The organism is Haloarcula sp. DT43, from assembly GCF_037078405.1.
GTDB lineage: Archaea > Halobacteriota > Halobacteria > Halobacteriales > Haloarculaceae > Haloarcula > Haloarcula brevis.
In genome coordinates, this window is the sequence record NZ_JAYMGZ010000001.1 from 56,372 (window position 1) to 110,061 (window position 53,690).

At 68.0% G+C, this 53,690-nt stretch carries 59 protein-coding genes (1 of these 59 cut by a window edge); 27 read left to right on the forward strand and 32 right to left on the reverse strand.

Features of this window, described 5'->3' with window-relative positions; genetic code table 11:
• The 4 genes from VI123_RS00285 to htpX form a co-directional block, all read right to left on the reverse strand.
• A protein-coding gene (locus VI123_RS00285) for a PAS domain-containing sensor histidine kinase (RefSeq protein WP_336336089.1) crosses the window boundary here: on the reverse strand, nucleotides 1-778 show its 5' portion. The gene continues 281 nt to the left of window position 1, outside the view; the window shows 778 of its 1,059 coding nt (coding positions 1-778); it begins with the start codon at nucleotides 776-778; its stop codon lies beyond the left edge, outside the window.
• 48 nt (nucleotides 779-826) lie between these two features.
• The gene (gene radA, locus VI123_RS00290) at nucleotides 827-1,876 is read right to left on the reverse strand and encodes a DNA repair and recombination protein RadA (RefSeq protein WP_336336090.1); all 1,050 of its coding nucleotides are present in this window, start codon (nucleotides 1,874-1,876) and stop codon (nucleotides 827-829) included.
• A gap of 187 nt (nucleotides 1,877-2,063) precedes the next feature.
• Nucleotides 2,064-2,681 (reverse strand): PspA-associated protein PspAB, encoded by a 618-nt coding sequence (gene pspAB, locus VI123_RS00295; protein WP_336336091.1) that lies wholly within the window; start codon nucleotides 2,679-2,681, stop codon nucleotides 2,064-2,066.
• 291 nt (nucleotides 2,682-2,972) lie between these two features.
• A complete protein-coding gene (gene htpX, locus VI123_RS00300; RefSeq protein ID WP_336336092.1) occupies nucleotides 2,973-3,851 on the reverse strand; it encodes a zinc metalloprotease HtpX in 879 nt (292 codons plus the stop codon).
• A gap of 112 nt (nucleotides 3,852-3,963) precedes the next feature.
• On the opposite strand from htpX, the gene VI123_RS00305 reads away from it, so the two are divergent.
• Entirely contained in the window at nucleotides 3,964-5,106 is a 1,143-nt protein-coding gene (locus VI123_RS00305) for a 60S ribosomal export protein NMD3 (protein WP_336336093.1), read from the forward strand.
• On the forward strand, nucleotides 5,099-6,184 hold the full coding sequence (locus VI123_RS00310; protein ID WP_336336094.1) for a class I SAM-dependent methyltransferase: 1,086 nt from the start codon (nucleotides 5,099-5,101) through the stop codon (nucleotides 6,182-6,184). The genes VI123_RS00305 and VI123_RS00310 overlap by 8 nt, the downstream gene beginning before the upstream one ends.
• Before the next feature lie 155 nt (nucleotides 6,185-6,339).
• Here VI123_RS00310 and VI123_RS00315 read toward each other — a convergent pair whose 3' ends face one another.
• Nucleotides 6,340-8,067 carry an ATP-dependent DNA helicase gene (locus VI123_RS00315; RefSeq protein WP_336336095.1) on the reverse strand — a complete coding sequence of 576 codons (1,728 nt, stop codon included), beginning with the start codon at nucleotides 8,065-8,067 and terminating at the stop codon, nucleotides 6,340-6,342.
• Nucleotides 8,068-8,228: 161 nt separating this feature from the next.
• Here VI123_RS00315 and VI123_RS00320 point away from each other — a divergent pair, with 161 nt between their 5' ends.
• Nucleotides 8,229-8,423, forward strand: a complete 195-nt coding sequence (locus tag VI123_RS00320; RefSeq protein WP_162413371.1) for a cold-shock protein — start codon at nucleotides 8,229-8,231, stop codon at nucleotides 8,421-8,423.
• Nucleotides 8,424-8,477: 54 nt separating this feature from the next.
• Here the strand turns inward: VI123_RS00320 and VI123_RS00325 are convergent, their stop codons facing one another.
• The 3 genes from VI123_RS00325 to VI123_RS00335 are packed head-to-tail and all read right to left on the reverse strand — an operon-like array spanning nucleotide 8,478 to nucleotide 9,443.
• On the reverse strand, nucleotides 8,478-8,771 hold the full coding sequence (locus tag VI123_RS00325; RefSeq protein WP_336336096.1) for a DUF7521 family protein: 294 nt from the start codon (nucleotides 8,769-8,771) through the stop codon (nucleotides 8,478-8,480).
• Nucleotides 8,768-9,088, reverse strand: coding sequence for a hypothetical protein (locus VI123_RS00330; protein WP_336336097.1), 321 nt, complete (start codon nucleotides 9,086-9,088; stop codon nucleotides 8,768-8,770). Before VI123_RS00330 ends, VI123_RS00325 begins: the two co-directional genes overlap by 4 nt.
• A 10-nt stretch (nucleotides 9,089-9,098) precedes the next feature.
• Entirely contained in the window at nucleotides 9,099-9,443 is a 345-nt protein-coding gene (locus tag VI123_RS00335; RefSeq protein ID WP_336336098.1) for an ArsR/SmtB family transcription factor, read from the reverse strand.
• A 101-nt stretch (nucleotides 9,444-9,544) separates the two neighbouring features.
• Between VI123_RS00335 and VI123_RS00340 the strand changes: the two genes are divergently transcribed.
• Nucleotides 9,545-10,519, forward strand: a complete 975-nt coding sequence (locus VI123_RS00340; protein WP_336336099.1) for a CPBP family intramembrane glutamic endopeptidase — start codon at nucleotides 9,545-9,547, stop codon at nucleotides 10,517-10,519.
• Here VI123_RS00340 and VI123_RS00345 read toward each other — a convergent pair.
• Nucleotides 10,516-10,719 (reverse strand): DUF7561 family protein, encoded by a 204-nt coding sequence (locus VI123_RS00345; RefSeq protein WP_336336100.1) that lies wholly within the window; start codon nucleotides 10,717-10,719, stop codon nucleotides 10,516-10,518. The genes VI123_RS00340 and VI123_RS00345 overlap by 4 nt on opposite strands.
• A gap of 109 nt (nucleotides 10,720-10,828) precedes the next feature.
• Here VI123_RS00345 and VI123_RS00350 point away from each other — a divergent pair, with 109 nt between their 5' ends.
• The 3 genes from VI123_RS00350 to VI123_RS00360 all read left to right on the forward strand — a co-directional run bounded on the left by VI123_RS00350 (nucleotide 10,829) and on the right by VI123_RS00360 (nucleotide 13,556).
• Nucleotides 10,829-11,815, forward strand: coding sequence for an NAD-dependent epimerase/dehydratase family protein (locus VI123_RS00350; protein ID WP_336336101.1), 987 nt, complete (start codon nucleotides 10,829-10,831; stop codon nucleotides 11,813-11,815).
• A gap of 71 nt (nucleotides 11,816-11,886) precedes the next feature.
• Nucleotides 11,887-12,825, forward strand: a complete 939-nt coding sequence (locus VI123_RS00355; RefSeq protein ID WP_336336102.1) for an NAD(P)H-binding protein — start codon at nucleotides 11,887-11,889, stop codon at nucleotides 12,823-12,825.
• Nucleotides 12,822-13,556, forward strand: a complete 735-nt coding sequence (locus VI123_RS00360) for a DUF7530 family protein (RefSeq protein WP_336336103.1) — start codon at nucleotides 12,822-12,824, stop codon at nucleotides 13,554-13,556. Before VI123_RS00355 ends, VI123_RS00360 begins: the two co-directional genes overlap by 4 nt.
• Here VI123_RS00360 and VI123_RS00365 read toward each other — a convergent pair.
• Nucleotides 13,543-13,716, reverse strand: coding sequence for a DUF5786 family protein (locus tag VI123_RS00365; RefSeq protein WP_336336104.1), 174 nt, complete (start codon nucleotides 13,714-13,716; stop codon nucleotides 13,543-13,545). The genes VI123_RS00360 and VI123_RS00365 overlap by 14 nt on opposite strands.
• A 154-nt stretch (nucleotides 13,717-13,870) precedes the next feature.
• On the opposite strand from VI123_RS00365, the gene VI123_RS00370 reads away from it, so the two are divergent.
• From VI123_RS00370 to VI123_RS00385, 4 genes are all read left to right on the forward strand, one after another.
• Nucleotides 13,871-14,845 (forward strand): DUF5784 family protein, encoded by a 975-nt coding sequence (locus VI123_RS00370; RefSeq protein WP_336336105.1) that lies wholly within the window; start codon nucleotides 13,871-13,873, stop codon nucleotides 14,843-14,845.
• 132 nt (nucleotides 14,846-14,977) lie between these two features.
• Nucleotides 14,978-15,973, forward strand: coding sequence for an ATP-binding protein (locus VI123_RS00375; protein WP_336337353.1), 996 nt, complete (start codon nucleotides 14,978-14,980; stop codon nucleotides 15,971-15,973).
• 146 nt (nucleotides 15,974-16,119) lie between these two features.
• On the forward strand, nucleotides 16,120-17,802 hold the full coding sequence (gene thsA, locus VI123_RS00380) for a thermosome subunit alpha (RefSeq protein WP_336337354.1): 1,683 nt from the start codon (nucleotides 16,120-16,122) through the stop codon (nucleotides 17,800-17,802).
• Nucleotides 17,803-18,100: 298 nt separating this feature from the next.
• Nucleotides 18,101-18,325, forward strand: coding sequence for a hypothetical protein (locus tag VI123_RS00385; protein ID WP_336336106.1), 225 nt, complete (start codon nucleotides 18,101-18,103; stop codon nucleotides 18,323-18,325).
• 3 nt (nucleotides 18,326-18,328) lie between these two features.
• On the opposite strand, the gene VI123_RS00390 is transcribed toward VI123_RS00385, so the two are convergent.
• Genes VI123_RS00390 through VI123_RS00410 form a run of 5 tightly spaced genes read right to left on the reverse strand, consistent with a single transcriptional unit; the run spans nucleotide 18,329 to nucleotide 21,682 of the window.
• Entirely contained in the window at nucleotides 18,329-18,787 is a 459-nt protein-coding gene (locus tag VI123_RS00390) for a TIGR00725 family protein (RefSeq protein WP_336336107.1), read from the reverse strand.
• 38 nt (nucleotides 18,788-18,825) lie between these two features.
• Nucleotides 18,826-20,226 (reverse strand): poly(3-hydroxyalkanoate) polymerase subunit PhaC, encoded by a 1,401-nt coding sequence (gene phaC, locus VI123_RS00395; RefSeq protein ID WP_336336108.1) that lies wholly within the window; start codon nucleotides 20,224-20,226, stop codon nucleotides 18,826-18,828.
• A gap of 3 nt (nucleotides 20,227-20,229) precedes the next feature.
• Nucleotides 20,230-20,775: a poly(R)-hydroxyalkanoic acid synthase subunit PhaE gene (locus VI123_RS00400; protein WP_336336109.1), complete on the reverse strand. Its 546-nt coding sequence runs from the start codon at nucleotides 20,773-20,775 to the stop codon at nucleotides 20,230-20,232.
• A gap of 45 nt (nucleotides 20,776-20,820) precedes the next feature.
• Entirely contained in the window at nucleotides 20,821-21,378 is a 558-nt protein-coding gene (locus VI123_RS00405) for a hypothetical protein (protein ID WP_336336110.1), read from the reverse strand.
• Nucleotides 21,379-21,385: 7 nt separating this feature from the next.
• Entirely contained in the window at nucleotides 21,386-21,682 is a 297-nt protein-coding gene (locus VI123_RS00410) for an AbrB/MazE/SpoVT family DNA-binding domain-containing protein (RefSeq protein WP_336336111.1), read from the reverse strand.
• Nucleotides 21,683-21,981: 299 nt separating this feature from the next.
• On the opposite strand from VI123_RS00410, the gene VI123_RS00415 reads away from it, so the two are divergent.
• On the forward strand, nucleotides 21,982-22,527 hold the full coding sequence (locus VI123_RS00415; RefSeq protein ID WP_336337355.1) for a MaoC family dehydratase: 546 nt from the start codon (nucleotides 21,982-21,984) through the stop codon (nucleotides 22,525-22,527).
• Between the two features lies 1 nt (nucleotide 22,528).
• Here VI123_RS00415 and VI123_RS00420 read toward each other — a convergent pair whose 3' ends face one another.
• Genes VI123_RS00420 through VI123_RS00440 form a run of 5 tightly spaced genes read right to left on the reverse strand, consistent with a single transcriptional unit; the run spans nucleotide 22,529 to nucleotide 27,946 of the window.
• Nucleotides 22,529-23,371 carry an alpha/beta fold hydrolase gene (locus tag VI123_RS00420; protein WP_336336112.1) on the reverse strand — a complete coding sequence of 281 codons (843 nt, stop codon included), beginning with the start codon at nucleotides 23,369-23,371 and terminating at the stop codon, nucleotides 22,529-22,531.
• A gap of 48 nt (nucleotides 23,372-23,419) precedes the next feature.
• Nucleotides 23,420-24,724 (reverse strand): oxidoreductase, encoded by a 1,305-nt coding sequence (locus VI123_RS00425; RefSeq protein ID WP_336336113.1) that lies wholly within the window; start codon nucleotides 24,722-24,724, stop codon nucleotides 23,420-23,422.
• A complete protein-coding gene (locus tag VI123_RS00430; protein ID WP_336336114.1) occupies nucleotides 24,721-25,005 on the reverse strand; it encodes a hypothetical protein in 285 nt (94 codons plus the stop codon). Before VI123_RS00430 ends, VI123_RS00425 begins: the two co-directional genes overlap by 4 nt.
• A gap of 38 nt (nucleotides 25,006-25,043) precedes the next feature.
• On the reverse strand, nucleotides 25,044-25,571 hold the full coding sequence (cgi121, locus tag VI123_RS00435) for a KEOPS complex subunit Cgi121 (protein ID WP_336336115.1): 528 nt from the start codon (nucleotides 25,569-25,571) through the stop codon (nucleotides 25,044-25,046).
• Nucleotides 25,571-27,946 carry an ATP-dependent DNA helicase gene (locus VI123_RS00440; protein ID WP_336336116.1) on the reverse strand — a complete coding sequence of 792 codons (2,376 nt, stop codon included), beginning with the start codon at nucleotides 27,944-27,946 and terminating at the stop codon, nucleotides 25,571-25,573. Before VI123_RS00440 ends, cgi121 begins: the two co-directional genes overlap by 1 nt.
• Before the next feature lie 98 nt (nucleotides 27,947-28,044).
• Between VI123_RS00440 and VI123_RS00445 the strand changes: the two genes are divergently transcribed.
• Nucleotides 28,045-28,290, forward strand: coding sequence for a ferredoxin (locus tag VI123_RS00445; RefSeq protein WP_336336117.1), 246 nt, complete (start codon nucleotides 28,045-28,047; stop codon nucleotides 28,288-28,290).
• Here VI123_RS00445 and VI123_RS00450 read toward each other — a convergent pair.
• Nucleotides 28,280-28,708 (reverse strand): MaoC/PaaZ C-terminal domain-containing protein, encoded by a 429-nt coding sequence (locus VI123_RS00450; protein ID WP_336336118.1) that lies wholly within the window; start codon nucleotides 28,706-28,708, stop codon nucleotides 28,280-28,282. The genes VI123_RS00445 and VI123_RS00450 overlap by 11 nt on opposite strands.
• Nucleotides 28,709-28,789: 81 nt before the next feature.
• On the opposite strand from VI123_RS00450, the gene VI123_RS00455 reads away from it, so the two are divergent.
• From VI123_RS00455 to VI123_RS00460, 3 genes are all read left to right on the forward strand, one after another.
• Entirely contained in the window at nucleotides 28,790-30,259 is a 1,470-nt protein-coding gene (locus VI123_RS00455; RefSeq protein WP_336336119.1) for an MATE family efflux transporter, read from the forward strand.
• A 163-nt stretch (nucleotides 30,260-30,422) separates the two neighbouring features.
• Nucleotides 30,423-30,518: a hypothetical protein gene (locus tag VI123_RS19360; protein ID WP_008306998.1), complete on the forward strand. Its 96-nt coding sequence runs from the start codon at nucleotides 30,423-30,425 to the stop codon at nucleotides 30,516-30,518.
• A complete protein-coding gene (locus VI123_RS00460) occupies nucleotides 30,519-31,304 on the forward strand; it encodes a DUF7089 family protein (RefSeq protein WP_336336120.1) in 786 nt (261 codons plus the stop codon).
• A gap of 27 nt (nucleotides 31,305-31,331) precedes the next feature.
• On the opposite strand, the gene VI123_RS00465 is transcribed toward VI123_RS00460, so the two are convergent.
• Nucleotides 31,332-32,459, reverse strand: coding sequence for an ORC1-type DNA replication protein (locus VI123_RS00465; protein WP_336336121.1), 1,128 nt, complete (start codon nucleotides 32,457-32,459; stop codon nucleotides 31,332-31,334).
• Between the two features lie 65 nt (nucleotides 32,460-32,524).
• Nucleotides 32,525-34,507: a MutS-related protein gene (locus VI123_RS00470; RefSeq protein ID WP_336336122.1), complete on the reverse strand. Its 1,983-nt coding sequence runs from the start codon at nucleotides 34,505-34,507 to the stop codon at nucleotides 32,525-32,527.
• Nucleotides 34,508-34,631: 124 nt separating this feature from the next.
• Here VI123_RS00470 and larE point away from each other — a divergent pair, with 124 nt between their 5' ends.
• Entirely contained in the window at nucleotides 34,632-35,510 is an 879-nt protein-coding gene (gene larE, locus VI123_RS00475) for an ATP-dependent sacrificial sulfur transferase LarE (protein WP_336336123.1), read from the forward strand.
• A gap of 9 nt (nucleotides 35,511-35,519) precedes the next feature.
• On the opposite strand, the gene VI123_RS00480 is transcribed toward larE, so the two are convergent.
• Together VI123_RS00480 and VI123_RS00485 are read right to left on the reverse strand one after the other, a co-directional pair.
• Entirely contained in the window at nucleotides 35,520-36,146 is a 627-nt protein-coding gene (locus VI123_RS00480) for a histidine phosphatase family protein (RefSeq protein WP_336336124.1), read from the reverse strand.
• 1 nt (nucleotide 36,147) lies between these two features.
• Entirely contained in the window at nucleotides 36,148-37,746 is a 1,599-nt protein-coding gene (locus VI123_RS00485; protein ID WP_336336125.1) for a twin-arginine translocase subunit TatC, read from the reverse strand.
• A gap of 104 nt (nucleotides 37,747-37,850) precedes the next feature.
• Between VI123_RS00485 and VI123_RS00490 the strand changes: the two genes are divergently transcribed.
• Genes VI123_RS00490 through VI123_RS00500 form a run of 3 tightly spaced genes read left to right on the forward strand, consistent with a single transcriptional unit; the run spans nucleotide 37,851 to nucleotide 40,957 of the window.
• Nucleotides 37,851-40,034, forward strand: coding sequence for a twin-arginine translocase subunit TatC (locus VI123_RS00490; RefSeq protein ID WP_336336126.1), 2,184 nt, complete (start codon nucleotides 37,851-37,853; stop codon nucleotides 40,032-40,034).
• Nucleotides 40,035-40,092: 58 nt separating this feature from the next.
• Nucleotides 40,093-40,269, forward strand: a complete 177-nt coding sequence (locus VI123_RS00495) for a ribbon-helix-helix domain-containing protein (RefSeq protein ID WP_336336127.1) — start codon at nucleotides 40,093-40,095, stop codon at nucleotides 40,267-40,269.
• Nucleotides 40,259-40,957: a queuosine precursor transporter gene (locus VI123_RS00500; RefSeq protein ID WP_336336128.1), complete on the forward strand. Its 699-nt coding sequence runs from the start codon at nucleotides 40,259-40,261 to the stop codon at nucleotides 40,955-40,957. Before VI123_RS00495 ends, VI123_RS00500 begins: the two co-directional genes overlap by 11 nt.
• Before the next feature lies 1 nt (nucleotide 40,958).
• On the opposite strand, the gene VI123_RS00505 is transcribed toward VI123_RS00500, so the two are convergent.
• Nucleotides 40,959-41,750, reverse strand: a complete 792-nt coding sequence (locus VI123_RS00505; protein ID WP_336336129.1) for a 23S rRNA (uridine(2552)-2'-O)-methyltransferase — start codon at nucleotides 41,748-41,750, stop codon at nucleotides 40,959-40,961.
• A 250-nt stretch (nucleotides 41,751-42,000) separates the two neighbouring features.
• Between VI123_RS00505 and nirK the strand changes: the two genes are divergently transcribed.
• The 4 genes from nirK to VI123_RS00525 all read left to right on the forward strand — a co-directional run bounded on the left by nirK (nucleotide 42,001) and on the right by VI123_RS00525 (nucleotide 45,532).
• The gene (gene nirK / locus VI123_RS00510) at nucleotides 42,001-43,086 is read left to right on the forward strand and encodes a copper-containing nitrite reductase (RefSeq protein WP_336336130.1); all 1,086 of its coding nucleotides are present in this window, start codon (nucleotides 42,001-42,003) and stop codon (nucleotides 43,084-43,086) included.
• 151 nt (nucleotides 43,087-43,237) lie between these two features.
• Nucleotides 43,238-43,981, forward strand: a complete 744-nt coding sequence (locus VI123_RS00515) for a DNA polymerase sliding clamp (RefSeq protein ID WP_336337356.1) — start codon at nucleotides 43,238-43,240, stop codon at nucleotides 43,979-43,981.
• A 6-nt stretch (nucleotides 43,982-43,987) separates the two neighbouring features.
• Complete coding sequence (locus tag VI123_RS00520; RefSeq protein ID WP_336336131.1) at nucleotides 43,988-44,884, forward strand: alpha/beta fold hydrolase; 897 nt, start codon at nucleotides 43,988-43,990, stop codon at nucleotides 44,882-44,884.
• A gap of 36 nt (nucleotides 44,885-44,920) precedes the next feature.
• On the forward strand, nucleotides 44,921-45,532 hold the full coding sequence (locus VI123_RS00525; RefSeq protein ID WP_336336132.1) for a DUF7139 domain-containing protein: 612 nt from the start codon (nucleotides 44,921-44,923) through the stop codon (nucleotides 45,530-45,532).
• 9 nt (nucleotides 45,533-45,541) lie between these two features.
• Here VI123_RS00525 and VI123_RS00530 read toward each other — a convergent pair whose 3' ends face one another.
• Complete coding sequence (locus VI123_RS00530; RefSeq protein ID WP_336336133.1) at nucleotides 45,542-46,390, reverse strand: DUF4382 domain-containing protein; 849 nt, start codon at nucleotides 46,388-46,390, stop codon at nucleotides 45,542-45,544.
• Between the two features lie 191 nt (nucleotides 46,391-46,581).
• Between VI123_RS00530 and hjc the strand changes: the two genes are divergently transcribed.
• The gene (hjc, locus tag VI123_RS00535; protein WP_336336134.1) at nucleotides 46,582-47,100 is read left to right on the forward strand and encodes a Holliday junction resolvase Hjc; all 519 of its coding nucleotides are present in this window, start codon (nucleotides 46,582-46,584) and stop codon (nucleotides 47,098-47,100) included.
• Between the two features lie 5 nt (nucleotides 47,101-47,105).
• Here hjc and VI123_RS00540 read toward each other — a convergent pair whose 3' ends face one another.
• On the reverse strand, nucleotides 47,106-47,744 hold the full coding sequence (locus VI123_RS00540) for an SWIM zinc finger family protein (RefSeq protein ID WP_336336135.1): 639 nt from the start codon (nucleotides 47,742-47,744) through the stop codon (nucleotides 47,106-47,108).
• A 129-nt stretch (nucleotides 47,745-47,873) separates the two neighbouring features.
• On the opposite strand from VI123_RS00540, the gene VI123_RS00545 reads away from it, so the two are divergent.
• The gene (locus tag VI123_RS00545; protein WP_336336136.1) at nucleotides 47,874-48,083 is read left to right on the forward strand and encodes a DUF7472 family protein; all 210 of its coding nucleotides are present in this window, start codon (nucleotides 47,874-47,876) and stop codon (nucleotides 48,081-48,083) included.
• Here VI123_RS00545 and priL read toward each other — a convergent pair.
• Entirely contained in the window at nucleotides 48,080-49,156 is a 1,077-nt protein-coding gene (gene priL / locus VI123_RS00550) for a DNA primase regulatory subunit PriL (RefSeq protein ID WP_336336137.1), read from the reverse strand. The genes VI123_RS00545 and priL overlap by 4 nt on opposite strands.
• Before the next feature lie 263 nt (nucleotides 49,157-49,419).
• Between priL and VI123_RS00555 the strand changes: the two genes are divergently transcribed.
• A complete protein-coding gene (locus tag VI123_RS00555; protein WP_336336138.1) occupies nucleotides 49,420-49,572 on the forward strand; it encodes a hypothetical protein in 153 nt (50 codons plus the stop codon).
• Between the two features lie 139 nt (nucleotides 49,573-49,711).
• Here the strand turns inward: VI123_RS00555 and VI123_RS00560 are convergent, their stop codons facing one another.
• From VI123_RS00560 to VI123_RS00570, 3 genes are all read right to left on the reverse strand, one after another.
• Complete coding sequence (locus VI123_RS00560; RefSeq protein WP_336336139.1) at nucleotides 49,712-50,989, reverse strand: adenosylhomocysteinase; 1,278 nt, start codon at nucleotides 50,987-50,989, stop codon at nucleotides 49,712-49,714.
• 44 nt (nucleotides 50,990-51,033) lie between these two features.
• On the reverse strand, nucleotides 51,034-52,110 hold the full coding sequence (locus tag VI123_RS00565) for a hypothetical protein (protein ID WP_336336140.1): 1,077 nt from the start codon (nucleotides 52,108-52,110) through the stop codon (nucleotides 51,034-51,036).
• Between the two features lie 150 nt (nucleotides 52,111-52,260).
• Nucleotides 52,261-53,559, reverse strand: coding sequence for an amidohydrolase (locus tag VI123_RS00570; RefSeq protein WP_336336141.1), 1,299 nt, complete (start codon nucleotides 53,557-53,559; stop codon nucleotides 52,261-52,263).
• Nucleotides 53,560-53,690 lie beyond the last annotated feature (131 nt).

The following is a 53,690-nucleotide window of genomic DNA, read 5'->3' on the forward strand; positions in this document are numbered from 1 at the left end:
CCCCGGAGCCGTGCTCCACACTGTTGCGAAACAGGTTCTCGAGCAGTTGGGAGAGCAGGCTCGCGTCGGCTGCAATCGACGCCGCGGTGTCGACGGTCAGTGTCGCGTCGCCAGTCGAGACGTGAGCCCACGCATTCTGTGCGGCGCTGTCCAGAGCTACTGTGTCGAGTGGGCCGAGGTCTTTCTCGCGGGCGATGAGGAGCGCGTCCTCGATGATATCGCCCATCCGTTCGAGCGAGCCCCGGACGGTGTCGGCGTGAGCCCCGTCGCTCTCGATGAGTTCGATGTGGGCCAGGGCGACCGACAGCGGACTGCGCAGGTCGTGGCTGAGGACGCCCGCGACGAGTTCGAGCAGTTCGTTTCGTTCGGCGACGGCCTGCTCCGCCTGGTATCGGTCGGTGATGTCGGCGTGGTCGATGAGGACGAACGACTCCTCCGCGACCGTAAACGGTTGAGCGTGCATCGTGAACCAGCGTTGCTCTGTCGGAGAGTGACACGGGTACTCGACCGTGAACGTGGACTTCGTGCCGTCAATGACGGCTTCGATACCATCTGCCGCCCGCGCCCCGATGTCGTCGTCTCCGTCTCGGCAGGCCGCCAGATAGTTATCGCCGACCATGTCTGTCGCTATCGCAGCGCCGTTCTCGGCACCGAACGTCTCCCAGGCCCGGTTCGTGGCCCGGATGACGCCGTCGGTGTCAATGACGGCAATCTGGTCCGGGTGCTCGTCGAAGACCGCCTCCGAGAGAGTGCGCCGGACCGACGACCCATCTGTCACAGCGTCACGTACGACGCCAAGCGACAAAAGTGTCTCTTCAAAATCAAGTCACTCGTTCAACAGTCCGTCCTCTTCGACGCGCATGACGCCCTCGCCGTCCGGGAGGTTGGGCGCGTCGACGAGCTTGACGATGCGCTTGTTCCCTTTGGACTTGCGGAGGTACATCCGGAACGTGGAGGTGTGGCCGAGGATGTTGCCACCGATGGGCTGGGTCGGGTCACCGAAGAAGGAGTCGGGGTTGGAGGCGACCTGGTTCGTGACGACGACCGCGGTGTTGTTGAGGTCGCCGACCCGCATCAGGTCGTGGAGGTGCTTGTTGAGCTTCTGCTGGCGGTCGGCGAGTTCGCCACGGCCGACGTACTCGGCGCGGAAGTGGGCGGTCAGCGAGTCGACGGCGAGCAGGCGGACGGGGAACTCCTCGTCCTGGCTCTCGCTGGCGATTTCCTGGGCCTTCTCCGCCAGGAGAATCTGGTGGTTGGAGTTGAACGCCTTGGCGACGTGGATTTTCTCCAGCACGGAGGAGACGAGGGCGTCGAGCTGGTCCTCGTCGGTCGGGTCGGCGTCGGCTTCCTCCTCGACGACGCCGTGGAGGACCAGCGTGTCGGCCAGTACCTCGTCGGCGAGACCCTTGACCATCTGTTCGATACGTTCGGGCCGGAACGTGTCCTCGGAGTCGACGAAGATGGCGCTGCCCTCCAGACCGCCGTGTTCGGCGGGGAGCTGGACGTTGACGGCGAGCTGGTGGGTCACCTGGGACTTGCCGGCCCCGAACTCGCCGTACACCTCGGTGATGGACTGGGTCTCGACGCCACCACCCAGCAGGTCGTCGACCTCGTCGACACCCCAGGAGAGCTTCCCGATTTGCTCGCGGCGCTCCAGCACCGTCGAGCCGGTCTCGAAGCCGCCGATGTCGGCCGCTTCGCGGGCGGCGTTGATGATGTCGGCCGCCGACGACTCGCCGATGTCGGCCGTGTTCGACAGTTCGCCGGGGGAGGCGACCGCAATCCCCTGGTAGGAGTCGTAGCCGTTCTCTTCGAGTTTCTCTGCTGTCGCCGGACCGACACCCGGCAGCTCCTCGAGGTCCTCGCTTGCGGACATAGATGTGCCTTGTGCGTCCGGGGGTATAAAGCCTCGTTAACACCAGAGTGAAAGTGAAAGTGCTGGACGGAAGCGGGGTGGTTCAGGACGGAATCGGGAGTTTTAGATGTGAAAGGGAAAGAGTCCGGAAGGCGTCAGGCCGGGCGACCGGACGTGGTCGGCGACAGTGACGCCGCAGTCTGCCGTCCTACTCCCAGGGGTGGTAGCCGGGCCGGTCGGGCCACAGCGGGTACCAGTACTCCTTGTCGTCCTCGACGGTAATCTCGTCGCTGAGGTTGCTGTCCAGTTTGAACTCCGCGGCGGTGTCCCGCTCGTGGCTGTCGTGGGGGTCCGGCGCGAACGGGTAGTACGCGCCCCGTCGGAAGGAGTAGACCCAGTAGACGGTGCGGTCGTCGCGCGCGTGCTCGAACGCGAACAGGGCCGCGAGCAGGCGCGACCCGTACCGGCGCTCGACGAGCGTGTCCGCCGCGAAGTGGATGGACGTGAGCAGGTCCTCGAAGTCGTCGTCGTGGAGGACGACCCACTGGTAGCCGTGGTCGTCGGTCTCGAAGGTCGCTCGCGTGCCCGTCTCGACCATCCCGGCGTCGAGGATGGACTCGACCTCGTCGACTGCGTCCTGGAAGTCCGTGCTGTCCACGTCGGCGAAACACAGCGCCGCCTCGCCGGTCGACTCGTACCCCAGGTCGGCCTCCATCGTGATGTAAGCGGTACTCATCCCGAACAGGTCCTCCGGGTCGGCGTCCCGCGTCGCGTCGGCCTCGGCTTTCACCCCGAGGACGCTCTTGAGTCCGTCGAGCAGTCCCATATGCCGACCCCTACGGGCCGGAGACCAAGGTGGTTTGCGTCTCGGCGAGTGGGTGTTTGAGTACGGTACCGAGTAGTCTACCAGCCAGAAAGGCCGGCCCGTAGCCGATTGGTCAATCAAGGCTGGGTGGGACTGAAAGGGGCCGTGCTCTCGGCGAACCCCGGCGTAGCGAGCACTTACCGGAGCGCAGCAAGCCGCGGGAGCCGAGAGCACGGGGGCTTTCTGGCACTGTGCAGTCGGTACCACGAGAAGAGACGCAACTGCAGCGACGAGCGGCAGAAAAACCGACGATTAGCGGCCTTCGAGTTCGCGTTCGAGGTCCTGCAGGCGGTCGATGCGCTTCTCGGTCGAGGGGTGGGTGCTGGCCAGACGGCCTATCCAGCCGACCCTGATGGGGATGATGAAGAAGGCGTTCATCTCCGCCTGGTCGCGCATGTCCTCTTTCGGGACCTTGTCCATCCGGCCGTCGATTTTCATCAGCGCGTTCGCCAGCGCCGAGGGCTTGCCGGTAATCATCGCGCCGCCGCGGTCGGCGGCGTACTCGCGGTAACGGCTGAGCGCACGGATGAGCAGGAACGAGACGACCCAGACGGCCAGCGAGACGAGGATGGCGACGATGACCGGGACCTGCTGGCCGCCCCGTTCGCGGCCGCCGCTGAACAGCCAGCCCCAGCGGACGATGAGGAAGGCGATGGTCGAGAGGAACGACGCGATGGTCATCACCATCACGTCGCGGTTCTTGATGTGGGCCAGTTCGTGGGCCAGCACGCCCTCCAGTTCCTCCTGGTCGAGCGTGTTCATGATGCCGGTCGTCACGCAGACGGCCGAACTGCTCTTCGACCGGCCGGTGGCGAAGGCGTTGGGGACCCGTGAGTCGGCGACGGCGACCTTCGGTTTCGGGAGGTCGGCCTGCTGGGCCAGGCGGTCGACGGTGCGGTGGAGTTCCGGGTACTCCTCCGGTTCGACCGTCCGGGCCCCCATCGAGTAGAGCGCGAGCTTGTCGCTGAAGAAGAACTGCGCGCCGAGAAACAGCGCCATGAAGAAGATACTTATCTGGAAGCCGGGACCGAACTGACTGAGGACAGCCACGAAGATGATGTACAGCGCGAACAGCAGGAACATCGTCAGGGCCATCCGGCCACGGAGCCCCCAGTCCGTTTGCCATTCCATACCCCATGGTAGACGGTCGACACTCTAAAACCTCGCTATCGTGCGAAAACACCACACGGGCGAGGCGGGCGGGAACACACGGCTTAAACAGTTCAGTACAGTAGGTCCGGTAATGAGCCGGTCGGGAGAGTTCTGTCCACGCTGCGGTGACGAGATACCGGAGGGCACCGACGAGCGCCCGGAGCTTTCGGGTGCCGGCGGCCAGCGCAACTCCGAGCACGTCCTCTGTGACGCCTGCTACTTCGAGGAGTTCGACCTGGTGGACGCCCCCGACACCATCCAGGTGCGAGTCTGTTCGCGGTGTGGCGCGGTCCACAAGGGGAACCGCTGGGTCGACATCGGGGCGGAGGACTACACCGACATCGCCGTCGAGCAGGTCAGCGAGGCGCTGGGCATCCACGTCGACGCCCAGTCGGTCGCCTGGCAGGTCGCCCCCGAGCAACTCGACAAGAACAACATCCGGATGCACGCCGAGTTCTCCGGCGTCATCCGCGGGACGCCGGTCACCGAGGAAGTTGCCGTGCCGGTCCGCATCTCCCGACAGACGTGCAAGCGCTGCGGGAAAATCGCCGGCGGCTCCTTCGCCAGCATCGTCCAGGTGCGGGCCGACGGACGCGACCCGACCGACGAGGAGCGAGAGCGTGCTGAGGAAATCGCCCAGGAGTACATCGCCGCCCGCGAGGAGACCGGCGACCGCAACGCCTTCATCACCGAGACCAAGACCGTCGACGACGGACTGGACATGAAGATATCGACGAACCAGATGGGGCTGGGCATCGCCAAGCGCATCACTGCCCAGCTCGGCGGCTCCTACTCCGACTCACGGCGTCTCATCTCGGAGGACGAGGACGGCCAGGAGCTGTACCGGATGACCTACGCCGTCCGCCTGCCCCGCTACCGGCAGGGCGAAATCATCGACCCGGAGGACGGCGACGGGCCGGTCCTGGTCCGTTCGGTCCAGGGGAACCTCAAGGGGGTCCGGCTGGCGACCGGCGCGGACTACGAGGCGAGTTTCGAGGACGGCGAGACGCCCGACGCCCGCCGTCTGGGGGTCCGCGAGGACGCCGTGCCGACGACGCTCGTCGCCGTCGAGGACGACAACGCCGTCCAGGTGCTCGACCCCGAGACCTTCGAGAGCAAGACCGTCCCGCGGCCGGACTACCTCGACACCGACGCCGACGAGGTACCGGTGCTGAAGAGTCATGCGGGGTTGCACGTCCTCCCAGATACCGACGGCGCGGAGACCGATGAGTGACGAGGCGGAGGCGACGACCGACCAGCAGTTGTCCGTCGTCGTCCACAAACCCCGCTCACAGGTCGCTATCGAGTCCCTGCGAGCCGAGGGCGTCTACGACGACGCCAGAAGTGTCACCGAGTGGAGCGAGGACAGCGTCGCCATCCCGGTGACCGCCCCGCCACAGGAGACCCAGTTCCGAGAGGTCGTCCGGCAGGTCGGCGAGCCGCGGCTGCGGACGCTCGACGACCACCTCCGGGAGCGCGGCTGGACCGACGCGGAAATCGCCGCCGCCCCGGGGTCGTGGGCGGTGCTCGGCTCGGTCGTGCTGGTGGACGTGGGCGACAGCCCGCGGCCCGGAGAGGTCGGCGAAGCGCTGCTCGCGCTCCACGGCGAGGCCGAGACGGTGCTGGCCCGCCACGGCATCTCCGGCGAGCACCGCGAACCCAGCGTCGAGGTCATCGCCGGCGACGGTGACACCGAGACGGTCCACACCGAGCACGGCACGCGCTACGCGATGGACCTCGCGAAAGTGATGTTCTCGCCCGGGAACAAGGCCGAGCGGGCGCGAATGGGCGAAATCGTCGCACCCGAGGAGCGCGTCCTCGACATGTTCGCCGGCATCGGCTACTTCACGCTCCCGATGGCCCGTGCCGGGGCCCGCGTCACCGCCGTCGAGCGCAACCCCACGGCGTTTCGCTATCTCGTCGAGAACGTCAGGCTCAACGGTGTCGACGAGCGGGTCCACGCCTACCGCGCCGACTGCCGGGACGTTGTGCCGGGCTTCGCCGAGGAGGGGCGCGCCGACCGCGTGGTGATGGGCTACTACGAGGCTTCCGCGCCGCGCGCAGCGGACAGTCGGGCTCCGCCCGACGCTTCGCACGAGTACCTCGACAGCGCGCTCGACGCGCTCGCGCCGGGCGGCGTCCTCCACATGCACGAGGCCACGCCGGACGCGCTCGTGTTCGACCGCCCAATCGAGCGCCTGGAGACGGCCGCCGCCGAGGCCGACCGGGACATCGAGGTGCTCGACACCCGGCGCGTCAAGGAGTACAGTGAGGGCGTCGCCCACGTCGTCGTCGACGCTCGGGTGGAGTAGGGCGTCCGTAACGTGGAACGTCGGACGGGCGGTCGTAACGCCTAATTACGCCAGTGGTCAAGGGGAACCATGGATAGACAGCAGCTTATCGCCATCATTCTCGTCGGCCTGATGGTCGGGTCGTCGGTGGTCTACGGGTTAGCCTTCGCCTTCTTCTAGTCCCACACGTCCGACAGCGGGTGGGTGCCGTCCCCGGACCGCGAGCGCGAGCGGTCGTGACGGCGTTTCGTCCCGGAACTGAGCGCCGACAGCGCCCGGTCCGGCGAGAACCGCGGCAGGGCAGGCTGAGAGAGGCGGTCGACCTGGGCTCGGAACCAGTCGGGCATGTCGTGGTCGGCCCGCTCGAAGAGGTCAAGGAGCGACGAGTCCGCGAGGTACGTCGCGCCGTAGTCGTCGGGCGCGCGGACGACGCGGCCACAGGCCTGGATGACCGTCCGCAGCGCGGTCCGGTAGTACCAGCCCCACTGGTCGTCTTCGAGCCGTCGGGCGACGCGGGAGTCGCGGGTGTTGGGGTACGGGGCCTTGCACAGCACCTGCCAGCGACAGAGGTCCCCCTCCAGGTCCAGGGCCTCCTCCATCTTCACCGAGAGGAACACGTCGGGGTTGTCGCTACGCTTCCAGGCCGCGAGCGCCCCGTCCCGACCCTCCTTGTCGTGTGTGCGGACGCGGGCACCGACGCCGAAGTCGTCCAGGAGTTCGTTCAGTCGCTCCTGAATGGCGTAGGAGTGGCAGTGGACCAGGCCCTTCTCGTCGGCGTGGCGGGCCATGATGCGCACGATGGTCCTGGCGATGTCGGGCAGCGTGTCGTCGCGGTGCTCGAAGGTCATCTTCCCCTGGGCCACGTCGTACAGCGGCCGGTTCTCGACGGGGAAGGTGTGGCCCACTTCGACGAGCGCGACGTTCTCGGGGTCGAGGCCGACGTTGGCACAGAACGCCTCCTTGTTGAGGATGGTCGCCGACAGCAGGGCGAAGCGGTTGCCCCGGTCCCAGACGGTGTGTTTGAGGTACCGCTCGGGGTTCATCGGCTTGATAGTCACCGGGGCGTTCTCGCCGTCGGACTGGTCGACGACCCAGGTGGTCGCGCTCTCGGTGTCCGTGTAGTCCTCGCGGAACCACCCGAGGTCCTGCCGGAGCGTGTTCAGCGAGTCGCGTTCGGCCACCTCGTCGCCGGTCAGTTCCGCCTGGTTCCGCAGTTCCTTCACGCGGCGCTCGGCGAGGTGTTCGACGCGCTCGGTGAACGCGACGGCCTCGTCTAACCCGTCGATGTCGGGCACGTCGACGTCGTTCCACATCGGGATGGTCTCGGGCGAGAGGTCGATGGTGGCGTACATCTCCGCCCACTCGCCCAGCCCGTGGGCCTCGTCGATGACCACCACGTCGCGCTTGCCGAACACGTCGCTGCCGGCGGTCTGCATGAAGTACGCCAGCGTCATCGCGGCGATGCGGCGGTTCGAGGCGATGGCGCGGTCGGAGAAGTACGGACAGCGGTGCTTGACCTGGCAGTCGAACTGCCGTTCGCGCACGCACGGGGCCTGGTTCACCGGCGTGTCCGTCTCGCCGGGGAGGATGCAGTCGTAGTTGTTCTTCCCGCGGATGACACAGAGGTCTTCGAGCAGGGCGTCCTCGGCCACGTCGTCCAGTTGCGAGACCTGCGGCGTCGTGTAGTAGGCGTCGACGACCTGCTCGGGGGCGGCCTCGCCGGCGGTCCGGGCACACCCGGCGATGGCACGGGCGAGCAGCGATTTGCCGCTGCCGGTCGGCGCGCGGACGAGCACCACGTCCTTGCCGCGCTCGAAGGCCGCACGGATGTCAGCCAGGGCCTGCTTCTGGTTGCCCCGGTAGGACGGGGCCGGGAACTCGTCGGTAATCCGCGCGGGGTACACGCGAGAAGGCAACGGACGAGGCGGCCTAAACCTTTCCTGTCGCCAGGTGTGGGCGGCCACCGAACACGGAGGACCGGGGTGAGTCGTGTTCACACCCACACGGTCGTGGTACTGTAACTCTCGGAAGCCTTATACATATACCCCCTGTACGTATATTCGCAATGGCAAACGGTAAGGTTGATTTCTTCAACGACACAGGCGGTTACGGTTTCATCTCGACTGACGACGCGGACGATGACGTGTTCTTCCACATGGAAGACGTCGGCGGTCCGGACCTCGAAGAAGGCGAGGAGATCGAATTCGACATCGAACAGGCCGACAAGGGCCCCCGCGCGACGAACGTCGTCCGCAACTAAGCAGATTTCCGGTCGTCTCAGCGACCACATCTGACACTTGTTCTTATCCGGAAGTCACTCGACGAGCAGCGCGTACAGCACGGCACAGAGCCCTGCAACGGTCGCAAGTCCCCTGACCAGTAACACGATTCCAACCCCGGCGCCGGCCCAGTCGGCGGCGGCGACGGCGGCGTAGACGCCGGCGGTCAGCGCCCCGATACCGACGGCGAGCCACCGCATCCGCGGCGCGTCGTTGCGCCGGTAGCCACGGTAGGCCAGCGACGCGACGAACAGGCCGACGACGGCCGTCAGGACCCGCGAGAGTTCGGCGACGGCGTCCGGTGCGAGCAGGTCGAGGGGAGCCATCACGACGACTCACCCCCGTAGACGGTCCACAGAATCGTTCCAAGCCCCAGCAGCTCGCAGGCGCTCACGAGGAGCGAGCGCCCGACGACGCCGACGCCGGTGGCCGTGGGGAGCGCGATGCGGAGGAGTTCCGGGACGGTCGTGAGCAGGAGGAGTCCAACGGCGAGTGTCAGCATCCCCGTCCGGCCCGGTCCCCGACGGTAGCCGCGGACGAGGAGGACGGCGATGGCGGCCGAGAGCGCGACGGAGAGGACGGACAGCGCGACGACGGCTAGCGCGATTCCCGGGTCGGTCCCGCCGGTGCGTAGCTGCAGTAGCATCGCGAGCATCTCAGGACAACCCCTCGAACAGGTCGGTGAATCGGTCCGCCGGGTCCTGCGAGGACCGCGTGACCGTTACGTCGTACGTTCCGTCGGCGAACGTCACACTCACGTCTTCGACCGTCGCGACGTAGCGCTTGTAGTGGTGCCCGTCGGGGTCGACGGCCTGCTGTTCGGCGACGAGGTCGGCGGCCTCCAGTCGGTCGAGGCGGCGGTACGCCGTCGGGTCGGACATCTCGCAGGCGCTACAGAGTTCGGAGACGGACATCGGTCCGGTGGTGAGTTCGGCGATGATGGCTCGCGCATACTCGTCTTCGAGCAGCGCGAGCAACTCGTCGTCGCCGACCGCGTCCATGCTCGCTTCCAACGAGCGAGGCCCAATAAAAACGGGCCACCGACTTCCGACGGAGAAGCGGTGACTGCGGGGACTTGTCGGCCCCGGTGGACCATCGACGTATGCCACCGACGCAGCGGGACGGGCGAGCGACCCCGAGTGTCGTCGAGCGGGTCGTCTCTCGCGTCGTCTGGCCGGTCTGGAACAGCGCGGACAAGAGACTCAGAGCACCGCTCCGCGCGGTGCTTCCGGCGGCGCTGTCGTTTCTCGCACTCGCGGCGCTACAGAGCGTCGTTCGGGCCCGGTTCACCCACCCACTCCGAGAGACGGTCGAAGCGGCCGGAATCGGGGCGGTCCTCGTCGCCACCGCTCTCGGCGGGGCGTGGGTCCTCGACCGACGGCCCGTCCGCGAGTACGGCCTGTCGCTGGACCGCCGCTGGTGGCGCTCGTTCGCCGTCGGCGGTGCGATTGCGACCGTCATCAACGCCGGCGCGCTCGCCGTCGCTGTCGGTGCGGGCTGGGCCACGGTCGTCGGGATTGCGGAGGGGGCCGGTGACCTCCCGTTTCTCCCGGCGATGGGTGTCGTCTTCGCCTACGTCGCCCTCGCGTCGGCGTGGGAGGAGGTCGTCTTCCGCGGCGCGATGCTGAAGAACCTCGCCGAGGGGGCGGACGGACTCGTTCCGCAGTGGGCCGCAGTCACCCTGGCGGTCCTCGCGAGTTCGCTCGTCTTCGCCTTCCTGCACGGCGGGAAGGTCGACCACCCGAGCCAGTACGGCTACTACCTGCTCGCCGGACTGGTCCTGAGCGGCGCGTACGTGCTCACCGGCGACCTCGCCCTCCCGATCGGCTTTCACGTCTGGTACAACTTCACCCAGAGCGCGGTGTTCGGTCTCGGACACTCACAACAGACGCCCGAGTTGCTCGCCGTCGATATCGTCGGCCCTGCGCGCTGGGTCGGCGAAGAAGGGGTCGTCTACTCGCTGTTCGTCGTCCTCGGCGGCCTCCTGCTGCTGGCGTTCGTCCGCTGGCGCGACGGCCGCCTCGGAATCCACGAGCGCGTGACCCGGTGGTCCGAACGCGAGACGTGCGGTCGTTAGAGGGCGGCCACGTCCGCAGCCGTCACCTCGTGGTCGTCTGGCAACCGGTCGATGCAGTCGTAACAGAGGAAATGCTCCGTGCCGTCGCCGAGTTCGAGGACGATGCCCTCTGTCGGCCTGGACTCCTGGGACCAGATGTTCGCGATGCCGCCGGCTATCGAGACACTCGTATCGCACCCGTCGCAGGCTCTGGAGGCCACTACCCGGTGTTAGACGCCGGGTACACTTCAAGGTAGCTGGCCCCTTCGAACGGTTCGGTGCGGTTAACTCTCGACATACTTTTGGGGTCCGGAGGGCACCGTCCAGATAATGCAAATACTGGTCACAGGGGGTGCCGGGTTCATCGGCGGTCACCTGGCACAGCGGTTCGCCGCCGACAGCCACGACGTGGTCGTGCTGGACAATCGCGACCCGTTCTACGACCTGGACATCAAGCGCCACAACGTCGAAGCGGGACGAGCGGCCGCCCGGAACAGCGACGGGAGCTACGAGTTCGTGGAGGGCGACGTCCGCGACGCCGACCTGGTGACGGACCTCGTCGCCGACGCCGACTACGTCTACCACCAGGCGGCCCAGGCCGGGGTCCGCCCGAGCGTGCAGAACCCCCGCAAGTACGACGAGGTCAACGTCGACGGCACGCTGAACCTCCTCGACGCCTGCCGCGACGAGGGCATCGAGCGGTTCGTGATGGCCTCCTCCTCGTCGGTGTACGGCAAGCCCCAGTACCTCCCGTACGACGAGCAGCACCCGACGACGCCCGTCTCGCCCTACGGCGCGTCGAAGCTCGCGGCCGAGCGCTACGCCTGCGCGTACAGCGAGGTGTACGACCTCCCGGCCGTCGCACTGCGCTACTTCACCGTCTACGGCCCGCGGATGCGGCCGAACATGGCCATCTCGAACTTCGTCTCGCGGTGTCACAACGGCGAGCCGCCGGTCATCTACGGCGACGGCACGCAGACGCGGGATTTCACCTACATCGAGGACGTCATCGACGCGAACATGACGCTACTGGACGAGGACGCCGCCGACGGCAAGGCCGTGAACATCGGCTCGACGGACAACATCGAAATCAAGACGCTCGCGACCGAGATTCGCGACCAGATAGACCCGGACCTCGATTTGGTCTACGAGGAGCGCCACGACGCCGACGCCGAGCACACCCACGCCGCGACCGACCGGGCCGAGGAACTGCTTGGCTACGACCCCGACCACACCATCCGGGAGGGCGTCGCGAAGTTCATCGACTGGTACCGCGAGAACCGCGACTGGTACGAACCGCTCGTCCGCCAGTCCTGAGACGGACAGTCTGGCAGTGGGTCGGCAGGTCAGACGGCGGTTTTAACCCCATCCCGACCCGCAGGGTGGGTATGCACGTGCTCGTGACCGGTGCGACGGGGTTCGTCGGGGGCCACCTCGTCCCGGCGCTCCTCGCGGCCGGCCACAGCGTCCGGGTGCTCGTCCGCAACCCCGGCGAGTACGACGGGCCCGACGGCGTCGACGTCGCGACGGGCGACCTCCTCGAGGCGGGCAGTTTCGACGCCGCCCTCGACGGCGTCGACGCCGCGTACTACCTCGTTCACTCGATGCACGCTGGCAGTGACTACGCCGAGCGGGACCGCCGGGCCGCGCGGAACTTCCGGCGGGCGACCGACGAGGCCGGCGTCGACCGCGTGGTCTACCTCGGCGGCCTCGGGGAGGACGACGAGACCCTGTCGGAACACCTCCGGTCCCGGCGCGAGGTCGAGTACCTCCTCAAGGAGGGGGCGTACGACCTGACGACGTTCCGGGCGGCGGTCATCATCGGCGCGGAGAGCGCGAGCTTCCGGATGATTCGGGAGCTAGCGACGCGACTGCCGGTGATGGTGACGCCGCGGTGGGTGCGGACGGACTGTCACCCCATCGCTATCGACGACGTCGTCGCGTACCTGGTCGGCGTACTCGACAGCCCCGAAACGGCCGGCGAGACCTACGAAATCGGGGGTCCAGAGGTGCTGACCTACGCGGAGATTCTGCGACGGACGGGGCGGCTGATGGGTGCCGGCGAGCCGAGAATCGTGCCGGTTCCGGTGTTGACGCCGAAACTGTCCGCGTACTGGGTCGCCCTGATGACCGACGTGCCGACGAGCGTCGCCCGGCCGCTCATCCACGGGCTGAAGACGCCGGTGGTCGCCGACACCGCGGCGGCGCAGGCACAGTTCGGCGTCGAGCTGACACCGTTCGCGGACGCGGTCAGGCTGGCGCTCGGCGACCCGGGGGGTCAGGAAGCGACGCGAGCGGCCGCAGCCACGGGTGGTGCGGGCAGATGAGCGGGGACAGCGCCCGTCCCGAGTACGGCGAGACGTGGGTGTACGAGAGCATCATCGGCGCATTGCCGGGGATTCGGCTCCCGACGTGGGCGGCGATGGCCATTCAGTTGCTCGTCTTCGAGGTCGCCATCGTCGTCCTGTCGTGGTACTACGGGGTCTGGAGCGCCGCGGTCGCCGGGACGGTCGTCGTGTTCGTCGCCACCATCGGGAGCGCCGAGATGCTCCGTATCAGCACGCTCATCCGCCGCATCGACGTGCCACCGACCTACCGCGCGCTGTTGTTCGCGTCCAACGTCGAGGTCGTGCTGTCCGTCCTGGCCTACGTCGCCTTGCTCACCCACCTGTTCGTGTTCGACCCGCAGGTGAGTTCGATGCCGCTGTTGAACCGGCTGTTCGGGTCGGAGCCGCCGGTGCTGGTCGTGTACCTGACGCTGCTCATCCTCTGGGACGTGAGCTACCGCATCGGCACTGGGTGGTGGGCCAGCGTCACGGGCCTGTGGCGGTCGGCGCGGTACCGGTTCGACCCCGAGACGGCGCGGGTGTTCATCCGGGCCGACCTGGAGATATGGGGCTTTGGCGTCCTCCAGCTCGTGCTCGTGCCGTTCGTGCTCGACCAGCCGGTGTTGCTCGCGGCGCTGGTCGGCCACGTCGTAGCCGTCACAGCCGTGACGGCCGTCTCTGTCGGGCTATTGCGCTACCGGTCGAGAACGGCCGGCGTCACTCGGAGTTGATCTGCTTGAACTGGTCGAGCAGTTCCTCTGTGGACTCCTCGCCGTCGTAGTCGACGCTTCCCTGGTAGGTACTCCGGTCGTCGTCTTCCGACAGGTCGACCTCGCTGTTCTTGCGCTCACGGCGTTCGTGTTCGTCGTCGTCGTACGCTCCCATCGACATAGGTTACCACGGTGGACCTTGGCTGTTAGTGACTATCAATGTAACGGTGGCCCCCGAAACACCGCTAAACGGGCAGAAGAGCGGTCGAAGAATCCACCTAGTCGGTTCTCGCCAGGGCGGAACGCCCAAGACCACTGACCGTCTACACAGCGCTGTGGCTGGTCCCTTACGCCTGCGACGGTCGAACGAGCGATGGAGCAAGAAGCGGGTCCGCAGCGACCTGCTGACGCCGCTGGAGAACACCTTCGGCGCGACGATGAACGGGCCGTGGTTCGCCCCGCCGGAGGGGTGGGCCGCGCGCCGGCTGGAGATGGACAACGGCGACCTCGCGCTGTTTTGCTGGAACGGCCAGCGCGCGTACTGGGTCGGGAACACCGAGACCCCGGAGACGCTGTGGCGGACGGAGAAGTACACGTTCGACGAAGTCCCCGACGACATCAGCGAGTGGGTCCAGCGCGAACTGTTCGCCCAGCTAGAGGTGGAGGACCCCTGGCTGGCCGAGTACGAGACGTTGGCACGGTTTTTCCTGCCCGTGTTTCTCTCGAAGGACGGCCGGGAGTCGACCCGGACGTTCTTCCGTGACCACGCCGGCGGCTTCCCGGACGCCGACCGGGCGGACGCGCTGGCCTTCTACGACGACTTCCTGGCGACCGGCGCGCTTGACGACTACCGCTACACGATGGCGAGCAAACTCGGGACCAGCGAAGGGTTCGACCTCTCGCGGATGCGGGCGACGATGGGCGAGTTCAACGTCGCCAAACTGCTCGTCGACGCGGGCAACGACATCAGGCCCGAGGTCGAACTCGACTCGGGCCACTCCGTCGACTTCCGAGTCGAGGACACGCTCGTCGAGGTCACCCGCCCGCGGCCGCCGTCCCGGCGACAGGTCGACACCGCCGTCGCCGCGGTGAAGGCCTCCGGCGACGCGAAGACCCGCGACCAGCTGGCGGCCCACCCGGGAGCCGTCCTCGTCGTCGACTGCAGTTCCTTCCCGGACGACGACTGGCGACGGGTGTACGGCGAACGGCCTGACGTGGGGTACTCGCCGACTGTCGTGTTCCGGGCCCGGCCGGACGGCGGCATGGAAGGGTACGCCTACGGCTCGGTTCCGTTCCCGCTCCCGTTTTGACCGCGTTATCTTCTCCGAAATCCGGGGCGTAACATATAACGCGCCTGACCGGCAAGGCTGAGAGAGATAGCCGTGGTGGACGACACAGAGCAATCAGGTGCCAGCGGCCCGGGACAGTCGGTCTCGGAGGTGATGGACCGGCTCGAATCGCTCCGGTCCGAGCAGGCGGACCGCGCCGAGAACGCCGCCGCCGGCGTGTTGCTGGACCAGCTCCAGGAGGTCGAACAGCGGCTGCTCGCCTTCGGCGAGGCGCTGGGCGGCACGGCCGACACCGTGACGGACCTCCCGTTCACCGAGGAGGCCGGGCTGGACCACATGCCCGAGCCGCTCTATGTCCGTCACGACACCGAGATGCTGAACCAGGTGACCTCGTGGCTGCTGCAGGACCAGCACATCGGGTTAGTGAGTCCCTACGGGACGGGCAAGACGGCGTTCCGCGAAATCGTCCTGCGGGACCTCTCGAAACACGAGGGGTTCGTCATCACCCACCTGGACAACCCCCGGGAGACGACGCCACGGAAACTGTACCAGACGGTGCTGACCGCCGCATACGCGGCGGGGTACTCCATCGACCAGCGCAACTACTCGCAGGTCCGGGACGGGATTCCGTGGGCGACCGCGGAGGCGAAAGACGCCGTCCACGAAATCGTCCGTCGCGTGCGCGAGGACGGCAAGACACTGTTGCTGGTCGTCGACGAAATCGAGGTGCTGGAGGCGGACCTGCTGTCGCCGCTGCAGGTGGCCGGCGACGCCGGCGTTCGCCTCTTTCTCACCGGGACGCCCGAGGGCAAGCGCCGCGTCGCGGAGATTCGCGGGACGCTGGACTCCCGACTGCGCTACTACGAGAACATCGACCCGTTCTCGCCGGACGACGTGGCCGAGTACACCGCGCGCTCGCTGGCGTACTTCCGGGACGAACCCTACGAGGGCCAGGCCCCGGACCTGTTCACCCGGGCCGCAATCGAGGACGTCCACGAGCGGACGGCGGGCAACCCCCGGGAGGTCCGCATCGAGTGCCGCGAACTGTTCACCAGGGCGGCGTTCGTCTGGTACCGGACCGGACAGGACATCTCCCGCATCCAGATTACGCCCGAGTTGCGCCACCGACGGTTCGGAATGGGTCGCTGAACGGCCCTGTGCCGGTATATAAACCACCCACGTGAACGTATCGCACACTGTCGAGTGTGCCGTGCAATAGGGCGATACGCCGGCCGGCACCGTAGCGTTTATATAGAATCACATTCAATCATCGTTTGACTATGGCTCAACAGCAGATGGGCAACCAGCCCATGATCGTACTTTCCGAGGAGTCCCAGCGGACATCCGGGAAAGACGCGCAGTCGATGAACATCACGGCCGGGACGGCCGTCGCCGAAGCCGTTCGGACCACTCTCGGTCCGAAGGGCATGGACAAGATGCTCGTCGACAACTCGGGCTCGGTCGTCGTCACGAACGACGGCGTCACCATCCTCGACGAGATGGACATCGAACACCCCGCCGCCAACATGATCGTCGAAGTCGCCCAGACCCAGGAGGACGAGGTGGGCGACGGCACGACCACGGCGGTCGTCATGGCCGGCGAACTCCTCTCGAAGGCCGAGGAACTCCTCGACCAGGACATCCACGCCAGCATCCTGGCCCAGGGGTACCGCCAGGCCGCCGAGAAGGCCAAGGAGATTCTCGAAGACAACGCCATCGACGTCGACGCCGACGACACGGAGACCCTCGAGAAGGTCGCCGCGACCGCGATGACCGGCAAGGGCGCCGAATCCTCCAAGGACGTCCTCGCGGAACTCGTCGTCCGCGCCGCACAGTCCGTCGTCGACGACGACGGCAGCGTCGACACCGACAACATCCAGCTCGAGACCGTCGTCGGCGGCGCGACCGACGAGTCCGAGCTCGTCGAGGGCGTCATCGTCGACAAGGAGCGCGTCCACGACAACATGCCCTTCGCCGTCGAGGACGCCGACGTCGCCCTGCTGGACACGGCCATCGAGGTTCCGGAGACGGAGCTCGACACTGAGGTCAACGTCACCGACCCCGACCAGCTCCAGCAGTTCCTCGACCAGGAAGAGAAACAGCTCAAGGAGATGGTCGACAAGCTCAAAGCGGCCGGCGCTGACGTCGTCTTCTGCCAGAAGGGCATCGACGACATGGCCCAGCACTACCTCGCCCAGGAAGGCATTCTCGCTGTGCGCCGCGCCAAGAAGTCCGACATCGAGGCGCTCTCGCGCTCGACCGGCGCGCGCATCATCTCCAACATCGACGACATCGAGGCCGACGACCTCGGCTTCGCCGGCTCCGTCGCCCAAAAGGACATCGCCGGCGACGAGCGCATCTTCGTCGAGGACGTCGAGGACGCCCGCGCCGTCACGATGATTCTCCGCGGCGGCACCGAACACGTCGTCGACGAAGTCGAGCGCGCCATCGAGGACTCGCTCGGCGTCGTCGCCGCCACGCTGGAGGACGGCAAGGTCCTGCCCGGCGGCGGTGCCCCCGAGACCCAGCTCGCGCTCGGCCTGCGTGACTACGCCGACTCCGTCGGCGGGCGCGAACAGCTCGCCGTCGAGGCCTTCGCCGACGCCATCGACGTCATCCCGCGCACCCTCGCGGAGAACGCCGGTCTCGACCCGATTGACTCGCTGGTCGACCTCCGCAGCAAGCACGACGGTGGCGCGGTCACCTCCGGCCTCGACGCCTACACCGGTGAGGTCGTCGACATGGAAGAGGACGGCGTCGTCGAGCCGCTCCGTGTCAAGACCCAGGCAGTCGAGAGCGCGACCGAAGCGGCCGTCATGATTCTCCGCATCGACGACGTCATCGCCGCTGGCGACCTCAAGGGTGGCCAGGGCGACGACGACGAGGACGAAGGCGGCCCCGGCGGCCCCGGCGGCGCGCCCGGCGGTATGGGCGGCGGCATGGGCGGCATGGGCGGCGGCATGGGCGGCATGATGTAAACCCACTTTTTGCAACTCCTTCGGGCGCTTCGCGCCCTCTGTCGTGCAAAAACTTGGGGAAAATCGCAGCTCGTTCCTGTCGCACCGCTTCGCGGCGCGGTAGTCACTCGCTGCGATTGAACCGGCGCGCTTCGCGCGCCGGATGCTTACCCGTCGATTCGAGTGACAATCACCGCGGTTCTATATTTTCTATCTCCAGTCCGTGTTAGTGACGGCGCTGGGTCGGTTTTCGAGAGAGGTCCCGAAACACTTCGCCAGCGGACGCCACGGTCAAACCGACGCAGCGCCTTGTGCTGGTATGGACCTGACACGGACCGAACGGCGGCTGCTGTGGACCGGAACGGCGCTGGCGGGCGTGCTCCACCTGCTCGTTCCGGGACTGTTGCTGTCGGTGGCGCGACTGGGCTATCGCTGGATACTGTCGGTGGCGTTCACGCCACAAGAGGGGTCCCATCGGCGGGTCAGGCTGCTCGGCGTCGGACTCCTCGCCGTCGCGGCGGCTCTCAGGCGGCTGTTCGACTAACCGCTACTGCCCGGCAGACTCGACGTAGTCGACGGCATCGGCGGGCGTCTCGACGTGTTCGATATGCTCGCCCGTCTCGCCGTCGATCCGGTGCGTTCCAAGCCCGGCGACGGGCCGGCCCATATCGAGCGCGTGGCCGAGTTCCGACAGCGTCCCGGTGCCGCCGTCGACGGCGACGACGGCCGCGCCGTTCATGACGACGAGGACGTTGCGGGCGTTGCCCAGCCCCGTCGCTATCGCCGTCTCGACGTAGTCGTTCGCCGCCGCGGTGTGCTCGCCCGGCAGGATACCGACGGTGTGGCCCCCGGCCTCGCGTGCGCCACGGCAGGCCGCTTCCATGACGCCGGTGAGGCCGCCACAGACGACGTCGTGGCCCCGCTCGGCGAGCAGGGTTCCGACTTCGCGGGCTTGTCGGTACTGTGCGTCAGTGACCGTCGAACCGCCGATGACCGAGACACGCATGGCTGGTCTTCAGCGGGAAAACGGAAAAGCGGCCCCGGTTACAGCTGGTCGAGCCAGTCCTGGGCGCGGGACTCGCTGGTCTGTGCGATGTCGGCCAGTTCGGCGGCGTCGTACTCGGCGAGGTCGGCGACGGTCTCGATGCCGGCCTCGCGCAGGCGGTCGGCGTAGGTCGGACCGATACCGTCGACGGTCTCGACGTCGGTGTCTGTGGTCGCGTCGACGTCGCTCTCCTCGACGGCGTCGGATATCTCGGCCTGTTCGGAACCGGCCGCGTCGTCCGCTTCGGAGTCAGGCGACTCGACCTCGATGTCGACCCCGTCGGACTCGTTGCGGTCCTTGTACCACTGGGCGACCTCGGGCCAGAGGTCGGCGTGAGTCGACGACGAGACGGAGAGACCGATGTGGCCCGTCGAGAACTCGATGGTGCGCGTGTCGTCGCTGGGGATGACCTCGTTGAACGGCTTGGAGGCCTCCGGCGGGATGAGGTGGTCGTACTCGCCCATGAGCTGGAGGACCGGCATGTCGATGTTGTTCAGGTCGACGTGCTTGCCGTTCAGTTCCAGCTCGTTCTTGTAGAGCTTGTTGTCCTGGTAGACGTCCTCGAGGAACTGGACGTAGGTCTCGCCAGCCACGTCGATGCCGTCGCCGAGCCACTTCTCCATCCGGCCGAAGTTCTCGACGAAGCCCTCGTTTTCCATGTTCTCCGCGAACCGGATGTACTTCGTGACGTAGTTCTCGACGGGGTCCATCAGCGCGAAGCCGATGTCGAGCATGTCCGCGGGGACGTTGCCGAACGTCTCGGTCACGTCGCTTGGCTCGTAGTACTCGTCGGAGCCCCACTCTTCGAGGACGCCGCCGGTGTGGTCGAAACACAGCCCGGCGGCCATCAGCCCCAGGGTGTTGACCTTCTCCTTGTGGAGCGCGGTGTACATCACCGACATCGTGCCGCCCATGCAGTAACCGAGGATGTTGATGGCGTCCTGCCCGGAGCGCTCACGGACCACGTCGACGCAGTTGTCCATGTAGCGGTTGACGTAGTCGTCGAGCGTGAGGTGCTGGTCGAGCCGCGAGGGCTCGTTCCAGTCGATGAGGTACACGTCGTGGCCCGCCTCCAGCAGGCGGCGCACGACCGACCGCTCCTCCTGCAGGTCGAGGATGTACGGCCGGTTGATGAGCGCGTAGACGATGAGGATGGGCACGTCCTCTTTCTCCTCCTCCGGGACCTCGATACCGGCGGCCTCGGCGTCGTAGTGGAGGAGTTCGAGCTTGTTCTCCTCGTAGACGACCTCGCTGGGGGTCTGACCGACCTCGACGGACTCCATCAGCTCCAGGCGCTCGTCGGCTATCTGGCTGGTCTCGGCGGCGTCGGTCATGTTCTCCAGCGTCTTGCGCTGCCAGTTGAGCGCGGCCGCGAACGGATTGAAGGGGTTGCTGGACATCTGTTAGTCTTCCAGGTGTTCGAGGACGCGGTCGAGCTTCTGTTCGACCGCGTGCTGGCGGCGCTCCAGTTCGATGAGCCGCTCGCCGATTTCGTCGACGTCGTCGCGGGTGGGGAAGCCGAGCTGTTCCAGCGTGTCCTGGCTTAGCTCGTCGGCCTCCTGTTGCATCTCCATCATCGACTCGACGAGCTGGCCGTTCGCGGCCGCGAACGCCGACGTGCCCATGACGTGTTTGAACGCCTCGTTGGCGGACTGCAGCCAGATGTCACGGAACTCGGCGGGGTCGACGTCCTCGCCCCGAGCGGCGTCGGTCGAGCGTTCGACCATCTGCTCGGCGGCGTCCATCCACTCCTCGTAGGCGCGGTTGTAGCCGTCCATCCCCTCGGCGAGTTCGTCCTGCTCCGGAATCGTGTCCTCGACGGCGTCAGCCCACGACTCCACGAAGGCCGCCTGGGCCTTCATGTTCTGCTCCATCGAGTCGGCGACCGCGTTGTTCATCTCCTCGACCATCTCCGTCCATTCGTCCTGAATGTCGTTTGTGTTACTCATGTTCGTACCTCGGCGGCGGGTGCACAAAAAAACCGGCTGTCGGTGTTACGCGTCCACGTCGACGGCGTCGGCGGCTTCGGCCTGCACTTCCTCGACCTGCTCCTGAATCTCTTCGACCTGCTCCTGGACCTCTTCGAGCTGTTCGCCGAACTGCTCGGCGGCCTCGACGGACTGGGCTTCGAGCTCTTCGTGGGCCTCGACGAGCATGTCGACCTGTTCGTTGACGGCCGTGACGTACTCGTCGGTCATCTCGTCGTAGGTGTCGACGCCGTCGGCGAGCTCCGACTCCATGCTGTCGAAGACCTCGGCGTGGTTCTCCAGCAGGAACTCGAACTGCTCGTCGACGGTCTCGCGGATCTGTTCGACGGTTTCGGTCATGCCGGGCACCGTCGACGCCATCGCGTCGAGGTAGCTGTGGAACGCGGTCTGTTGCAGTTCGACGCCGCGGCGCTGGGCCGACTCCTGTGTGTCCAGGCTGTCGATGACCGCGCTGTTGACGTTCTTCTGGAAGGAGACGCTCTGTTCGAGCGCCTTCTGGCTCTGTTCTATCGTGGCACGCTGCATCTCGAACGCCGTCGTGACGGGGGTTGTGTAGTCTACCATTGTTGGATTACTCGCTGTTGTTAGTGACCGGGAGGACGACGGTTTGAACGATGTCGCCTTCCTCGATGCCGAGCGCTTCTCGCTCCGCGTCGGGGATGCTGATTCGACCGCCGCTCTGCACGCGGGTCTTGAACGTCGCCATCTGGCTCATGGCACCGAGCTGATTCATATCGAAACTCGGCATGCCACCGTTGGCGAACATCTGCTTCATCAGCTGCTGCTGCTGTTCCATCGCGTTCTCGCTCGCCTGTTGCATCCCCTTGAACATCGGAGGCCACATCAGGCCATCATCCTCGTCGGCCATCGGTCACCTACATGTACACTCCTCAACAGTATAAATCTTCCGCTGAAAACCATTGATTACCATTGAATGGTAGAGAGTGGTTTCACCGGTCCAGCGGCGTCGAGGGGGACGTTCCGCCCTGCAGCGCCGATAACGACGAGCCGAAAACCCGTCTGACGCCCGTTAGACGGCGTTTACCGACACCTGAGCCGAAACCAACACCAAGGTTTAATACGCCGACCAATAAAGTACCAGAACAGATGAGTTCTGAATCGCCTCGGAACCCGCTGTTAGACACATGGACCGAGACATCGTCGCATGTGTTCAACAGCGTCGTCGCAGCTAACCGGGCCGCGTTCGCCGCCTTCGGCGTCCAGCAGGAGGACGAGAACGGCGTAACGCCCGCAGACCGTATCGAACCCGACGAAGACCTCCCGGAGTGGCACGTCTCGATATCCGAAGACCACCCGGACCGCTTCGGCGTCGGCGACCACGTCGATTTCACGAAGACGATATCGGAGAACGACGTCCGCCAGTTCGCCGCCGCGAGCGGCGACACGAACCCGCTCCACTTAGACGAGGAGTTCGCCGAACAGACCCGCTTTCGCGGACGCATCGCCCACGGGACGCTCGTCGGCAGCCTCATCAGCGCGGCGCTCGCGCGGCTGCCGGGGCTGACTATCTACCTCTCACAGGACCTGGAGTTCCACAACCCGGTCCGCATCGGCGACCGCCTCACCGCCGAGTGTGAGGTCGTCGAGGACCTCGGCGACGCACAGTACCGGCTGACTACGCGCGTCCTCGACGACGACGAAGTCGTCATCGACGGCGAAGCGGTCGTTCTCATCGACGACCTGCCGGAGTAGCTCAACAGAACGCGCGGACGGCCCGGTTGAATCGCTCGGGGTGTTCCCGCGGCGGGCAGTGCCCGCAGTCGTCGAATATTTTCAGCGTGCTATCGGAAACCGTCCCGGCGGCCTGCTCGGACCACCGGCGGGGGAGCAGCGGGTCGACGGCCCCGTGAATCAGCATCGTCGGCACGTCGATTTCCTCTAAGCGGTCGGAGTAGTCGGTCCGGAAGCCACACCACTGGAACTCGCTTCGCTGCCAGCGTCGCATTGCCCGGACGGTTCCCCGGTCGACGGCGCGGTCGATGTCCTCGACCAGTTGCTGTGGCGGCTCGCCGGCACCCATGCTCCGGAGACTGTTCCGGATGGCCGGCCGGGACGACCCCACACCCTGCCAGAGCATGTTGCCGAGTATCGGCGTCTGCAGGACGCTGCTGGCCGCCGTCCGCCAGTAGGCGTCGGCCCCCAGCCCGTAGCTGTCGACCAACACCAGCCGCTCGACTGGGCCGCCGTCGAGCGCGTGGCCGAGCGCGATTGCGCCGCCCATCGAGAGGCCGGCCAGCGCAGGCTCCTCGATGCCGAGCGCGTCGATGAACTCGGCGAGGGTCTCCAGGTAGTAGTCGGTCGTGTACGGGCGGTCGGGTTTGTCGCTGTCGCCGTGACCGGGCAAATCGAGCGCGTAGACGGTCCGTTCCGGCGCGAGCGCGGGGAGCGCGTGTCGCCACGAGACGGTGGCGGCGTCCAGCCCGATGCCGTGGAGGAACACCAACGGCGGCCCCTCGCCGCCGGTCCGGTAGTGGATGGCAACGTCCTCGCCGTCGACGGACAGTTCGACGCGTTCGGACGTAATCCCTGTAGTCATCGGCGTTCGCTCGGGACTGGACGCGTATCAGCCTTTGTATCCGGTCGGTCACTCCGACCGCTCGTACGCGCCGTCCCGCCGGAGCCGGGCCTGCTCGCGGACGACGGCCGGCGTCCGACACCGGCCCGGTTCGCCGGTGACCTGCGGGACGGTGCAGTTGTTACAGCTCTCACACAGCGCGTCCCCGCCGTCGAGCAGTCGCGCGCCGAGCCGTGGTTCGGCGTAGAACGGGCGAGCCATCCCGACGGCGTCAGCGGCCGGGGCGGCCCCGGCCGCGCCGAGAAACCGGTCGCAGTCGGCACGCGTCCGCAGCCCGCCCTCCAGCAGGACCGGCACGTCCACGCGCTCGCGGACCGCCCGGCAGAACGCGGCGTTCCAGCCCGGGTCGCGGCCGAACCGGCGGGCCTGCAGTCTGTTGAGCAGCCGAACGGCGCGCGCCCGGAGTCGGCCGCCGAAGACCGCCGCGTAGTCGTCCTGCAGGTCGCTGGCCGCCCAGGCCCGGTCGGGGAACGCGCCGCGGACGATGCTCATGTCCCAGAACGGCGAGACTTCGACCGGAACGAGGCCGTCGTAGCCGATTTCCGCCGCCCGCTCGGCGATGGTCACGCCGTCCGCTCTGGAGAGGTGCCTTCGAACGAAACTCGGCGCAGCGGTCTCTGCTGGGACCTTCGTGACCAGCGGGACGTCACCGGCGTGGTCCCGGACGGCGTCGTGGACCGCTTCGAGGAAGCGGACGCCGTCGCCGAACTCGTCGTCCCGGCGGTTGTAGAACGGCGAGAGGAACTGCTGTACCAGGCTCATGTTCGCCGCCGAGAGGTGGATGCCGTCGTAGCCGGCGTCGACGGCGTAGCCGGCACACCGCCCGAACTGCTCGGCCAGGTCCCACACCGCCGCGGTCGAGAGCACGTCCGGCCGGAGCGAAATCAGCCCGGCACGGTCGAGCGCCCGGAGCTGCCAAGGCGGGCGGCTGACGGCGAGCTGACGCTGGTCCGGGTGCTTTCGACGGTATTCGGCGTGCCAGGTCGCCATGCTCCGGAGGCCGCCGTGGGCCAGTTGGAGGAAGATTCGACCCCCGTGGTCGTGGACCGCGCCGGTGAGCCGGGCGAGCCGCTCGACGAAGGCCGGGTCGTGGACCCGCGTCATGTTCGGCGCGGCACAGCCGCCGCGGTCGGTGACGATGCTCGCGCCCTGAAAGAGGAGGCCGACGCCGGAGGCAGCCGTCGGCTCGAGTTCGTCGACGAGCGTGTCGACGGCCCCCTGGCCGTTGCCGGCACACTCCAGTACCGGTGCGCGGTACAGTCGGTTTGGGACGTCGACGCCGCCGATGGACAGCGGCGTCTCCAGCGCGGTCACGACTGCTCGCGCTCGTCGAAGGTCGCCTCGACGCGGGCGCTGTCCCGCGGTGTCACAAGCTCTAGGGCCGCCCGGACCTCCGTCGGCGAGTCGAACTCGCCGTCGCTGCCCGCGAGCACGTCCGAGAGGTCCTCTGCGGGCGGGTCGGCGCTGCCGTACTCGTCTGCCAGTTCCTCCACGCGGACCGGGTACGCGGCCCCGCCGGTGGCGCGGTCGACCGTCGCCTCGACCCGGCGGGCGCGCTCGCTGGCCCGCTGCCGTGCCGTCCGCTGTGGGTCCATGGGTGACGATAACACGGCCTGCGTCAAAAATACTGTCGCTACTTCTCGACCGGCAACAGCGCGACGCGCTCCCGGACGGCGTCGGGAAGGCCGCCGGCCGTCGCGGCGAGTTCGGCGTCGGTCACGTCGAAGAACGACCGGACGCGCGCCTCGTCGTACTCGCCGAGCGTCGACGCGGGCGTGAGGTGGGCGCGGACCTCGTCGGCGGCTGCGTCGATGTCTTCCTGCCCACCGTCACCTACGTGGGAAATAGCCTCAGCAGGGTCGACGACCACGGCCACGACGGGACAGGCCCCTTCGCCGACGCCCATCGTCAGCGCGCGGTTTATCTGGCGGCGACCGGCCGCGTACAGCAGTATCTCGACGCCGAAGTCGTCGGCAATTCCGTCGCCTCGACCGTGGGCCCGCGTGGCGAGTTCGACAGCCAGTTCGAGGTGTTCGCGGTCCGCGACGTAGCGGGCGTCGAACGCCTGCACCGTGACGCCGTGGCGGCCACCGATTGCGCCGAGCGTCTCCACGAACGCGCCCACGTCGTCGATGGCGGCGGTGCCCTCGACGACCTCCATCAGAAATCACCCAGGCTCGACTGGTCGTCGTCGGCCGTGGTGTCGCCGTTCGTATCCGTTTCGCCGTCGTCGAGGTCGACGGACACGTCCTGGGCTGGCTCGACGCCCTCCATCGACGGGTCCCGGTGGCCGGCGTTCTCCAGCACGTTCTCGGCCGTCTTCCGGCGGCCCCGGAGCGCCGCCAGCACGACCGACTTGTCGGCGTCCCGGAGTTCGGCGCGGTCGGTGATACCGGCCTGGAACAGCCGGCGAGCGCGCTTGCGGCCGACGCCGCGGACGCCGGCCAGGTCGACCAACTCCTCCCGGACGCCGTGTTCGACGCGGATGCGCGCCTCGCTGATGGCTCGCGCGGCGTCCAGGTCGACCTCGCTGGCCAGCGATTCGGCGGCCCCCAGCAGCCACTGGGCGGTCTCGACCTTCCCGCGGATGTCGCCCGGACCGACGCCGTACCGGTCCGTGATGGTCGCCTCGTCGATCTCCGTCGCCCAGTCCTCGAGCAGTCTGGCGGTCTTCAGCGCCGAGAGCCAGTCCTCGAAGCGCCCCTCCTCGTACTCCGAGGGCGTGGGACCGAGCAGCTCCGCTTCGCGCTCGAACAGCTCCATCTCGTAGTCCTCGCGGTCGCCCGAGCGGAGGTACAGCTGGTACATGTCCGGCGTGCGCGAGACGAGGTGGTACAGCCCCAGCGCGGGGATGTCGCCCGGGTCCGCGTCGCCCCCGTCGGCGTCCTCGGCGAGTTCGCTCGCCGTGGTGAAGCCGCTCTCGGCGGGCGTCGTCGCCCGGTCGCCGTCGGGTGACGACCGGCCGCCGCGTCGCTCCCAGTCTCGGAGGCCGTCGACGATTTCGGCGGCGCTCATCGGGTCCAGGTAGAGCCGCGAGACGGTGTGGCCCAGCGAGGTGGCATCCAGTTCCCCGTTCTCGATTTCGAGGAAGTCGTTGCGCTGGAGGTAGGTGAGCACGTCGTCGACGACCCGTTCGAGCTGGCCGCCCTCGTCGGTCTGGCTGGCGTACAGCGTCTGTTCGAGAAACTCCAGCAGCCCCGACCGAGAGCGGGCGAACCCGGAGGCGACGGTGGCGAGGATGTGAGTTCGCAGGGCCGGCTCGGCGGCCAGTTTCGACCGGACCGGCTCGGGGTCGGCCCAGACGTACCGCTCGAACAGTTCGTCCACTTCGTCGTGGCTGTTGGCGATGAGGACCGCCTCGCCGTAAGGGTCGAGCCCCGGCCGACCGGCCCGTCCCATCATCTGGTGGACTTCGAGCACCGAGAGCGGGGCCATCCCGCCGGCCGAACCGTCGTAGCGCCGCCAGTCGCGGACGACGACGCGCCGCGAGGGCGTGTTGACGCCGGCGGCGAGCGTCGGCGTCGCGCAGACGACCTTCACCAGCCGGTCCCGGAAGGCCGCCTCGACGAGTTCGCGGTGACCCCGCGAGAGGCCGGCGTGGTGGAACGCCGCCCCGTCGGCGACGGCGTCCGCGAGGTCGTCGCTGGTCTCCGTGTCACTCACGTCGCGGATTTCCTCCGCGATGTCGGCCAGCTTGGTCCGCTCCTCGTCAGTAAGGTGGGGCCGGACGGTGTTTGCCAGCCGGCCTGCCGCCGCCTCGGCATTGCGACGGGAGTTGACGAACACCAGCGTCGACCCGTCGTCTTCCAGCGTGTCGCGGACGATGGCCGCGGTCGGCTTCTCGTTGTTCCGCACCGAGAGGCGCTGCTGGCTGCCGTCTTCGAGGTGTAGCGCCTGCCCGTAGTGGACCCCCTTCTGGAGGTCGATGGGCCGCCAGTCCGAATCGACGAGACCAGCGTCGAGCCACGTCGCCAGCGCCTCGGCGTTGCCGATGGTCGCCGACAGCGCCACCGTCTGCAGGTCGGGGTTGAGCCGGCGGAGCTTCGCCAGCGTCACCTCCAGCGTCGGCCCGCGCTCGCCGTCGTCGACGAGGTGGACCTCGTCGGTGACGACGCAGGTGAGGTCCTCTATCCAGGGGGCGTCGTTGCGCACGAGCGAGTCGACCTTCTCGCTGGTGGCGACGACGATGTCCTTGTCCGCGAGCCACCCGCCCTCGGACTCGTAGTTGCCCGTCGAGACGCCGACGTCGAGGCCGTACTGCTCGAACTCCTCGAAGTCGGCCTGCTTCTCGCTGGCCAGCGCCCGCAGCGGAACGATGTACAGCGCCTTGCCGCCGCGGGCGACCGACGAGAGCATCGCTAGCTCGGCGATGAGGGTCTTGCCGCTGGCCGTCGGAATCGACGCGACCAGGTTCTCCCCCTCGGTGACGCCGGCCTCGACGGCCTCGGCCTGGGGCGGATACAGCTCCTCGATGCCGTCGTCGCGAAGGTGGTCCGGGAGCCACTCGGGCACGCCCGGCAGGTCCGCAACGTCCATTACACCCCGATTGGGCCCTGCCGCGATTTAAACTGTCGCACTGCACCCGCGACGGCGGCGAGGGGAACGCCTTTGCCCGCGAGCGGCCAACACGGGGTATGCGAATCGAGTACGACTACGACACCTGTATCGGGATGTTCCAGTGTGTCGCGGAGTGGGACGCCTTCGAGCGCGACGAGGACGCCGGCAAGGCCGTGCTGGCGGACAGCGAGGAACGCGAAGCGGACGTGTTCGTCCGGGACGTGCCCGACGACGCCGAACTGGACGCGAAGTTCGCCGCCCGGACCTGTCCGGTCGACGCCATCACCGTCTACGACGACGACGGCGAACAGCTCATTCCCTGATTATTCCCTCGACGGTCGCTTCGAGGACGACGGTTCCGGCGGCCTGGTTCGTGTCTGCTGGACCACCGGCGTCGTCGCCGCGGTCGACGCGCCGGACAGTCACGTCGCCGACGATATCGACGCCGCCGTCCGGCCGCGGGTCGACGCTCGCCACCGTCAGTTCACAGACAAGCGGCTGGCCGGTGTACACCGGCCGCTGGAACCGCAGGTCCATCCGCGAGGCGAGCACTTCGAGGTCCCCGCCGATGCTGGTAAGCAGTGACGCGGTGAGCAACCCCTGGACCATCCGCCGCCCCGCCGCGTCGGGGTCGGTGTGGCGGGCCTGGTCGTCGCCGGAGAGGGCGGCGAACTGGTCGACGTCTTCGGGGCGGAACGTCCGCGTCTCGGTGAACGTCTCGCCGGCTTCGACGGGAGGCATGTGCAGGGCTGGGGCGCTCCGTGGCAAAAAACCACGGCCGTCCCGAAACCCACAGGGGGCTGGGCCATCGAGATCAGGGCGATGTCGAACGGTGGACCCCTGCGCCGTCTGCTGACCGCGTTTCCCGCGATGCTCGCCAGCGCGGGACTCGTCGACCGGAAGAAGGCGACCGCCGCGACCGACCTCGCCGCGCCGGTGATGGTCACCGGCGGCCTCCGCATCCTGCTTCGGCTCGCCGACTTCCTGATGGTCGGCCTGGCGCTCGGCGACGCGGCCATCGCCGGCCTCGAACTCGGCTTCCAGTACTACTTCGTCGGGTTCGGGCTCTCGCTGGCCGTCTCCTCGGGGACGATTAGCGTCGTCTCGCGGCTCCAGGGAGCCGACCAGCCCGAGCGGGCGAACCTCGCCGTCAAGCAGTCGCTGTGGCTCGCGCTGCTCGTCTCTCTACCGCTGTCGGCGCTGTGCTGGCGCTATCCGGAGCTGCTGGTGGGCGTGCTCACCGACGACGCGGCGACCATCCGCTTCGGCGCGACGTATCTCGCCATCGTGATGCTGTCGCTGGCCCCGCGGTTCTGGAGCATGGTCGCCGCCCGCGCGCTGGCCGGCAGCGCGGACACGAAGACGCCGATGTACGTCCGCCTGCTCACGCTGCCGACGAACGTGGCGCTCAACGCCGTCCTCATCTTCGGCGTCGGCCCGTTTCCCGAACTCGGCATCGCCGGCGCGGCGTGGGGCACGGCCGTTGCCAACACGCTCGCGGCAGTGATATTCCTCGGCCTGCTGCTGTCGGGGCGGTACGTCGTCACGCTCCGGCCCGGCGGCCCGCAGTTCAGCGCCGACCTCGTGCGCGAAATCGTCCGCGTCGCCCTCCCGCTGACCGGGATGCGCCTGCTCCAGACGTTCGCCCGCTTCCCGTTCCTGTTCATCCTCGGCGTGCTGGGGACGCCGACGCTCGCGGCCTACGCCATCGGCCGCCGCGTGATGCTGCTGGCGCTGATGCCGGCGTGGGGGTACGCGACCGCCGCGTCGACGCTGGTCGGGCAGTCCCTGGGGGCCGGCGACGAGAGCGAGGCGACGGCCTACGGCTGGCAGACGCTCCGGGTGGCGCTGGCCGTCCAGCTCGTCGCGGCGCTCCTGCTGATGGCCTTCGCTCGCCCCATCGTCGCCCTGTTCGGGACCGCCTACCCCGACCTGGCGGCGGCGTTCGTCCGCGTGTTCGGCCTGCTCGTCGCCGGTTTCTCGATTTCGCGGACGATGCGGGGGAGCCTGCGGGGGGCTGGCGACACCCGCTGGCCGCTGTACGGGACGGTACTAGGTGGCTACTGCTACCGGCTCCCCGTCGCCGCCCTCGCCCTGCCGTCGTCGTTCGTCGTGACGGTGCCGGTCGTCGGTATCACCGTCTCGCCGGGGCTCGGCCTCGGGCTTCCGGCGGTGTTCGCCGCGCTCGTGGGCGACTTCTACCTGAAGGCCGCGGTCAACGCGGGCCGGTTCTGGTCCGGTGGGTGGCGTGACGTGGCCAGGCAGGCGGGCGTGGGTGGGGCCGACGACTGACGCCGGCCGTGCCGCTCGCGGGGTTCCTGTCGACCGCGTCACCCGCCCTGCCGGTCCCAGTCGGTGCCCGTCGAGACGCGTTCGCGGCGCAGACCCGGTGGACGGTGCGGACCACCAAAATCGTTTCTCAAGTTTTAATGTCCGGCCCGGGATACCCATTGGCATGAGCAAGGCCACGAAAATCGTCCTCGGTACCATCGGCGTGTCAGCACTGCTGTCAATCGGCATCGTCATCAACCTCGTCCTGTTCTCGGCGTAGATGTTCACCGAGCGTTCACTGTCCGGCGAACTGCCGGCAGTACGTGAGGCCTACGCCCCGGAGACGCTCGTACTGAACTGCGACCGCGACTTCGAGACGCTGGACCCGGCCGTCGCCGAGGAACTCCTGCTGGTGACCGACGGGCTCGACCAGATTTCCTACGACGGCGCGTGGCTGCCGACCACGGCCCCGGAAGTGTTACAGCAGTACATCGGCGGCGACCTGACCATCGGGATGCCGGGCGACGGCGGCGTCGCCTGGACGCGCCAGACGGAGCCCCCCTGCGTGTTCGTCAAGCCGCGACTGGAGACCTCGCCGGACGCTTTCGTCTCGTTTCTCGTCGCCGAGGCGCTGGTCGAGGTCGGCCTCGACGAGCCCGAACACTTCCTCGGCTTCTTCCGCGAGCAGTACCCGGCGTTCGTGACTGCCACCGAGGGCCACCTCGACGCCAACGCCCGGTACCAGCTCGCGGCGGCCCTCTACACCGCGTATCTCGGCCTCCAGACCCGTCCGGCGTTCGCCGGCTGGGCCGACGACTTCCCGGACCTGCACGCGGCGTGGGACGACGCCGGGAAGCGCCTCCAGCCCCGGCTCGACGACCTCCCGAGCGAAATCGCGCAGGGCCGGACGGAGTTCGCCGCGGCCGCCGAACTCGCCTGCAGCGGCGTCAAACACGGGCTCGACCTGCCCGCACCGTTCGCCGCGCTCGACACCGACGCCTACCTCGACCACGGCGCGGACTACGCCGTCCAGTGGGCCGAGACGACCTTCGAGAAGATGGAGTGAGCGCTGAATACGTTTTGATACGCTGTATTACAGCCGCTCCAGCACCGCGTCGGCGTCGTAGTTGAGCGTCAGCTCCCGCGAGCGGCCCCGGCCCTCGACGTCGGTGTACTCGGCGTCGATGATGTCCAGTTGGTCGAGCTTGTTGATTATCTCGGAGTAGCGGGTGTAGCCCAGGTCCGTCTGCGCGGAGAAGGCGTCGTAGATGTCGCCGGCCTGCTGGCCGTCGTGGGCGGCGATAACCTCGACGAGCGCGGTCTCGGAGTCGGACAGCTCCCGCAGCCGCCTGGAGAGGTGGACGTACTTGGACTTGTCGTAGGCTGCCTCCACGTCCTCAGTCTCGACCGAACGGGAGGCCCGCATCTCGGCGTTCATCCCGGCCCGGCGCAGGAGGTCGATGCCGACCCGGAGGTCTCCGCCCTGCTCTTCGGTCAGTTCGGCGACGCGGTCGAGCACCGTGGGACCGACGATGCCCTCGTTGAACCCCCGGTCGACGCGCTCGCCGAGGATGTCCGCGATTTCGGCCTGGCCGTAGGTGTTGAAGTACACTTCCTCGGGGCGGAACACGGACTGGACGCGGGTGTCGAGCGCGTCGATGACGTCCAGGTCGAGGTCCGAGGAGACGCAGATGACGCCGATTTTCGCGCCGGAGTGGGCCTCGTGGGCGCGCAACAGCGAGTACAGCGTGTCGCTGGCCTCGCTCTCGTAGAACAGGTAGTTCACGTCGTCCAGGGCGACGACGAGCACCTCGTCTTCCTCGACCAGTTTGTCGGTAATCTGGGAGAACAGCTTCTTGAAGGAGATGCCCGAGGACGGCGGCTCGTAGTCGAATATCTCGGCGAACAGCCGCGAGAAGACGGCGTAGCGCGTCGAGTCCATCTGGCAGTTCACCCGGACGGTTTTCACGTCCGTCTGGGCGGTGAGTTCGTCGAACAGAATCTGGACGGCGGTGGTCTTCCCCGTCCCCGGCGGCCCGCGGGCGATGACGTTGAGCGGGCGCGATCCCCGGACGGCCGGCCGGAGCGCGTATTTCAGCGTCTCCATCTGCGTGTCCCGGTGTTTGAACGTCTCCGGGAGCCAGTCGATTTCGAAGACGTGTTCGTCCCGAAAGACGGACTCGTCCCAGCCGAGCATCCGGTCCTCGGGGTCGTCGCTCATCACTTTCACCGAGCTTCGCGGCGCACTTAACCATTTGCCACAGGTTCACTGGCAGTGACAGGTCGCTACTCGAACTTCGAGAGCAGGTCGCCGTAGAAGCCGTCGTCGCCGTCGTCGGCGAGCTTCTCGACGATGAGTTCCGGGGTCGACCGGGCGAGTTTGCCCTTGACCGGCGAGCGGTTCACCCGGAGTTCGCCGTCGACCAGCCCCTCGGCCTCGATGCCGTCGATGGCGAGGTCGGACTCGGCCGCGTCGCGGATGTCCTCGGCGAGGTGCGAGACGAAGACGGCCGTCGCCTCCCGCTCGCTCAGCGATTCGAGGATGCCGGCGACGATGGTGGCCGCCGCGCCGGGCTCCGTGATGGATTCGAGTTCGTCGACCAGCACCATCACCGGCCGGTCGGCGCTCACGTCAGTCACGAGGCCGCCGAACTCCCGGAGCGTCGCCTCGAACGCGCCGGCGTCCAGCGTCCCCTGGGTCTTTGCGTGGTAGTGCAGTTCCGCGACACGACCGACGCGGGCCGACTCGGCCGGGACGGGCAGACCCATGTGCGCGAGCGTCGTCACCAGCGCGACGAGGTCCAGCGTCGAGGTCTTCCCGCCGCTGTTGACCCCGGAGAGGACGGTCACGCCGTCGACGGCGTAGTCCACCGGCTCGACGGCCTCGAAGGGGACGTCCAGCAGCGGCGAGCGCCCGCCCTCGATGGCGATTCCCTCGGCGTCGGTCAGCGCCGGCATCGTGCAGTCGAAGTCCGCGGCGAAGCGGGCCACCGCGAGCTCCACGTCGAGTTCCAGCGCCGCGTCCACGAGCGTCTCAGCGTCCGCCCGCATCTCGGCGAGGTCGTCGGCGAGACCCCGCTTCCGGCGGGTGGCGCGCCGGTCGCGCGCGGCGGTCAGTTCCTCGCGGAGGCGGGCGACGACGTCCTCGCTGTGTTCGACCGGGTAGGCCGGCTCGTCGGGGAACGCCCGGCGCGCCGTCGCCTCCATGTCCCGGAGTGCCAGCGCGTCCACGAGGTGGTCGCGGGCCTTCTCGACGGCCGCGGCGTACTCGTCGGCGAGCTCGCGCTGGAGCAGCGAATCGACGCCCGCGCCCCGCTCGACCAGCGACAGCAGGTCCGTCCCCTCGATGGTCACATCCTGCTCCTCGATGGCCTCCCGGAGATGATCGTTGGCGACGCTCTCCGCCGTGGAGACCGCCGCGTCGAGGTCGTCGACCGCGGTCGCGAGGCGGTCCAGTTCGTCGTCGCCGCGGACGCTCCCGTCGTCGTCGAGCTGGTCGAGCGCCGACAGCAGCGTCGCCAGGTCACATGGCGCGTCGAGGCCGGCGACGCGGTGGACCTCGGCGGCGGCCCGTATCCGGTCGCGGTTGCGGGCGAAGAAGGTGAGCACGCGTTCGGGCACGACGGATTCAGGCTCTTCGAGCGCGTCCGGCTCCACCCGTACGTCGCCCTCGATGTCGACGCCGGCGAAGGCCTCGTCCAAGGCGACGACCGTCGAGTACGAGCGGGCCAGCTCGGCCAGCTGGCGGGCGTCGTCGACGACCTCGACGCTGACCTCGGGGATGGCCGCCTGCGCGTCGGCGTACCGTTCGGCGTCGCGGGTCGCCAGACACCGGTCCCGGACCCGGACGTCGCCGGGTTCGGCGAGCGGTTCGACGGCCGAGAGGGCGTCGAGCACCGCCGGGTCGGGGTCACGCTCCATGGCCGCCTCGGCGAAGGTCCGGACTTCCTCGATGCGGCTGCGGACGCCGCTTGGGTATATCGTCGCCAGTCGCTTCGCGGCGTAGTCGGTCACCGTCCGGTCGGTCAGCAGGGCCAGCGCGTCCTCGTGGATTTCCCGGGCGCGTTTGGTCGCGGCGAACCCGCCGGGGTCGTCGTGTTCGGCCCGTATCGCGCCGCGGGCGATGCGGGCGGCCCGGCCCTCGCTGATGCCCGGTGCGCGTGCGAGCGACGCCACGTCGCCGTCCCGGAGCGCCGCCTCCGGGTCGTCCAGTTCCCGGAGCGCCGCGGCTGTCTTCGCCCCGACGCCCGGAACCGATTCGAGCTCCATCTGCCCGCTCATTCGACGCCAGCGAGAAAAAACCCGTCGCCAGCGGCGGCGGTGACGGCCCGCGGTCGCGCCGGCCGACGCCAAACGCGAAGGCGTTTTTGCGCTCCACCGAGAAGAGAGGTCCATGTCTGCTGTCTCGGAGAAGCTAGCGGCCGCCCGCGAAGACCTCGAATCGCGAGACGGCGTGCTCATCGCCTTCTCCGGTGGCGTGGATTCGAGCGTCGTGGCCGCGCTGGCCCACGACGCCCTCGGCGACGACGCCATCGCCTGTACCGCCAAGTCGGAGACGCTCCCCGCCGCGGAACTGGAGGACGCCACCCGCGTGGCCGAGGAAATCGGCATCCGCCACGAAATCGTGGAGTTCTCCGAACTCGACAGCGAGGAGTTCATCGAGAACGACGACATGCGGTGTTACCACTGCCGGTCGATGCGTCTCGGTGCGATGTACGACCGCGCCCGCGAACTCGGCATCGACGTTGTCTGTGACGGGACCAACGCCTCCGACGTGGGCGAGGGCCACCGGCCCGGCCTGCGCGCCGTCGAGGAACTGGACGCCTACTCGCCGCTCCTGGAACACGACATCGACAAGGAGGAGGTCCGTGACATCGCCCGCGAGTACGACCTCTCGGTCGCCGACAAGCCCTCGATGGCCTGCCTCTCCTCGCGCATCCCGACCGGGCTCGAAGTGACCGAAGAGCGTCTCTCCCGCGTCGAGAAGGCCGAGCGGCTCCTTCGGACGTGGGGCTTCGAGCAGTTCCGGGTGCGCGACCACGACGGCCTCGCCCGCATCGAGGTCGGCGAGAAGGAACTCGAAACCGCGCTCGACCCGGACTTCGTCCGCACCGCCCGCGACCACATCGAGGACTGTGGCTTCGACCACGTGACGCTCGACCTCCACGGGTACGAGACCGGGAGCGTGAGTCCCGAAACCGAAGACGAGGGACAGTCAGAAGAGGACGTGGTCAGTAACGTCTTCGACGCCGACTACCCCTCGGTCGACTGAGCGCCCCGGTCAGTCCAGCAGGGCGCGCCAGCCGGTCAGTTCCTCGCCGACCAGTTCCGGACCGTCGTCCAGCCGAATCTCGTTGACAGCGCAGTTGTCCTGCGAACGTTTGGCCAGCGCCGCGTCCGGGTCGCGGTCGGTGAGCTTCGCCAGCAGGACCTTGATGACGCCGCCGTGGGTGACCACCAGCGTCGTCTCGCCGGCGTCGGTAGCCGCAATCGCCCGCTCCCACGTCGACTCGACCCGCTCGCGGAAGGTCGGGACGCCCTCGCCGCCCTCCGGGGCCGCGTCGAGCGAGATGACGCTCGCGTCCCTGTCGTGGTCGGGATACTCCGCGAGCAGCTCCTCGGCGTACAGGCCCTGCACGATGCCGAAACCGCGCTCGCGCCAGCCGTCGTCGAACGCGGGGTCGGGCAGGCCGCCGTAGCCGTCGTCGGCCGCGGCGGCCGTCTGACGGGTGCGCCGGAGGTCCGAGGCGAGGACGCGGTCCACGTCGTAGCGGTCGTCGAGCCACGCGCCGAGCGCCGTGGCCTGCTCCTGGCCCCGGTCGGTCAGCCGGCTCGGGGCCCACCCCTGGATGCGCCCATCGCGGTTCCAGGTGGTCTCCCCGTGCCGGGCGACGAGCAGGGTCCCCACGTTACGCCTCCGCGGCCCGCCGCCGCATGACGACGATGCCGACCTCGTAGAGTGCGATGAGCGCGGCGGCGACGGCGACGGCGGCCGTCCGGCCGAGGCTGAACTGGTTCACCAGGCGGAACAGCGTCGGGTCGGGGCTGCCGAGGTAGCCGACGACGATGGCGACGCCCCACACCGGCAGGCGGACCCGCCGGAAGCCACGCCAGAGCCGCACGGAGCCGTAGTAGTTCTTGTTGAGGTACGCCAGCGCCTCGAACAGGGCTATCATGCCGCCGCCGACCAGCATCGGCGTCGCGTTCCCGAGGCCGACGGCCGCCAGCGTCTCGGTGACGGCGGCGGGCAGTTGCTCGTAGTAGCCGGTCGGGACCGGCGCGGGGCTGAGGACGTAGCCGGCGAGGGCGAACGCCAGCCACGCGACCGGCCGGCGGGCCGCGAGGTCGTCGGCCGTCGGTATCGGCGACGTGCTGCCGGTCCACCGCAGGAGCAGCAGGGTCCCCTCGAACAGGCCTATCATCGTCACGGCGACCATGAGCGGGGCCATCCCGGTCGGGTCGGGGCTGAACAGGAACGCCACGGCGGCGAACCCGCCCCAGAAGTACAGCCGCCGGTCCTGGAGCCACTGGCGGGTCGTCACGCCCATCATCACCGCGAGCATCACGAACAGCGGAATCTGGAAGATGAGCGCGAACAGCCCGAGCATCAGGATGATGAGGTTGAACGTCTCGCTCAGGCCGAAGGCGAGGTCGGCCGCGCGGTCGGAGTACGTGATGAAGTAGTCGAACATCGCCCGCAGGACGGCGAAGTACGCGAAGCCGACGCCGACGGCCGCGAGCACGAGGCTGGTCGGGACCGCCGCGAGGTAGTAGCGCCGCTCGCGGGGGTACAGCCCCGGCCGCATGAACAGGTACGTCTGGTAGACGAACACCGGCAAGGCGACGATAAAGCCGACCAGCGACGACACTTTCAGCCGCGCCAGAATGAGCGCGAGCGGGTTGTACACGTTCGGACAGTCCGCCCCCTGGACGACGCTGCCCTCGGCGTTGGTCGCGACCTGCCCACAGGCTTCGGCTGGTCCGTCGAGGAACGAGTACCACAGGAAGTTGATGAGTTCGTCGGAGTACGGCAGGGCGATGACGGCGACGACGGCCATCACGCCGACGACGACGAACAGCCGCATCGCCATCTCCTCGACGTGGTCGGCAAGGGGCATCTCCTCGTCGTCGGGTGCGCCCTCGTGAAGCACCTCGTCGTCCGGGTCGTAGGTGGGCGAGGGTGGGTCGCCGGTCGTCGGTCCGGCACCGGCCGGCGACGGCGTCGACTTGCCCCAGTCGGTCGGCACGTCCGCCGGAACGGCGGCGACGACCTCCGACGCGTCCCGGTCGAACAGCCCGGCGGTGGAGTCGGCCGGGGCGGCGTGGGAGTCGACGGTGTCCTCGTCACCCCCGGCCGGGGCGGGGGCGGGGCCCGTAACGTCCGTCTCTCGGCCGGCGTCAGCCTCGGCCACGGGGTCGGTTGGCGGGGAGTCGTCGGCCCCGTCGTCGGACGGTAGCGGCGGCTCTTCGGACCTGCGCCGCTCGTCGTCAGCGTCACCGTCCTCCATCTGTCCCCGGCTTAGACGGTGGGTGTTGTAAACTTTCTTTTCGAGCAGTGGCTGTCACCGGGATGAATAAATTGATAACGCCCACTGGGCTAGGCACAGAGAAGATGGCGAGTGCTATCGACGAGGACACCGTCCAGACAGTCCAGAGCGGGCGCGCCACGCTCGGCGCGATGCTCCGCTCGGCGCAGGTGCACCTCCAGAAGGTGTTCATCGTCTTCGTCATCGGGATGATCGGCACGATAATGGCGCTGCAGTACGGCGTCTGGGACACGCTGCGGGCCGACCTCCTGTACTCGCAGATGGACCTCACGACCCGGGAGGCCACGAGCATCGTCGCGGTCACGCCATTTGACGTCATCCTCCTGCAGGTCAAAATCGGGGCCGTCATCGGGATTCTCATGTCGCTGCCGCTGCTAATCTACTTCGGCCGCGACGGGCTTCGCCAGCGGGGCTGGTGGCCGGCCGAACACATCCCGGCCTGGAAGGGCGCTGTCTTCGTCACGATAAGCCTGAGCCTGTTTTTCGGCGGCATCGCCTACGCCTACGAACTGTTCTTCCCGCTGATGTTCAATTTCCTCGCCGGGGACGCGTTCAACGCCGGCTTCACCCCGCAGTACTCCATCGTCAAGTGGTTCCAGTTCGTCTTCCTGCTGGCCGTCTCCTTCGGGCTCGCCGCCCAGTTGCCGCTCGTGATGACGGTGCTGTCCTACACCGAAATCGTCCCCTACGAGACGTTCCGGGACAAGTGGCGCTACGCGGTGATGGCGATATTCGCCTTCGGCGCGCTGTTCTCGCCGCCGGACCCCTTCACCCAGATTATGTGGGCCGCGCCGCTGTGTGGCCTCTACGGCATCAGCCTCGCGCTGGCGAAACTCGCGATGCTGGTCCGGCGCTCCGGCGACTTGGTCAGCACCCGGGCGGTCGCCCGCGAGCACTGGAACACGGTGCTGGGCGGCGCGGTGCTGGGCGGCGGCCTGATATACTACGTCCTGGCGACGCCGGCGTTCCAGTACGTCCAGCGGTTCGCCGAGGTGTTCCCCTCCGACCGCCTCACCGGCGACATCCAGCCCCCGACGCTGTTCGGGCTCCCCGTCGAGAGCACGGCCGTGCTCATCGCCGCCGTGTTCGGCGTCGTCGGTGCCGTCGTCGTCCTCTACTACCACGTCCTGACAGCGCTCTCCGACCGGGCCGGCCCCGGACAGGTCGGTGACCCGACGGCCATCGACATCGGGGAACTCAACGCCTCGGCCGTCGAGGTTGCCCCGCCGGAAGTGTTCGAGGAGATGGCCGAACACGAGGCGCTGTCACACGCCGACACCGCCCTGGCGAACGACGACGAGGAGAAGGCACAGGCGGTACTCAACCGCTGGGACATGGTCCACGAGGACGACCAGGACGGCGACGACGCGGACCCGACCGCCGACGGGGACGAAGAGGAGGCGGGCGTGTTCACCTCGACGACCGCCGGCATGGTCGACGCCTTCACCGAGGACGAGACCACGGAGGACGAAATCGGCGGCTACTACTACGACATCCAGTTCATCCTCAGCGCGCTGGCCTCCAAGGCGTTCGTGATTCTCGGCATCTTCGGCGCGGTGCTGGCCGCCGCGTTCCTGTTCCTCTACCAGGGCGGCATCGGCCGCATCCAGCGGACGTTCGTCAGCCGGCTCCCGCCGGAGATGGCCGCCGACGTGAGCATCGTCACGCTCCACCCCGTCGAGCACCTGGTGTTCATCGTCAAGTTCTCGACGATACTCGGGGCCGTCTCAATCATCCCCGTGGTGCTGTACTTCGCGTGGCCGGCGATGCGCGAACGGGGGCTCGTCATCGGCAATCGCAACATCCTGGGCATCTGGGGCGGGACGCTGTTCGCCGCGCTCATCGGCGGGAGCCTGCTCGGGTTCCTCTACGTGGCCCCGATGACCATCTCCTGGATAGCTTACGACCAGCTGAACTCGAACATGGTCATCGCCTACCGCGTGAGCAAGTTCGGCTGGCTCGTGTTCTTCCTCACCATCGGCATCGGCCTGCTTGCGGAGATTCCGGTGACGATGTTCCTGTTCCACAAGGGCGGTATCATCCCGTTCCACCTGATGTACGAGCGCTGGCGCGAGGTCGTCATCGCCATCGTCGCCCTCTCGGCGATTCTCTCGCCCAGCGGCATCTTCACGATGTTCCTCGTCGGCATCCCGACAGCGCTTTCCTACATGCTCGGTCTGGGCATCCTCTGGGTGTACACGCTGGGCGGCCGGCGGACGGCGAACCGCCGCAGCGAGCCGGCCGACTGAACGGAGCGGGGCGCGGCAGACGAATATTCTTATACGACGCCCGGAGTAGGCTACGGATATGCCCAAGATAAGCGTCGAAGTGCCGGCCGAGCTGCTGAACGACCTCGACGAGCACGTCGGCGAGGACGGGAAGTTCGTCAACCGGAGCGAAGCCATCCGCGCGTCGGTGCGGAAGACGCTGGACATCCTCGACGACATCGACGAGCGGCAAGGTCGCCTCAACGATGAACAGTGAGCGGTCAGAGGCGGTACGAGTCGGGCTCGTCGCGCTGTTCGTGACGGCGCTTGTCACCTCGCAAGTGACCGCCTCGAAACTGCTGGCGTTCTCGCTGCCGGTCTCGCTCCCGCTTGCCGGGTCGACGCTCGTTTTGCCCGGGGCGGCGCTGGCGTACGCGCTGACGTTCTTCGCCTCCGACTGCTACGCCGAACTGTACGGCCGGCGGGCCGCGACGGTCGTCGTCAACGTCGGTTTCGGGATGAACTTCGTCCTGCTGGCGCTGGTCTGGAGCACGATTCTCGCCCCCGGGCTCCCGCAGGCGGCCCAGCCGGTCGACCTCGCGGCCTTCCGGAACGTCCTCGGGGCCAGCACGGCCATTGTCGTCGCCAGCCTGTCGGCCTACGTCGTCAGCCAGAACTGGGACGTGTTCGTGTTCCACTGGCTCCGCGAGCGGACCGACGGCGAGAAGCTCTGGCTGCGCAACGTCGGGTCGACGGCCTCCAGCCAGCTCATCGATACGGTCATCTTCGTCGGCGTCGGCTTCGTCCTGTTTCAGGGCGTCCCGCCGGCCGAGGCGCTGGCGCTCATCGTCGGCCAGTACCTGCTGAAGCTCGCCATCGCGGTCCTCGACACGCCCTTTGTCTACGCCGTCGTCGGCTTCGCGCGGCGGAACGGCCACGCGCCGGCCGCGCCCGCCACCGAGTGACTCACTCGACCGGCTCGGCGAAGGCGTAGCGGGGCTTCACGTCGTCGACCCGCACGTCGACCGTCTCGCCCTCCTCGACGCCGCTGACGAAGACGGTGAAGTTCTCGACTTTGGCGATGCCGTCGCCCTCCTCGCCGATGTCCTCGATGGTGACCTCGACGACGTCGCCCTCCCGGACCGGCCCGGTCAGGCGGTGTTTGGCCACCAGGTACAGCTCCGAGGAGGAGTCCCGCGAGGCGTCGGGACGGACTTCGCGGACGTACTCGAACTCCGGTTCGATGTCTTCGATGAGGGCCGCGAGGTCCTGGCCGTCGAACACCTTGGCACAGAAGTCCCCGCCGGCGTCCAGCAGGTCCGTCGCCACCTCGAAGGCCTGCCGGACGAGGTGAACCGACCGGGCGTGGTCGAGGTCGTACTGGCCCGTCATGTTCGGGGCCATGTCGGAGAGGACCACGTCGACCGGGCCGCCCTCGCCGTCGCTCTCGCCGACTATCTCGCGGATTTCGGCTTTCGTGCTGTCCTCGGTCATGTCGCCGCGGACGTACTCGACGGTCGGCTCGGGGTCGTCGAGGTCGTCGATGGTCTGGCGGTCGACGCCGACGAGCGTCCCGCGCTCGCCGATGCGCTCGGCCGCGACCTGCATCCAGCCGCCCGGGGCGGCCCCGAGGTCGACGACGGTCCGCCCCTCGCCGAGCAGCCCGGCCGTGTCGTCCAGTTGCTGGAGCTTGTACGCCGACCGGGCGCGGTAGCCCTCCTGTTTCGCCCTGTTGTAGTAGTCGTCTTTCCCCGACATGGTTACCTCGCACCGCGGTCTCGAACGCCGAAACACGGCGAAATCGCAGTCATAGTCGTCCGAAGGCGGTCAGCGCTGAAATGGGTGCCGACTCGGGGTTCCCGGCCGAGCCATGGCACGTCTTTTACCACCGACCCGAACACGTTCAGTGCCGTTCTTACCGAGTAAAAACGCGTCTCAGCGGCTGAGACTGTGCGGTTCGGTTATACATCGCAGGTTCCCAGTCCCACCTGTAGGAAGTGACCCCCCGATGTCAACTATTCCGACGGCGACGCGGAGGCGGGTGTTAGAGGCCCTGGGCGTCGGTACGGCTTCGCTTGCGGGCTGTGCCAGCGCACCGGGTGCACGAGAGCAACCGACCGAGGCGAAGACGACCCCACAGGAGCCAGCCATGAACGCCGCACAGCAGACCGACGTCGACCGTATCGCCGCGGACCCGACCGACATCCCGGACCCAATCGACCGCTCACAGCCCAGGACGGTGTCGGTGGAGATGACCACCAAAGAGCAGGTCGCGGAAATCGAGCCGGGCGTCACCTACACGTACATGACCTTCGACGGGCAGATTCCGGGACCGATGGTCCGGGTCCGTCGGGGCGACACCGTCGAACTCACCATCACGAACGAGGCGGGCAACTCGATGCCCCACAACATCGACCTCCACGCCGTCCGCGGTCCCGGCGGCGGTGCGGAGGCGTCGATGGTCACCCCCGGCCAGACCAAGACCTTCCGGTTCAAGGCGACCTACCCCGGCGCGTTCATCTACCACTGTGCGGTCCCGAACCTCGACATGCACATCTCCTCGGGGATGTTCGGGATGATACTGGTCGAGCCCAAAGAGGGGCTGCCCGCGGTGGACCACGAGTTCTACTTCGGCCAGCACGAGCTGTACACCACCGGCGAGGCCGGCGAGGAGGGCCACCACGACTTCGACATGGACGCGATGGCGGCCGAGGACCCGACCTACGTGCTGATGAACGGCGAGAAGTACGCCATCACGCCGGACCGATACGGCGCGCCGAGCATCTCGGTCGGCGACACCGCCCGCGTGTACTTCGTGGCCGGCGGCCCGAACCTCGATTCCAGTTTCCACCCCATCGGGTCCGTCTGGGACGAGGTCTGGCAGCAGGGCTCTATCGCCGGGCCGCCGAACAAGTTCGTCCAGACCACGCCGGTCAAGCCGGGGTCCTGTGCCATCGCGACCCTGCACGCGGAGGTGCCCGGCCCCATCAAACTGGTCGACCACGCGCTCTCCCGGGTCGCCCGCAAGGGCATGATGGCCGTCATCAACCGCGAAGGGGCGGCGAACCCCGACGTGTTCGAACCGGAGGCCTGACCGCGCCGCCGGAGTCCGAGCGGCATTGCCGGGGTTCGACGGGTCGGTAGCCGGACCCGCTCTACACTCGGCGACGCCGCCCGCAGTCCCTCGCGCGCACGCGGTTTCAATGAGGGACTTTTTAATGGATGGGGGCATAGTCCGGTTCAAGATGTTCAACGCCATCGTGAGCGCAGACACGCTCCAGGCGACTCTCGACTCTGTGAGCGTGCTGGTGGACGAGTGCAAGATCCACCTCGAAGAAGACGGGCTGGAAATCCGGGCAGTCGACCCGGCGAACGTTGGGATGGTCGACCTGCGGCTCGACGCGGCGGCGTTCGAGTCCTACGAGACCGACGGCGGGCTCATCGGCGTCAATCTCTCCCGGCTCGAGGACATCGCCGGCATGGCCGACGCCGGCCAGCTCGTCCACCTGGACCTGGACGAGGAGACACGGAAGCTCCACATCTCTATCGACGGCCTCGAATACACGCTCGCGCTCATCGACCCCGACTCCATCCGCCAGGAGCCGGACCTCCCGGACTTGGACCTCTCGGCGAACATCGTCATCGAGGGGAAAGACATCAACCGGTCGGTCACGGCCGCGGACATGGTCAGCGACCACATCGCGCTGGGCGTCGACGCCACCGAGGAACTGTTCTACGTCGACGCAGAGGGCGACACCGACGACGTGCACCTCGAACTCACCCGCGAGGACCTCATCGACCTCACGCCCGGGGACGCCCACTCGCTGTTCTCGCTCGACTACCTGAAGAACATGAACAAGGCCATCCCGAAGGACGCCGAGGTAGAGATGGAACTGGGCGAGGAGTTCCCCGTCAAGATGCACTTCAGTTTCGCCGAGGGACAGGGGCGAGTCACCTACATGCTCGCGCCGCGCATCCAGAGCGAGTAGCCGCCCATGCGGTCCCCGCCGCAGGTCCCGGCAGCCGACTGGCGGCCGGCCGACACCGAGACGGAGACGCTCTCCCGCCAGGACGACCGCCGTCTGGCCTACGCCACCTACGGCGACCCCGACGGCTATCCGGTGCTGTTCTGTCACGGCACGCCCGGCTCACACGTCGTCGCGCGCCTGCTCGCCGCGCCGGCCCGTGACCGGGGTGTCCGGCTCATCGCTCCCGACAGACCGGGCATCGGGGACTCGACCGACGCGCCCGTCGGACTCGGCGACTGGCCCGACGACGCCGCGGCCCTGCTGTCGCATCTCGACGTCGAGTCCGCGGGCACGGTCGGCTTCTCCGGTGGCGGCCCGTTCGCGCTGGCCTGCCACCGCCTGCCCGAAATCGAGCGCGTCGCGCTCGTCGGCTCCAGCGGCCCGCCCGACGTCGGTTCGACCGGCCGCGTCCAGCAGTTCGTCGGGGCGCTGTCACGCCACGCACCGTGGGCGCTCGGGCGGCTCTTTCGCCTCCAGCGGTGGGTCGCCGTCCGCCGGGACCCGTCCTACGCCGTCGGGTTCGTCGCCGGCGAGACGCCCGAGACGGACGCGCTGAGCGCCGACGAGGTGGCCCGCGTCGTCCGGGCGGACATGCTGACCGCGATGGCGCGCGGACCGAGCGCCGTCGTCCGCGAGCAGCGCTGCCTCTCTCGTCCGTGGCCGTTCGCCCTCGGAGACGTCGGCGTCCCGGTGACGGTGTTCCAGGGGCAGGCCGACGCCAACGTCGACCCGTCGACGGGGAACGCCCTCGCGCGGCGGCTTCCCCGGGCCTCGCTTGAACCCGTCGACGCCGACCACCTCGGCACGCTGACGGCCGCCGGCGACGACGCGCTGGCCGCCGTACGGCGTCGCACGCGCGTCTGACGTACCGTTTTGTGGGTCGGGCGCCAACGGGCCGGTATGGAAAACCTCGGGGACGCGTACGGGAACCGGCGCTGGGAGGGGCGCGACCCCCGCCGCGTCGTCGCCGGTGCGACCCTGGGGTTCGTCGGTGCGCTGGCGGTCGTCGTGGCGATACTCCTCGTGACGACCCCGCTGTCGGCCGTCGTCGGCGCGACGGCGCCCCACGCCGCCGAGAAACTCGGCGGGACGCTGGGCGGATTGGGCATCCCCGCGATGTTCCTGAGCGTCGTCGCCGTGCTCCCGTCGAGCCGACGTGAACAGGTCGGCGTCGCCGTTGGCGCGGTCCTCTGTCTCGTCGGCATCGTCCTGTTCCAGGTGGCCTACCCCTACAACTGGACGGTCGGGGGGCAGACGCTGGCGTTCGAGACGACGATGGCGTACTTCGTCGGGTCCAGCGTGGCGTTCTGGTTCGTCTTCACCGCGATGGCGAGCTTCCGCCGCCGCAACGACCCGCACGGCACCGTCAAACTGGAGATTGCCCACAAGGGCGAGACCAAGACCGTGCAGGTGTCGCCACAGGAGTACAGACGCTACACGGAGGCGGTCCGGGGCGACGGCGGCACGACCGACGAGGTCATCCGAGAACTGGAGTCACGCATCGAAGAGTGAAGGGAAACCCTACTCGGCGGCGGTCTCGTTGCCGGGCCGGTCCGACGCCGGCGGGTCGCGGTCTGTCCCCTCGGCGTCGGTCGCCTCACCGTCGGTCGCTTCGTCATCGTCGGCCTCCGCATCGTCGCCACCGACCTCCTCGACGTCAACGTCCTTCCCGGCGACCCCGCTCTCCGAGATGACCGGCAGAAGGTTGTAACCGCCGTTGCCCTTCTTGACGACGTTGATGTCGAAGACGAACTCGACGGATTCGCCGGCCACCACCTCGAAGGGCTTGGTTATCTGGAGCTTCCCGCTGGGAATCTTCACGTCGACTGACTCGCCGTCGACGACGCCGTCGACGGAGTCGGCGTACAGTTCGATTTTGCTGTACCGGCCCGCTTCGAGTTCCCCGTCGAGGACGCCGATGGCCCTGTCACCGACCACGTCGGTGAGGTCGACCGTCGCGCCGTCGAGGTCGTGGACGACGAAGCCGCCGTCGTCCTCGTCGTCTTCTTCGGTCTCGTCCTCGGCGTCGTCATCATCCGCCGTCTCGGTAGCGTCGGCCGTCCCCGCCTCAGTCGATTCGGCGGTGGCCGTTTCCGTCTCCTCGGCCTCGCTGTCGTCCGTTGTTTCGCTCGCACGGAAGATGCGGGCCCGCGAGAACGACACGTCCAGGGAGTCGAAGTCGCCGATGGCCGCGGGTTGGTCGCTGATGAGGAGCCGGAACCCCCCGACAGCGCCGCCGTCGGCCGTCGTCGCATCGCTGTCGGTGGTCCCGTCACCGTCGGACCCGCCGGAGTCGGGGGACCCGGAACAGCCGGCGAGGAGGCCGACGCCGACGCCAGCGCCCGCCGCGATGAAGCGTCGGCGTCTCATCGGTGGCGCTCCCCGTGTCGTGTCGCTGTCGGTACGGTCGCTGCTGTCGTGAGCGAAATCATGCCGTCGGTCGGGAGGGCACTGGCGGGTATATGCCCCGCGATAGGTCAAACGATGTACGCGTCTTTGAACGGAATGAACGGTCTGTCCGTATCTGAACGGTTTTACCCCCGTCGCTCCACGCTCTGATAATGGCAAACTCGAACGCGAAGGGCGACCGCCGCGAGCGCGAACTGGTCAACGCACTCGACGAGGCGGGGTTCGCGGTGATGCGCGCGCCGGCGAGCGGCAGCGCGACCGAGCGGGAGCTACCGGACGTGCTCTCGGGCGACGGCGAGACGTTCTACGCAATCGAGGCGAAGTCCAGCGCCGGCGACCCCATCTATCTCACCGGCGAGGAGGTCGAGGCGCTGCTCTTCTTCGCGCGGAACTTCGGCGCGAAGCCCCGCATCGCCGTCCGGTTCGACCGCGAGGACTGGTACTTCTTCCACCCGGCGGACCTCCACACGACCGACGGCGGCAACTACCGCGTCAAGAAGGAGAAAGCCCTCTCGGAGGGGACGGACTTCGAGGAGTTCGTGGGCCACTCCGAGAAGGTCACGCTCGACGCGGTGGCCGACGACGGCCCCGACCAGAGCGTGCTGGACGTGCTGTCGGCCTTCGAGCGGGGCGACCTCTCGAAGGAGGACGCCGCGGCGATGCTGGAGTGAGCCGACTACGGGCCGACGAGTTCGGCGTCCTCGGCGCGGCGGAGCCGCGACAGCGGGAAGGCGTACTCCCGCGGGTCGGTCTCGCTGACGGCCGCGGAGAGGTACGTCGCCAACACGACGATGTCGTCGTCGGGGTAGCCGTCGTTGGTGTCGTAGTCGGCGACCGTCTGGCCGGTCGCCTCGACGGTCCAGTCGTCGGCCAGCGTGTCGGTGACGGCCGTCACCACGAGTCTGTCGCCCGTCTCGCGGTCCCGAACGATATCGCCGGTTTCCAGTCGGCACTGGCCACAGAGGTGAGGCGTCGGTGCGTCCGGCCCGACGAAGGTGACGGTGCCACAGGCGTCACAGGTCGCCCGGTCCTTTCCGGGCGGCGCGACCCGCCGTGCAGTGATTTCGATGGCGACGCGCCGGAGGTGCTTGCAGTGCTCGCCGCGGATGCGGTTGTCGGGACAGGCACAGGACTGCTGTGTGATGTCGACGAGGTACGTGCTGTCGCTTTCGGTCGTCACGGCGTACGTGCCGTCCGCGCGCGGGCGAACGGCCATGCGCTCGGTCCAGGCGCGGGCGGCCCGGTCCGGGAGTGAACGGAGGTCCGGTGCAAGTGCGGTACTCTGCCGGTCGGCTGCTGGCTCGATGAGCGTCATAGGTGCGGACGCGGCTGTATTTTCGGGTGCGTCCAGTCGAAACGTAGGTGCTACACGGCCCTAAATTGCTCGGCCGCCGGGCTCCGGCGCTTCGATACCCTTTTTGCCGGCCCTGTGAAACCGCAGGACATGGATATCGAGCGGGAGACGCTCCTGCAAATCGTCATCTCGGCGGTCGCCGTCGTGCTGTTCGTCAGCGCAGCTGTTACCGTCTCACAGTCGTACCTGAGCGGGTCGAGCCTGTCAGCCACCGGCGGGTACGCCCTCATCGGGGTCATCGGCCTGTTCGTCGTGTTCATGACCGCTGCCGGTCTCTGGCTCGAACGCCAGCAGTTCTAGGCGTCGGCCTCTTCGTCGCCCTCGTCCTCGCGCCAATCGACCAGTTCCTCCTCGTCGGTGTCGTCTAGCTTCTGCTCGTAGTAGCCCATCGGATGGGCAATCGTCTCACAGAGGTCGTCCTTGTTGACGCAGTCGCCGTAGGACTGCATGGTCGAACACGCCGGCGTCGAGTATTCCGTCGGGCTGGTCTCGCCACGGATGTGGTCGACCTGGTAGCGGGTCGCTTCCTCGCCGAAGCCGGGGTTGACCTGGAACAGGTCGACGATTTCGTCCGTCGTCATGCCGATGCCGGTCAGGAACGCGGCGATGGCAAAGCGGGAGTGGTGTTCCAGGTGCTCGCCCTTCTGGACCTGGTCGAGCAGGGACTTCATGCAGGGCGGGAACAGCTCCGGCACGACGGTGTCGATTTCGCGGGTGAGTTCCAGGTCCGAGAGGACTTCCTCCAGGCGGTCGACCTCCTCGGTCAGTTCGTCCGCGATGGCGTCGGGGACGTCGAACGGCAGGCCGTCGGCGACGCGGTGGCGGATGGCCTGCTTCAGCAGGACGTGCAACTCCTCGGCGGTGACCCGGACCTGCCCGTCGGCCAGCGGCCGGTTGACCAGCCGCCAGGAGTCCCCCCGCTGGTCGGCCGCCAGGTCGAGATACGCGCCGACCTCGACGCGGTAGCCGTCGCCGGCGTCCCGGACGGCGCTCGCGAGGTCGAACTCCGCGAGCAGTTCCTCGCGGTCCAGCGTCTCCCGCTGGGTGGATTTCAGCTCCGTCGTCGTGGCGAACTCCTCGGTGAACCGCTCGTAGGCCGCCTCGGCCTCCGCCTGCGCGTACTTGCGGGTACAGATGTGGACGTCGACGAGCGAGACCAGCACGCGGGCGACGGGGTACGACAGCAGTTCGACGCGTGTCCGCCGGTGTGGCTCGCCGACGCTGCCGTCCGTGATGGCCGACTCGACTCGCTCCAGCGCGCGCGCCGTGACCGCCTCGTCCGTGGCGACGACCTCGCCGAGGTCCACCGCCGCGGCTTCGACGGCCTCGCGTGACCGCGCCAGGAACGGATAGCGTGCGTGGAGCGGTTCCATTGCCACCACCTTTCGGACGGGAGCGAATAAAATTGCCGTCACCGAACGGGCCGGCGCGTGCGCCGCTCGCGGCCACTCCCGACCCGACCGCACCGCCGTCGGGACCCAGGAGAGTCAGGGGCCCTATACACGTAGCGTCGCCGGGCCATCGCCCCAATACAGCTAGCGGACAAGCCGATACCCCTGACGCCGTTCTATCGACGTGTGGTAAGGACGAGAGGGGACAACCGCCCCTCGACGGGTAACTGCCCACACAGGCACACATGACGCACAAACACGACACCGACTCACGGTCCGGTATCCGAGCGACGTTCGAAGAGTACGACGTTGGCGAGAGCACGGTCGCCCACATCGGCGACCCCGAGAACCGGTCGGCGTGGATTCAGTCGACGGTGTCCGTCGACGTACGGCGATAGCTCACCGACACTACGGAGTTCCGGCGCGCCGTTTCGGCTCTTCTTGACGCTCCGTGGCCGCGTTTTCGCACTCGACAGGAGTTCCCGCCCTTCGGTCACCGCTCGACTGATAAGTGGTCTTCGCTGCGCTCAGACCACTCTACGTCCCATGCTGCCAGGAATCCATATACTCGGCCTGCGTGTCGGTCAGCGCGTCGAATTCGACGCCCTCGGCGTCCAGTTTGATTTCGGCGACCTCCTTGTCCAGTTCGTCCGGGACGGCGTGGACGCCGGCGTCGTAGTCGTCGCCGTTCTCGACCAGTTCGCGGACGCAGACGGCCTGCACGCCGAAGCTCTGGTCCATGACCTCGACGGGGTGGCCCAGCGCGACGGGGGTAGCGAGGTTGACCAGACGGCCCTCCGCCAGCACGTTCAGTCGGCGGCCGTCGGCCAGCTCGTAGGTCCGGACGCCGTCGCGGGACTCGTAGGTGTCGGCGGCGAGGTCCGACAGCGCGTCGAGGTCGACCTCCACGTCGAAGTGGCCGGCGTTAGCCAGCAGGACGCCGTCCTGCATGGCCTCGAAGTGCTCCTCGACGACCACGTCGCGGTTGCCCGTCGTCGTGATGAACACGTCGCCCTCGGCGGCGGCCTCGGCCATCGGCTTCACGTCGTAGCCCTCCATGTGGGCTTCGAGCGCGCGGCGGGGCTCGACCTCCGTGACGACCACGTCGGCGTTCTGGCCGGCAGCCTTCTTCGCGACACCCTTGCCGCAGTAGCCGTAGCCGGCGACGACGACGGTCTTGCCGGCCCACGAGAGGTTCGTCGTCATGGCGATGGAGGCCAGCGAGGACTCGCCGGTGCCGTGGACGTTGTCGAACAGGCGCTTCATCGGCGTGTCGTTGACGGCGAACACCGGGTACTTCAGTTCGCCGTCCTCGTCCATGGCGCGCAGGCGGTGGACGCCGGTGGTGGTCTCCTCGGCCCCGCCGACGATGGTGTCGATGAGCTCGGGGTAGTCCTCGTGGATGGCCGCCACGAGGTCCATGCCGTCGTCGACGGTGATGGTCGGCTCGTGGTCGATGACCGCCTCGATGGCGTCGTAGTACGCCTCGTCGTCGACGCCCCGCTCGGCGTAGGAGGTGACGCCGTCGACGGCGTCCAGCGCGGCGCTCACGTCGTCGTGCGTCGAGAGGGGGTTACAGCCGGTGATTGCGACCTCCGCGCCGCCGGCGGCGAGGATTTCGGCCAGGACGGCGGTCTTCGCTTCGACGTGCATCGCCATGCCGATGCGCTCGCCGGCGAAGGGCTGGTCGGCCTCGAACTGCTCGCGGAGCGCGCCGCAGATGGGCATGTGCTGAATGGCCCAGTCCATCTTCTTGCGGCCGGACTCACGAGCCTCGTCGAGGTCGTCAAGTCGCTCTGAAATAGGCGTCGTCATGCCACGACAGACGGAGAGAGTTCCTAAAACGCTACCGAAGCCGCTCAGTTGCCGCGATCGGCGGGCGGACCGGCGTCGTCCGGTCGGCCGCGGTCGCTGTCGTCATCGTCGTTATCGTCGTTGTCGCTGTCGTCATCGTCGTTATCGCCGTCGTCCTCTGACTCCTCGGCGTCGCTGTCCGCGTCGTCCTCAGCGCCCTCTTCGTCGCCGGATTCGTCGTCTTCGTCCGCCGATTCCGTGTCTTCGCTGTCGTCCTCGGAGTCCACGTCTTCGCCGTCGTCCCCATCTTCGGTCTCGTCCTCGTGGTCCTCGTCTTCAGTCTCGGTCTCGTCCTCGTCGTCGTTACCGCGGTCCTCCGGCGGGCCAGCGTGGTCCGGGGGGCCACGGCGGTCGTCCTCGTCCGTTTCGTTGTCGTCTTCGGTCTCGTCCTCGTCGTCATCGCGGTCATCGGGCGGTCCAGCGTTCTCGGGCGGGCCGCGGCGGTCGTCGTCCTCGGTTTCGTTCTCGTCGTCCTCACCGAAGATGTCGACCGGCGGTCCCTGTCGGTCGCTGGGGTGCGTTTCGTTCTCGCTCTCGTTCGCACCCGTGACGTGGGCGGGCGGGCCGTCGTGGTCCGGCGCGTTGCCGGGGTTGTTCGCCGTCACGAAGCTGGCGACGGCGGGACCGATGCCGCCGGTCCGGTTCTCGTCGCTCAGCAGGTCGTTGACGTAGGCCGACACCCGGAGACCGAAGGTGTCGAACTCGGTGACGTTCGCGGTGACGGTCAGGTCCGCCGTCGTCGTCGCGGTGTGGTTGGCCGCCGTCGCCGTCACCTCAACTGTGACGTTCTGCTCGGGCGCGGGCAACCCGACCGTGCCGTCACCGTCGGTCGTGTAGTTCCCCGTCCCGGCGTAGGAGGCGTTGTCGACCGTCTCGACGGCGACCGAGGCGTTCTCGACGCCCGTCTCGTTCGCCGTGACCGATACCGTCGCCGTGCCGTCGTCGGCCTGTGTGACGCCGACCGCGAGCGCGTTGCCCGCGTCGGTGTTCCCGGCCGAGTCCGCCCCGGCGGCCAGTCCCGGCCCGGCGGCCAGCATGACCAGTCCGGCAGCGGCGTACAGTGCGAAGAGCTTGGTGCGCATCGTGCCAGAGAGGTGCGCCGAGAGGGCGATAAACACCCCCTCCCGTTCAACTCGTTCACCACGTTCGCGGTCGCGTCGAGACCGTCCGAGAACCGGCGATATCGTTTATGCGCTGTTTTCGTCGTTTAGTTACCACTTCAGTTCGATTGGTTAAGAGGCCGCCCGTTCGACCAGCGCGGCGGCGTGTTCGCTCGCCCGCTCCCGCACCGCCGCCTCGTCGAACACCTCGACGGTCCGGTCGCGCATGAGCACCGCGCCGTCACAGACCGTGTGGCGCACGTCGCTGCCGCGGACGGCGTAGGCCAGGTGCGAGACGAGGTCGTGGACCGGGGTCAGGTGCGGCGCGTCGAGGTCGATTACGGCGAGGTCGGCGTTCGCGCCGGCCTCGATGCGCCCGCTGTCGAAGCCGAGCAGGTCCGCGCCGTTCGCCGTCGCCATCTCGACGACCGTGCCCGCGTCGACCGCGCTGGCGTCGTCGGCCGCCAGTTTGCCCAGCATCGCCGCGTCGCGCATCTCGTCGAACATGTCGAGGTCGTTGTTCGAGGCCGCGCCGTCGGTCCCGATGCCGACGGTGACGCCGGCGTCGAGCAGGTCCTGGACGGGGGCCATCCCGCTGGCGAGTTTCATGTTCGAGGCCGGGCAGTGGGCGACGCCGGTGCCCGTCTCGGCCAGCAGGTCGATTTCGCTCTCGTCGACGTGGACGCCGTGGGCGACGTAGGTGTCCCCGTCCAGCAGGCCGACGTCGTCGGCGTAGGCGAGGGGGCGCACGCCGTGCTCGTCGACGATTGGCGTCACCTCGTCGCGTGTCTCGTTGGCGTGGAAGTGTATCGAGAGTCCGTCGTCGAGGGCCTGCGGGACGAACTCCCGGAGGAAGTCCTCGCCGACGGTCGTCAGCGAGTGGGGCTGGAACGTCGTCCGAATCCGGCCGTCGGCCGCGCCGTCGAGTTCTCGGGCCACGTCGAGGCTCTCCCGCAGGTCGGCCCGCGCGCCCTCGTCGTCCTTGCCGACCGTGACTGCTGTGAACCCGAGCACCGCCCGCATCCCGGCCTGGTCGACGGCATCGGCGATTTCCCCGACCTCGAAGTACATGTCCGAGAGACTGGTCGTCCCCGAGCGAATCATCTCGACCAGCCCGAGTTCCGCGCCGGCGCGGATGTCCTCGGGCGTCAGTTCGGCCTCGACGGGCCAGACGTCTTCCTGAAGCCACGCGCCGAGAGGCTTGTCGTCGGCGAGGCCCCGCAGCATCGTCATGGCGACGTGGGTGTGGGCGTTGACCAGGCCAGGGATGACCAGCCCGTTCTCGGCGTCGAGTTCGTCGTCGCCGGAGAGCGCGCCCGGCTCGTCGACCGCCACGATGTCGCCGCTGTCCCGCGATACCAGTACGTCCGCCCGCTCGACAGTCAGGTCCGGGCGGAGGACCTGCCCGCCGGTGACGAGGAGTTCACTCATGGCCGTGGCTTCGCAACCGCGGGTCTTAGTTCGCCGGGTCGACGGCGTCGCAGTGCGGTGTGTTGGCACGCGCTGGGTCGGCCGACCGCCGAAGCGGTGCCTGTTCCGCAGGGGTCTTTCCGCTCCAGCGC

Bases quoted from the DNA above. Each gene is read 5' to 3' on its own strand.
- radA (WP_336336090.1), bottom strand. From the start codon at position 1,876: ATGTCCGCAAGCGAGGACCTCGAGGAGCTGCCGGGTGTCGGTCCGGCG.
- pspAB (WP_336336091.1), bottom strand. From the start codon at position 2,681: ATGGGACTGCTCGACGGACTCAAGAGCGTCCTCGGGGTGAAAGCCGAG.
- htpX (WP_336336092.1), bottom strand. From the start codon at position 3,851: ATGGAATGGCAAACGGACTGGGGGCTCCGTGGCCGGATGGCCCTGACG.
- VI123_RS00305 (WP_336336093.1), top strand. From the start codon at position 3,964: ATGAGCCGGTCGGGAGAGTTCTGTCCACGCTGCGGTGACGAGATACCG.
- VI123_RS00310 (WP_336336094.1), top strand. From the start codon at position 5,099: ATGAGTGACGAGGCGGAGGCGACGACCGACCAGCAGTTGTCCGTCGTC.
- VI123_RS00320 (WP_162413371.1), top strand. From the start codon at position 8,229: ATGGCAAACGGTAAGGTTGATTTCTTCAACGACACAGGCGGTTACGGT.
- VI123_RS00330 (WP_336336097.1), bottom strand. From the start codon at position 9,088: ATGCTACTGCAGCTACGCACCGGCGGGACCGACCCGGGAATCGCGCTA.
- VI123_RS00335 (WP_336336098.1), bottom strand. From the start codon at position 9,443: ATGGACGCGGTCGGCGACGACGAGTTGCTCGCGCTGCTCGAAGACGAG.
- VI123_RS00340 (WP_336336099.1), top strand. From the start codon at position 9,545: ATGCCACCGACGCAGCGGGACGGGCGAGCGACCCCGAGTGTCGTCGAG.
- VI123_RS00350 (WP_336336101.1), top strand. From the start codon at position 10,829: ATGCAAATACTGGTCACAGGGGGTGCCGGGTTCATCGGCGGTCACCTG.
- VI123_RS00355 (WP_336336102.1), top strand. From the start codon at position 11,887: ATGCACGTGCTCGTGACCGGTGCGACGGGGTTCGTCGGGGGCCACCTC.
- VI123_RS00360 (WP_336336103.1), top strand. From the start codon at position 12,822: ATGAGCGGGGACAGCGCCCGTCCCGAGTACGGCGAGACGTGGGTGTAC.
- VI123_RS00365 (WP_336336104.1), bottom strand. From the start codon at position 13,716: ATGTCGATGGGAGCGTACGACGACGACGAACACGAACGCCGTGAGCGC.
- VI123_RS00375 (WP_336337353.1), top strand. From the start codon at position 14,978: ATGGACCGGCTCGAATCGCTCCGGTCCGAGCAGGCGGACCGCGCCGAG.
- thsA (WP_336337354.1), top strand. From the start codon at position 16,120: ATGGGCAACCAGCCCATGATCGTACTTTCCGAGGAGTCCCAGCGGACA.
- VI123_RS00385 (WP_336336106.1), top strand. From the start codon at position 18,101: ATGGACCTGACACGGACCGAACGGCGGCTGCTGTGGACCGGAACGGCG.
- VI123_RS00390 (WP_336336107.1), bottom strand. From the start codon at position 18,787: ATGCGTGTCTCGGTCATCGGCGGTTCGACGGTCACTGACGCACAGTAC.
- phaC (WP_336336108.1), bottom strand. From the start codon at position 20,226: ATGTCCAGCAACCCCTTCAATCCGTTCGCGGCCGCGCTCAACTGGCAG.
- VI123_RS00400 (WP_336336109.1), bottom strand. From the start codon at position 20,775: ATGAGTAACACAAACGACATTCAGGACGAATGGACGGAGATGGTCGAG.
- VI123_RS00405 (WP_336336110.1), bottom strand. From the start codon at position 21,378: ATGGTAGACTACACAACCCCCGTCACGACGGCGTTCGAGATGCAGCGT.
- VI123_RS00410 (WP_336336111.1), bottom strand. From the start codon at position 21,682: ATGGCCGACGAGGATGATGGCCTGATGTGGCCTCCGATGTTCAAGGGG.
- VI123_RS00420 (WP_336336112.1), bottom strand. From the start codon at position 23,371: ATGACTACAGGGATTACGTCCGAACGCGTCGAACTGTCCGTCGACGGC.
- VI123_RS00430 (WP_336336114.1), bottom strand. From the start codon at position 25,005: ATGGACCCACAGCGGACGGCACGGCAGCGGGCCAGCGAGCGCGCCCGC.
- cgi121 (WP_336336115.1), bottom strand. From the start codon at position 25,571: ATGGAGGTCGTCGAGGGCACCGCCGCCATCGACGACGTGGGCGCGTTC.
- VI123_RS00440 (WP_336336116.1), bottom strand. From the start codon at position 27,946: ATGGACGTTGCGGACCTGCCGGGCGTGCCCGAGTGGCTCCCGGACCAC.
- VI123_RS00445 (WP_336336117.1), top strand. From the start codon at position 28,045: ATGCGAATCGAGTACGACTACGACACCTGTATCGGGATGTTCCAGTGT.
- VI123_RS00450 (WP_336336118.1), bottom strand. From the start codon at position 28,708: ATGCCTCCCGTCGAAGCCGGCGAGACGTTCACCGAGACGCGGACGTTC.
- VI123_RS00455 (WP_336336119.1), top strand. From the start codon at position 28,790: ATGTCGAACGGTGGACCCCTGCGCCGTCTGCTGACCGCGTTTCCCGCG.
- VI123_RS19360 (WP_008306998.1), top strand. From the start codon at position 30,423: ATGAGCAAGGCCACGAAAATCGTCCTCGGTACCATCGGCGTGTCAGCA.
- VI123_RS00460 (WP_336336120.1), top strand. From the start codon at position 30,519: ATGTTCACCGAGCGTTCACTGTCCGGCGAACTGCCGGCAGTACGTGAG.
- VI123_RS00465 (WP_336336121.1), bottom strand. From the start codon at position 32,459: ATGAGCGACGACCCCGAGGACCGGATGCTCGGCTGGGACGAGTCCGTC.
- VI123_RS00470 (WP_336336122.1), bottom strand. From the start codon at position 34,507: ATGGAGCTCGAATCGGTTCCGGGCGTCGGGGCGAAGACAGCCGCGGCG.
- larE (WP_336336123.1), top strand. From the start codon at position 34,632: ATGTCTGCTGTCTCGGAGAAGCTAGCGGCCGCCCGCGAAGACCTCGAA.
- VI123_RS00485 (WP_336336125.1), bottom strand. From the start codon at position 37,746: ATGGAGGACGGTGACGCTGACGACGAGCGGCGCAGGTCCGAAGAGCCG.
- VI123_RS00490 (WP_336336126.1), top strand. From the start codon at position 37,851: ATGGCGAGTGCTATCGACGAGGACACCGTCCAGACAGTCCAGAGCGGG.
- VI123_RS00495 (WP_336336127.1), top strand. From the start codon at position 40,093: ATGCCCAAGATAAGCGTCGAAGTGCCGGCCGAGCTGCTGAACGACCTC.
- VI123_RS00500 (WP_336336128.1), top strand. From the start codon at position 40,259: ATGAACAGTGAGCGGTCAGAGGCGGTACGAGTCGGGCTCGTCGCGCTG.
- VI123_RS00505 (WP_336336129.1), bottom strand. From the start codon at position 41,750: ATGTCGGGGAAAGACGACTACTACAACAGGGCGAAACAGGAGGGCTAC.
- nirK (WP_336336130.1), top strand. From the start codon at position 42,001: ATGTCAACTATTCCGACGGCGACGCGGAGGCGGGTGTTAGAGGCCCTG.
- VI123_RS00515 (WP_336337356.1), top strand. From the start codon at position 43,238: ATGTTCAACGCCATCGTGAGCGCAGACACGCTCCAGGCGACTCTCGAC.
- VI123_RS00520 (WP_336336131.1), top strand. From the start codon at position 43,988: ATGCGGTCCCCGCCGCAGGTCCCGGCAGCCGACTGGCGGCCGGCCGAC.
- VI123_RS00525 (WP_336336132.1), top strand. From the start codon at position 44,921: ATGGAAAACCTCGGGGACGCGTACGGGAACCGGCGCTGGGAGGGGCGC.
- VI123_RS00530 (WP_336336133.1), bottom strand. From the start codon at position 46,390: ATGAGACGCCGACGCTTCATCGCGGCGGGCGCTGGCGTCGGCGTCGGC.
- hjc (WP_336336134.1), top strand. From the start codon at position 46,582: ATGGCAAACTCGAACGCGAAGGGCGACCGCCGCGAGCGCGAACTGGTC.
- VI123_RS00540 (WP_336336135.1), bottom strand. From the start codon at position 47,744: ATGACGCTCATCGAGCCAGCAGCCGACCGGCAGAGTACCGCACTTGCA.
- VI123_RS00545 (WP_336336136.1), top strand. From the start codon at position 47,874: ATGGATATCGAGCGGGAGACGCTCCTGCAAATCGTCATCTCGGCGGTC.
- priL (WP_336336137.1), bottom strand. From the start codon at position 49,156: ATGGAACCGCTCCACGCACGCTATCCGTTCCTGGCGCGGTCACGCGAG.
- VI123_RS00555 (WP_336336138.1), top strand. From the start codon at position 49,420: ATGACGCACAAACACGACACCGACTCACGGTCCGGTATCCGAGCGACG.
- VI123_RS00560 (WP_336336139.1), bottom strand. From the start codon at position 50,989: ATGACGACGCCTATTTCAGAGCGACTTGACGACCTCGACGAGGCTCGT.
- VI123_RS00565 (WP_336336140.1), bottom strand. From the start codon at position 52,110: ATGCGCACCAAGCTCTTCGCACTGTACGCCGCTGCCGGACTGGTCATG.
- VI123_RS00570 (WP_336336141.1), bottom strand. From the start codon at position 53,559: ATGAGTGAACTCCTCGTCACCGGCGGGCAGGTCCTCCGCCCGGACCTG.